Annotated in this window: 55 protein-coding genes and 2 pseudogenes; 28 read left to right on the plus strand and 29 right to left on the minus strand. The window is 73.0% G+C overall.

Annotated elements, in window-relative coordinates:
* Positions 1-396: 396 nt before the first annotated feature.
* Entirely contained in the window at positions 397-2,352 is a 1,956-nt protein-coding gene (locus tag DMB42_RS50880; protein WP_125648990.1) for an endo-1,3-alpha-glucanase family glycosylhydrolase, read from the minus strand.
* A gap of 324 nt (positions 2,353-2,676) precedes the next feature.
* Here DMB42_RS50880 and DMB42_RS50885 point away from each other — a divergent pair, with 324 nt between their 5' ends.
* Positions 2,677-3,111: an ATP-binding protein gene (locus tag DMB42_RS50885; RefSeq protein WP_125648993.1), complete on the plus strand. Its 435-nt coding sequence runs from the start codon at positions 2,677-2,679 to the stop codon at positions 3,109-3,111.
* On the opposite strand, the gene DMB42_RS50890 is transcribed toward DMB42_RS50885, so the two are convergent.
* Together DMB42_RS50890 and DMB42_RS50895 are read right to left on the minus strand one after the other, a co-directional pair.
* Positions 3,083-3,979 (minus strand): alpha/beta hydrolase, encoded by an 897-nt coding sequence (locus DMB42_RS50890; protein WP_125648996.1) that lies wholly within the window; start codon positions 3,977-3,979, stop codon positions 3,083-3,085. The genes DMB42_RS50885 and DMB42_RS50890 overlap by 29 nt on opposite strands.
* 185 nt (positions 3,980-4,164) lie before the next feature.
* Positions 4,165-4,686, minus strand: a complete 522-nt coding sequence (locus DMB42_RS50895; RefSeq protein WP_125648999.1) for a hypothetical protein — start codon at positions 4,684-4,686, stop codon at positions 4,165-4,167.
* A 73-nt stretch (positions 4,687-4,759) separates the two neighbouring features.
* On the opposite strand from DMB42_RS50895, the gene DMB42_RS50900 reads away from it, so the two are divergent.
* Positions 4,760-5,719 carry a DUF523 and DUF1722 domain-containing protein gene (locus DMB42_RS50900; RefSeq protein ID WP_125649114.1) on the plus strand — a complete coding sequence of 320 codons (960 nt, stop codon included), beginning with the start codon at positions 4,760-4,762 and terminating at the stop codon, positions 5,717-5,719.
* Between the two features lie 41 nt (positions 5,720-5,760).
* On the opposite strand, the gene DMB42_RS50905 is transcribed toward DMB42_RS50900, so the two are convergent.
* From DMB42_RS50905 to DMB42_RS50920, 4 genes are all read right to left on the minus strand, one after another.
* Positions 5,761-7,959 carry a SulP family inorganic anion transporter gene (locus DMB42_RS50905; protein WP_260478421.1) on the minus strand — a complete coding sequence of 733 codons (2,199 nt, stop codon included), beginning with the start codon at positions 7,957-7,959 and terminating at the stop codon, positions 5,761-5,763.
* 122 nt (positions 7,960-8,081) lie between these two features.
* Positions 8,082-8,390, minus strand: coding sequence for a hypothetical protein (locus tag DMB42_RS50910; RefSeq protein WP_125649004.1), 309 nt, complete (start codon positions 8,388-8,390; stop codon positions 8,082-8,084).
* Positions 8,391-8,465: 75 nt separating this feature from the next.
* Positions 8,466-8,825, minus strand: a complete 360-nt coding sequence (locus DMB42_RS50915; RefSeq protein ID WP_125649007.1) for a hemerythrin domain-containing protein — start codon at positions 8,823-8,825, stop codon at positions 8,466-8,468.
* Between the two features lie 122 nt (positions 8,826-8,947).
* On the minus strand, positions 8,948-9,595 hold the full coding sequence (locus DMB42_RS50920; protein WP_125649010.1) for a nitroreductase family protein: 648 nt from the start codon (positions 9,593-9,595) through the stop codon (positions 8,948-8,950).
* Positions 9,596-9,702: 107 nt separating this feature from the next.
* On the opposite strand from DMB42_RS50920, the gene DMB42_RS50925 reads away from it, so the two are divergent.
* The 5 genes and pseudogenes from DMB42_RS50925 (at position 9,703) to DMB42_RS50945 (ending at position 12,213) form a co-directional block, all read left to right on the plus strand.
* Complete coding sequence (locus DMB42_RS50925) at positions 9,703-10,176, plus strand: MarR family winged helix-turn-helix transcriptional regulator (protein ID WP_125649013.1); 474 nt, start codon at positions 9,703-9,705, stop codon at positions 10,174-10,176.
* A 381-nt stretch (positions 10,177-10,557) separates the two neighbouring features.
* Positions 10,558-11,109, plus strand: a complete 552-nt coding sequence (locus DMB42_RS50930) for a copper chaperone PCu(A)C (RefSeq protein WP_185845310.1) — start codon at positions 10,558-10,560, stop codon at positions 11,107-11,109.
* A gap of 26 nt (positions 11,110-11,135) precedes the next feature.
* A pseudogene (locus tag DMB42_RS54580) lies at positions 11,136-11,339 on the plus strand (helix-turn-helix domain-containing protein); the annotation flags it as partial.
* A gap of 161 nt (positions 11,340-11,500) precedes the next feature.
* A complete protein-coding gene (locus tag DMB42_RS54585; RefSeq protein ID WP_396986421.1) occupies positions 11,501-11,713 on the plus strand; it encodes a DUF664 domain-containing protein in 213 nt (70 codons plus the stop codon).
* An 86-nt stretch (positions 11,714-11,799) separates the two neighbouring features.
* The gene (locus DMB42_RS50945; protein ID WP_125649022.1) at positions 11,800-12,213 is read left to right on the plus strand and encodes a VOC family protein; all 414 of its coding nucleotides are present in this window, start codon (positions 11,800-11,802) and stop codon (positions 12,211-12,213) included.
* An 18-nt stretch (positions 12,214-12,231) separates the two neighbouring features.
* Here the strand turns inward: DMB42_RS50945 and DMB42_RS50950 are convergent, their stop codons facing one another.
* From DMB42_RS50950 to DMB42_RS50965, 4 genes are all read right to left on the minus strand, one after another.
* Positions 12,232-13,059 (minus strand): sugar nucleotide-binding protein, encoded by an 828-nt coding sequence (locus DMB42_RS50950; RefSeq protein WP_125649025.1) that lies wholly within the window; start codon positions 13,057-13,059, stop codon positions 12,232-12,234.
* Between the two features lie 7 nt (positions 13,060-13,066).
* Complete coding sequence (locus DMB42_RS50955) at positions 13,067-15,454, minus strand: excinuclease ABC subunit UvrA (protein WP_125649028.1); 2,388 nt, start codon at positions 15,452-15,454, stop codon at positions 13,067-13,069.
* A 126-nt stretch (positions 15,455-15,580) separates the two neighbouring features.
* Positions 15,581-16,408 (minus strand): alpha/beta fold hydrolase, encoded by an 828-nt coding sequence (locus DMB42_RS50960; protein WP_125649031.1) that lies wholly within the window; start codon positions 16,406-16,408, stop codon positions 15,581-15,583.
* An 89-nt stretch (positions 16,409-16,497) separates the two neighbouring features.
* On the minus strand, positions 16,498-17,115 hold the full coding sequence (locus tag DMB42_RS50965; RefSeq protein WP_221762735.1) for a TetR/AcrR family transcriptional regulator: 618 nt from the start codon (positions 17,113-17,115) through the stop codon (positions 16,498-16,500).
* A gap of 47 nt (positions 17,116-17,162) precedes the next feature.
* On the opposite strand from DMB42_RS50965, the gene DMB42_RS50970 reads away from it, so the two are divergent.
* Positions 17,163-18,653, plus strand: a complete 1,491-nt coding sequence (locus tag DMB42_RS50970) for an FAD-dependent monooxygenase (protein WP_125649034.1) — start codon at positions 17,163-17,165, stop codon at positions 18,651-18,653.
* 11 nt (positions 18,654-18,664) lie between these two features.
* Here DMB42_RS50970 and DMB42_RS50975 read toward each other — a convergent pair whose 3' ends face one another.
* Complete coding sequence (locus DMB42_RS50975; RefSeq protein WP_125649036.1) at positions 18,665-19,105, minus strand: cupin domain-containing protein; 441 nt, start codon at positions 19,103-19,105, stop codon at positions 18,665-18,667.
* 35 nt (positions 19,106-19,140) lie between these two features.
* Positions 19,141-19,881, minus strand: a complete 741-nt coding sequence (locus DMB42_RS50980; RefSeq protein WP_125649039.1) for an SDR family oxidoreductase — start codon at positions 19,879-19,881, stop codon at positions 19,141-19,143.
* Between the two features lie 157 nt (positions 19,882-20,038).
* Between DMB42_RS50980 and DMB42_RS50985 the strand changes: the two genes are divergently transcribed.
* Complete coding sequence (locus DMB42_RS50985) at positions 20,039-20,344, plus strand: antibiotic biosynthesis monooxygenase (protein ID WP_260478422.1); 306 nt, start codon at positions 20,039-20,041, stop codon at positions 20,342-20,344.
* A gap of 18 nt (positions 20,345-20,362) precedes the next feature.
* Here the strand turns inward: DMB42_RS50985 and DMB42_RS50990 are convergent, their stop codons facing one another.
* Genes DMB42_RS50990 through DMB42_RS51000 form a run of 3 tightly spaced genes read right to left on the minus strand, consistent with a single transcriptional unit; the run spans position 20,363 to position 23,300 of the window.
* Positions 20,363-21,034 carry a response regulator transcription factor gene (locus DMB42_RS50990; protein ID WP_125649042.1) on the minus strand — a complete coding sequence of 224 codons (672 nt, stop codon included), beginning with the start codon at positions 21,032-21,034 and terminating at the stop codon, positions 20,363-20,365.
* The gene (locus tag DMB42_RS50995; protein ID WP_125649045.1) at positions 21,031-22,341 is read right to left on the minus strand and encodes a sensor histidine kinase; all 1,311 of its coding nucleotides are present in this window, start codon (positions 22,339-22,341) and stop codon (positions 21,031-21,033) included. Before DMB42_RS50995 ends, DMB42_RS50990 begins: the two co-directional genes overlap by 4 nt.
* Positions 22,338-23,300 (minus strand): alpha/beta hydrolase, encoded by a 963-nt coding sequence (locus DMB42_RS51000; protein WP_125649047.1) that lies wholly within the window; start codon positions 23,298-23,300, stop codon positions 22,338-22,340. Before DMB42_RS51000 ends, DMB42_RS50995 begins: the two co-directional genes overlap by 4 nt.
* 353 nt (positions 23,301-23,653) lie before the next feature.
* Here DMB42_RS51000 and DMB42_RS51005 point away from each other — a divergent pair, with 353 nt between their 5' ends.
* Complete coding sequence (locus tag DMB42_RS51005) at positions 23,654-24,808, plus strand: SGNH/GDSL hydrolase family protein (RefSeq protein WP_125649050.1); 1,155 nt, start codon at positions 23,654-23,656, stop codon at positions 24,806-24,808.
* Between the two features lie 88 nt (positions 24,809-24,896).
* On the opposite strand, the gene DMB42_RS51010 is transcribed toward DMB42_RS51005, so the two are convergent.
* Positions 24,897-25,838 (minus strand): NADP-dependent oxidoreductase, encoded by a 942-nt coding sequence (locus tag DMB42_RS51010; protein ID WP_125649053.1) that lies wholly within the window; start codon positions 25,836-25,838, stop codon positions 24,897-24,899.
* 181 nt (positions 25,839-26,019) lie between these two features.
* Here DMB42_RS51010 and DMB42_RS51015 point away from each other — a divergent pair, with 181 nt between their 5' ends.
* Complete coding sequence (locus DMB42_RS51015) at positions 26,020-26,793, plus strand: methyltransferase domain-containing protein (protein WP_125649056.1); 774 nt, start codon at positions 26,020-26,022, stop codon at positions 26,791-26,793.
* A 15-nt stretch (positions 26,794-26,808) separates the two neighbouring features.
* Here DMB42_RS51015 and DMB42_RS51020 read toward each other — a convergent pair whose 3' ends face one another.
* A complete protein-coding gene (locus DMB42_RS51020) occupies positions 26,809-27,957 on the minus strand; it encodes an NAD(P)/FAD-dependent oxidoreductase (RefSeq protein ID WP_125649059.1) in 1,149 nt (382 codons plus the stop codon).
* A gap of 119 nt (positions 27,958-28,076) precedes the next feature.
* Between DMB42_RS51020 and DMB42_RS51025 the strand changes: the two genes are divergently transcribed.
* A complete protein-coding gene (locus tag DMB42_RS51025) occupies positions 28,077-28,658 on the plus strand; it encodes a TetR/AcrR family transcriptional regulator (RefSeq protein ID WP_125649062.1) in 582 nt (193 codons plus the stop codon).
* A 17-nt stretch (positions 28,659-28,675) separates the two neighbouring features.
* Here DMB42_RS51025 and DMB42_RS51030 read toward each other — a convergent pair whose 3' ends face one another.
* Positions 28,676-29,065, minus strand: a complete 390-nt coding sequence (locus tag DMB42_RS51030; RefSeq protein WP_185845311.1) for a PPOX class F420-dependent oxidoreductase — start codon at positions 29,063-29,065, stop codon at positions 28,676-28,678.
* A 135-nt stretch (positions 29,066-29,200) separates the two neighbouring features.
* Between DMB42_RS51030 and DMB42_RS51035 the strand changes: the two genes are divergently transcribed.
* Complete coding sequence (locus DMB42_RS51035) at positions 29,201-29,683, plus strand: carboxymuconolactone decarboxylase family protein (RefSeq protein ID WP_125649065.1); 483 nt, start codon at positions 29,201-29,203, stop codon at positions 29,681-29,683.
* A gap of 60 nt (positions 29,684-29,743) precedes the next feature.
* The gene (locus DMB42_RS51040) at positions 29,744-30,229 is read left to right on the plus strand and encodes a carboxymuconolactone decarboxylase family protein (protein ID WP_125649068.1); all 486 of its coding nucleotides are present in this window, start codon (positions 29,744-29,746) and stop codon (positions 30,227-30,229) included.
* A 181-nt stretch (positions 30,230-30,410) separates the two neighbouring features.
* On the opposite strand, the gene DMB42_RS51045 is transcribed toward DMB42_RS51040, so the two are convergent.
* Complete coding sequence (locus DMB42_RS51045) at positions 30,411-31,244, minus strand: CPBP family intramembrane glutamic endopeptidase (protein WP_125649071.1); 834 nt, start codon at positions 31,242-31,244, stop codon at positions 30,411-30,413.
* A gap of 123 nt (positions 31,245-31,367) precedes the next feature.
* On the opposite strand from DMB42_RS51045, the gene DMB42_RS51050 reads away from it, so the two are divergent.
* Positions 31,368-32,546, plus strand: a complete 1,179-nt coding sequence (locus tag DMB42_RS51050; RefSeq protein WP_125649074.1) for a sensor histidine kinase — start codon at positions 31,368-31,370, stop codon at positions 32,544-32,546.
* Positions 32,543-33,181 (plus strand): response regulator transcription factor, encoded by a 639-nt coding sequence (locus DMB42_RS51055; protein WP_125649077.1) that lies wholly within the window; start codon positions 32,543-32,545, stop codon positions 33,179-33,181. The genes DMB42_RS51050 and DMB42_RS51055 overlap by 4 nt, the downstream gene beginning before the upstream one ends.
* Positions 33,182-33,187: 6 nt before the next feature.
* On the opposite strand, the gene DMB42_RS51060 is transcribed toward DMB42_RS51055, so the two are convergent.
* Complete coding sequence (locus DMB42_RS51060; protein ID WP_125649080.1) at positions 33,188-34,999, minus strand: CocE/NonD family hydrolase; 1,812 nt, start codon at positions 34,997-34,999, stop codon at positions 33,188-33,190.
* 103 nt (positions 35,000-35,102) lie between these two features.
* The gene (locus tag DMB42_RS51065) at positions 35,103-36,383 is read right to left on the minus strand and encodes a cytochrome P450 (protein WP_221762737.1); all 1,281 of its coding nucleotides are present in this window, start codon (positions 36,381-36,383) and stop codon (positions 35,103-35,105) included.
* A 138-nt stretch (positions 36,384-36,521) separates the two neighbouring features.
* Here DMB42_RS51065 and DMB42_RS51070 point away from each other — a divergent pair, with 138 nt between their 5' ends.
* Together DMB42_RS51070 and DMB42_RS51075 are read left to right on the plus strand one after the other, a co-directional pair.
* Positions 36,522-37,703: a GDSL-type esterase/lipase family protein gene (locus DMB42_RS51070; protein ID WP_125649083.1), complete on the plus strand. Its 1,182-nt coding sequence runs from the start codon at positions 36,522-36,524 to the stop codon at positions 37,701-37,703.
* A 305-nt stretch (positions 37,704-38,008) separates the two neighbouring features.
* Positions 38,009-38,905 (plus strand): polysaccharide deacetylase family protein, encoded by an 897-nt coding sequence (locus DMB42_RS51075; RefSeq protein WP_125649086.1) that lies wholly within the window; start codon positions 38,009-38,011, stop codon positions 38,903-38,905.
* A gap of 48 nt (positions 38,906-38,953) precedes the next feature.
* On the opposite strand, the gene DMB42_RS51080 is transcribed toward DMB42_RS51075, so the two are convergent.
* Entirely contained in the window at positions 38,954-39,481 is a 528-nt protein-coding gene (locus tag DMB42_RS51080) for a YceI family protein (RefSeq protein WP_125649089.1), read from the minus strand.
* 152 nt (positions 39,482-39,633) lie between these two features.
* Here DMB42_RS51080 and sigJ point away from each other — a divergent pair, with 152 nt between their 5' ends.
* Entirely contained in the window at positions 39,634-40,527 is an 894-nt protein-coding gene (gene sigJ / locus DMB42_RS51085; RefSeq protein ID WP_125649092.1) for an RNA polymerase sigma factor SigJ, read from the plus strand.
* A gap of 32 nt (positions 40,528-40,559) precedes the next feature.
* On the opposite strand, the gene DMB42_RS51090 is transcribed toward sigJ, so the two are convergent.
* The 3 genes from DMB42_RS51090 to DMB42_RS51100 are packed head-to-tail and all read right to left on the minus strand — an operon-like array spanning position 40,560 to position 42,109.
* Positions 40,560-41,096 (minus strand): GNAT family N-acetyltransferase, encoded by a 537-nt coding sequence (locus DMB42_RS51090; protein WP_221762738.1) that lies wholly within the window; start codon positions 41,094-41,096, stop codon positions 40,560-40,562.
* A 25-nt stretch (positions 41,097-41,121) separates the two neighbouring features.
* The gene (locus tag DMB42_RS51095; RefSeq protein ID WP_125649095.1) at positions 41,122-41,718 is read right to left on the minus strand and encodes a TetR/AcrR family transcriptional regulator; all 597 of its coding nucleotides are present in this window, start codon (positions 41,716-41,718) and stop codon (positions 41,122-41,124) included.
* Position 41,719: 1 nt separating this feature from the next.
* The gene (locus tag DMB42_RS51100; protein WP_125649098.1) at positions 41,720-42,109 is read right to left on the minus strand and encodes a hypothetical protein; all 390 of its coding nucleotides are present in this window, start codon (positions 42,107-42,109) and stop codon (positions 41,720-41,722) included.
* A gap of 98 nt (positions 42,110-42,207) precedes the next feature.
* On the opposite strand from DMB42_RS51100, the gene DMB42_RS51105 reads away from it, so the two are divergent.
* The 4 genes and pseudogenes from DMB42_RS51105 (at position 42,208) to DMB42_RS51125 (ending at position 45,739) form a co-directional block, all read left to right on the plus strand.
* Positions 42,208-42,996: a bifunctional 2-polyprenyl-6-hydroxyphenol methylase/3-demethylubiquinol 3-O-methyltransferase UbiG gene (locus DMB42_RS51105; RefSeq protein WP_125649101.1), complete on the plus strand. Its 789-nt coding sequence runs from the start codon at positions 42,208-42,210 to the stop codon at positions 42,994-42,996.
* A 247-nt stretch (positions 42,997-43,243) separates the two neighbouring features.
* A pseudogene (locus DMB42_RS51115) lies at positions 43,244-43,657 on the plus strand (ATP-binding cassette domain-containing protein); the annotation flags it as partial.
* A 103-nt stretch (positions 43,658-43,760) separates the two neighbouring features.
* A complete protein-coding gene (locus DMB42_RS51120) occupies positions 43,761-44,564 on the plus strand; it encodes a S41 family peptidase (RefSeq protein WP_260478423.1) in 804 nt (267 codons plus the stop codon).
* 32 nt (positions 44,565-44,596) lie between these two features.
* Positions 44,597-45,739 (plus strand): alpha/beta hydrolase, encoded by a 1,143-nt coding sequence (locus tag DMB42_RS51125; protein WP_125649134.1) that lies wholly within the window; start codon positions 44,597-44,599, stop codon positions 45,737-45,739.
* Positions 45,740-45,792: 53 nt separating this feature from the next.
* Here the strand turns inward: DMB42_RS51125 and DMB42_RS51130 are convergent, their stop codons facing one another.
* Positions 45,793-46,557, minus strand: a complete 765-nt coding sequence (locus DMB42_RS51130; RefSeq protein ID WP_221762739.1) for an NAD(P)-binding domain-containing protein — start codon at positions 46,555-46,557, stop codon at positions 45,793-45,795.
* Positions 46,558-46,663: 106 nt separating this feature from the next.
* On the opposite strand from DMB42_RS51130, the gene DMB42_RS51135 reads away from it, so the two are divergent.
* From DMB42_RS51135 to DMB42_RS51155, 5 genes are read left to right on the plus strand one after another with little or no spacing between them, the layout of a single operon-like run.
* Positions 46,664-46,906, plus strand: a complete 243-nt coding sequence (locus DMB42_RS51135) for a hypothetical protein (RefSeq protein ID WP_125649104.1) — start codon at positions 46,664-46,666, stop codon at positions 46,904-46,906.
* The gene (locus DMB42_RS51140; RefSeq protein ID WP_396986444.1) at positions 46,903-47,691 is read left to right on the plus strand and encodes an ABC transporter ATP-binding protein; all 789 of its coding nucleotides are present in this window, start codon (positions 46,903-46,905) and stop codon (positions 47,689-47,691) included. The genes DMB42_RS51135 and DMB42_RS51140 overlap by 4 nt, the downstream gene beginning before the upstream one ends.
* Positions 47,688-50,117 carry an FtsX-like permease family protein gene (locus tag DMB42_RS51145; protein ID WP_125649107.1) on the plus strand — a complete coding sequence of 810 codons (2,430 nt, stop codon included), beginning with the start codon at positions 47,688-47,690 and terminating at the stop codon, positions 50,115-50,117. The genes DMB42_RS51140 and DMB42_RS51145 overlap by 4 nt, the downstream gene beginning before the upstream one ends.
* A 40-nt stretch (positions 50,118-50,157) precedes the next feature.
* Complete coding sequence (locus DMB42_RS51150; protein ID WP_260478424.1) at positions 50,158-51,348, plus strand: sensor domain-containing protein; 1,191 nt, start codon at positions 50,158-50,160, stop codon at positions 51,346-51,348.
* On the plus strand, positions 51,336-51,977 hold the full coding sequence (locus DMB42_RS51155) for a response regulator transcription factor (protein ID WP_125649110.1): 642 nt from the start codon (positions 51,336-51,338) through the stop codon (positions 51,975-51,977). The genes DMB42_RS51150 and DMB42_RS51155 overlap by 13 nt, the downstream gene beginning before the upstream one ends.
* Positions 51,978-52,172: 195 nt before the next feature.
* Here the strand turns inward: DMB42_RS51155 and DMB42_RS51160 are convergent, their stop codons facing one another.
* Both DMB42_RS51160 and DMB42_RS51165 read right to left on the minus strand, forming a co-directional pair.
* The gene (locus DMB42_RS51160; RefSeq protein WP_185845312.1) at positions 52,173-53,075 is read right to left on the minus strand and encodes an aldo/keto reductase; all 903 of its coding nucleotides are present in this window, start codon (positions 53,073-53,075) and stop codon (positions 52,173-52,175) included.
* Positions 53,076-53,220: 145 nt separating this feature from the next.
* Positions 53,221-53,666 (minus strand): TCP-1/cpn60 chaperonin family protein (locus DMB42_RS51165; RefSeq protein ID WP_312024810.1); only part of this gene is annotated, 446 nt, incomplete at its 5' end.

Consider the following 53,666-nt stretch of genomic DNA (forward strand, 5'->3'; position numbering starts at 1 on the left):
ACCAGTCGAACGACTCGGTCTGCAGAGCGAGAAGGTCAGGAACTTCGAGGGGCTCCTGGATACGCGCGAAAGAAACGCGACGGGGACCAGCGGGTACGGCGGAGGCGTTGCGCGAGGCTGCCAACAGTTGTCCTTCCGAGGGCGCGGATGGAATCGAACTGCGCGCACGCCAAACGCCCGGACGGAATCCGGGACGTTGCGGGCGGCGCGAGGCAGCAGCATAACGCAATTTACAAACGAATGTCCACACTTACTATAAGTGTCAACCTCGGTGCCGCCTTCAGCATTTCACAGCAGGGCGGCCTCGGTCAACTCCGAAACCCGAAAGCGCGTGTCCGGCCGTGGCCGCCCCCGGTCCGGGGCCGCGCCATGGTGACGCGGCCCCGGACGGTGCGGTCAGCGTTCGCTGGAGGCCGCGCGGTAGTGCAGGTCCTGCACGTTCGGCGTCGCCGTGACCGGGTACGGCGAGACCACCTTGGCCGCCGTCGCCGTCCCCCTGGTGACCGTCGCCGACGCGGTCCCCGTCCTCAGCGGGAACGTCCTGGCCGACACCCCGGCGGGCGCGTCGTAGCTCTGCGCCGTGCCGCCGATCGTCACCGACACCTTGGCCGCCGCCGTCAGCATGGTCAGCACCTCGACCGTGTCACGCGCCGCCGTGCTGCCGCCGCGCAGCTTCATGAGCTTGGTCTGCGCGAAGGTGGGCTGGGCCGCGACCGGCTGGACCCGGTGGGTGAGGTACGCCGCGTCGTTCGTGATCTTCGGGCAGCCGAGCTTGTGGCAGGTCAGGTAGTAGGCGTTGATGTCCAGGTACGTCCAACCGGCGTTCCTGGACGGCGCGAACTGCGTGTTCTCCGAGTAGTCGTTCCAGGTGGTGAGCTGGACCCAGTCGGCCTTGCCGTCGATCGCGCCCTTCCACGTCGCCCGCAGGTTCTCGGTGTTGCCCGCCTCGTCGAAGACGCCCTGGTTGGGGCGCTCGTCCTGGATCGACACCGGCTGCATCCAGATCTTGCCCATGTCGTGCGCGCGGTCGATGTTGCCGCCCAGGGCGGAGTTGGCCGCGGGGTTGCGGTTGCCCCAGTTCGAGAAGCCGTAGCTGATCGAGGCGAACGCGTCCCGGTACTTGTTGAAGTCGAGGAAGCACGGCACCAGGGCCACCTTGATCCCGTGCTGCGTCTCCATCGTCCTCATCCAGTCGGCCCACCAGGCGGCGCTGCGCCCCTCGGCCTTGAACGGCGCCACCACCAGGCGGTTGTCCGCCAGCCGGTAGACCGACTTCGAGGCGGCCAGCTTCGCCATCGCCGTGGCGAACGCGGCGCTGTCCACCGAGGCCAGGCCGTTCGTGTCCGGCATGAGAACGATCTTGAACCCGGGGTCCACGGCCTCGGCCGCCTTGATCAGGTTCTGCACCCGCGTCCAGTGCGCGCTGGTGATCGACAGGATGTCCACGGTGAACCCGTCCAGACCGGCCGCGACGGCCTGCCTGACCTCGGTCTTGAAGTCGGCCAGCGCGTAGTCGCCGGCGATCGGGTCGCGCCCGAGCGGCCGGTCGCGCAGCAGGCCGCCGTAGGCGGCGTGCTTGCCGCTCTCGCCGTCCGGCTTGAGGTAGTTCCTGGCGTAGTAGTCACTGGCCGGCGCCTGGTTGTCCAGCGAGACCGGATACGGGGTGAAGTAGTGCGCGAACACCTTCTTGGCCGACCCGCGCAGGGCCGCCGTCCCCGGCAGGACGAACGGCAGCGGCCCGTCGGTCTGCTTGCCGCCGCCCTCGGTGTAGGTGACCGTGAGCTTCGGTCCGCGGTTCCCGGTCTCGCGTGAGGACATCAGCACGGTCGCGGTGGCGTCCGCGCCGGTCAGCGCGAAGGCGTACGTGCCGTCGCCCGTCACGGCGTCGGACACGTCCAGCTTGGCCGTCGTACCGGCGGTGAAGCCGGTGTGCGAGGCCACGGCCGCCGCGGCGAACCCGGGCCGGGTGTTCCAGGTCGTGGCGGCCTCGGTCCACGAACCGGTCACGGGCCGGGCCGACACGGTGGTGTCCGTCGTCCTGGCGGAGACGACGTCCAGGGTGACCTTGACATCCTCGGCGTCCTCGGGGATGCCGGTGACCTTGAAGCGGGTCAGGCCGACCCGCTGACCCGCGGCGGCGCTGCCGCACTCGGTGCCGCAGACGCTCAGCCAGGTGGCGGTGGCGAAGCTCTTCGCCGGCTCGGCCTGGCTGACGAACACGTCCTCCGTGGCGGCGAACGTCACGGTGACCGGCGCGACGGCGGACGCCTGCGCGGGCACGGCGACGGCCGTGCCCGCCAGCGCGGCGAGCATCGCCGCCGCGGCCGGCAGGGCCCGATATCGGTTGAGCATGGAACTCCCTCGGCTCTCGGTACGCCTCCGCCGCAGCGGAGCCGCGTTGCATCGCCAACGATGGAGCAAGATCCAACAACCGACCCAGGTTTTCGGATAAATCCCCTCTTTTGGAACGATGCCAATTTTCGCGTCCCATATCCCGAGATATCGGACGCCCTCGGCCCGCTCCGATCCCCACCCCGAGGACGGCGGCGGACCCCCGCCGCCTGGGCAGGACGGACCGGCGCCTTCCGACACCTTCCAGCTCCGCCCGGCCTGCGCGCATGACCGGGCCGATGTCATCATGGGCACACGGTGTGTGATCTCGGGTAGGAGGGACCGATGTCCGAGCCTGCCTCCGGCGCCGCCGCGACCTGGCCGATCAGCCGGGACCTCGCGGGGCTGCGCCGACTCGTCCGCCGGCACGCGCTCGAGGCCGGGCTCGCTCCCGACCGGGGCGACGACCTCGCGCTGGCCGCCAACGAGGCGGTCACCAACGTGCTCGACCACGCCGGCGGGGCGGGCTGGGTGCGCATCTGGACCGACGACGACTTCCTCACCGTCGACGTCGGCGACCACACGGGCCGCCTGCGCCCGGACGCCTGCCCCGACGTCCGCCCCCTGCCCGGGCCGGGCGGATACGGCCTGTGGGTGATGCGCCACCTCTGCGATGAATTCGCCATCAGCCGCACCACCGGCTCCTCCCAGGTACGCCTCCGCGTGAAACGCCCCCGACCCGTCGGCGGGGTCAGGGGGCCAGGGCGCGGCGCAGAGTGACGCCGAGTTCGGTGATCTGCCGTTGCGAGACCTCGGCCGACAGGATCGCCTGCGACCCGTGGAACGTGCCCGCCCACTGGTGCAGCTCGACCGGCACACCGGACTGGAGGAGGCGCAGAGCGTAGAGGATGTCCTCGTCGCGGTTGGGGCACAGCTCGGCGGTGGCGACGTACGCCGGCGGCAGGCCCGACAGGTCGCCGGCCCGCGCCGGGGCCGCGTACGGGGTGGCGAGGGTGGCGCCCAGGTAGTGACGCCAGGAGGCGGCGACCTTGTCGCGGTTCATCCAGGGGGTGTCGGTGAAGTTCCGCTGCGACCAGGTCTCCTGCCGGTCGTCGAGTCCCGGCTGGTTGAGGAGCTGGAAGCGGATGGGCGGGCCCTGCTCGTCCCGCGCGCGCAGCGCCATCGCGGCCGCGAGCCCGCCGCCCGCGCTGTGGCCGCCGACGGCGATCCGTTCGGGGTCCACGCCCAGCTCGCGGGCGTGCTCGGCGGTCCAGGTCAGGACGGCGTAGGCGTCGTCCAGGGCGGCCGGGAACGGGTTCTCGGGGGCCAGCCGGTAGCCCACGGAGATCACCGTCGCGCCGGAGCCCTCGGCGAGCCGGGCGGCCCACGGGTGCTCGGTGTCCAGGTCGCCCATGACGAACCCGCCGCCGTGCAGCCAGATGACGGCCCCCTGCGCCCGCTCGGGACGGTAGATCCGGATCGGCACGCCGGGGTCGCCGGGCACCGTGATGTCCTCGATCTCCAGGTGGGCGACGTCCGGCCCCGGCACGGCGGCCGCCAGCGCGGCGAAGTTCCCGCGCTCGGCGACCGGGTCGGTCAGGTCGGCGCGGGGGAACAGCGGGATGAATGCTTCGAGTTCGGGATCCATGCCGTTCATCCTGTCGGTCGCCTCCACCGGGATCATCCGCCATCCGTCGGCCATCGCGCGCGTCCGCGCGCCGATCGTCGCATCCGCACCGCTTCTGTACGGCCGGTGACCGGTGCCGGATGGGACAGCGGCGCAAGCCGCCGAGAGCCTGCTGGTGCCAGCGCCGCGCCGACCGCGCTCGACGGTCAGGCGCTCTCCTCCATGCTGCGGCGGTGCCACTCCGCCAGTTCGACCAGCAGCCCGTCGGCCGCGCCGCCGAACATCGCCGCCAGTTCCTCGGCCCCGTCCACCACGACCACGTGGTCCAGCAGGTCAGCGCGGAGCCGGGCGGCTCTCGGATCCCCGGCGCCGTCGGGGTCGAAGGCGGTGGCCGCGAGGAACAGGCCGCCGACGCCGGCCAGGGCCGCGGTCTGCCGGGCCTGCGTGCCGAGCACCGTCGCGGCGTCGGCCGGTACGGCGGGCAACACGGGACGGCCGTCGCGCAGCAGCAGGGTCAGCGGCCGGGCGGGCACCTCCTCCCCCGCCTCGCCGTCCGGCACGTGGGGGCTCCCGTCGGCGCGGCGGGCGGCGTGCCTGGGCCGTCCCCATGGCAGGCCGCGGTCCTGGTCCTGCGCACTCGCGCGCGTGAACAGGCCGCCGTCGGCGTCGACGACGAGGTCTCCAGGCTGCCACTGCTCGCCATCAAGCGGAATGTGCGCATTCGTCATGGCTGAACGCTACGCCCTGGTTGCGACAAATCTCTGTGGCGTGCGGACGCGCGAGGTGGGCATCTGTCAGGACATGGTGGAGGAGCACGGTTGGGGCAGGCCACGGGTCGCGGTGTCGAGCTGTCTGCTCGGCGAGCCGGTACGGCACAACGGCGGGCACAGCCGCGCCCGGTTCCTCACCCAGGACCTGGCGCCGTTCGTGGACTGGCTGCCGATCTGCCCCGAGATGGAGATCGGCCTCGGCGCGCCCCGCGAGACGCTGCGCCTGGAACGTTCCCCGGCCGGTCCCCGCCTGATGACCCGCCAGAGCCGCCGCGACCTCACCGCCCTGATGGACGAGCTGGCCGCCGAACGTTCCCCGCGCCTCGCGGCCGACGGCTACGTGTTCAAGGCCAAGAGCCCGAGCTGCGGCATCCACGGCATCCCGCTCTACGCCGGGGACAACGCCGTGACCCGCAACAACCGGGGCCTGTTCGCCGACGCCGTGATCGAGGGCCACCCGCTGCTGCCCGTCGAGGACGAGGGGCGGCTCAACGACGCCGTGCTGCGGGAGGCGTTCGTCGAGCGCGTCTTCGCCCACGCGCGGCTGCGTGAGCTGCTGGAGGGCGACTGGCGTCCGCGCGACCTGGTCGCCTTCCAGGCCCGGCACAAGATGCAGTTGCTCGCCCACTCCCCCGACGGCTACCGGGAGACCGGCCGCCTGGTCGCCGCCGCGGGCATCCGGCCGCGCGAGGAGCTGGCGCAGGCGTACGGGACGGCGTTCCGGGCGGCGATGGCGGTCAAGGCGTCGATCGGCCGGCACGTCAACGTCCTGCAACACTGCCTGGGCATGATCGGCGACGAGCTCGACCCGGTGCGCCGGGCCGACCTCGTCGAGGTCATCGGCTCGTACGCGGCGCACCGGGTCGCGTTGTGCGTGCCGCTCACGCTGCTGCGCCACCACGCCCGGGGCGAGGCGGCCACGTACGTCGAGGATCAGACGTACTTCTCCCCCTATCCGGAGGAGCTGGGCCTGCGCAACCACGTCGTGTGAGACCGCCGCGCCGCAGGCGGCGGCGCGGCGGGAGGAAGCACTTAGAGCGGGGTGGGCTCGGTCGGCAGGGAACCGTCCGAGGCCGGGGAGTCGGCATCACGCGGTGGCACGTGGTGCACCCGCGCCGAGCCGATGTGGAAGTACAGCCCCACCAGCGTCAGCTGCCCGGCTCTGACCTGTTCGTCCACCTTGCGGTAGGTGCGCAGGTTCTCCAGTTGCTGCTGGATGTTGAGCCGGCACAGCGCGTCGAGGGCCGCGTCCTCGACGGTGGTGTCCTGGCCGCTCTCGCCGAGCCGGTCGAGGCTGGGGTGGCCGTGCCGGAGCCAGCGGGTGAGCTGCGGCAGGCCCTCGGTGGTGGCCGGGCCCTGGAGCAGCGCCGCCATCGCGCCGCAGCCGGAGTGTCCGCAGACGGTGATGGTGTGCACCTTCAGTACGCCGGTGGCGTACTCGATGGCGGCGGCCACCGAGTCGTCGCGCGGCTCGGCCCCTGAGCACGGCACCAGGTTGCCGATGTTACGGACGGTGAACAGGTCGCCGGGGCCGCTGGAGGTGATCAGGCTGGGCACGACGCGGGAGTCGGCGCAGGTGAGGAACAGATGGGAGGGCCGCTGCTGGGTGGCGAGCTGGGTGAAGACGGGCCGCAGCAGCGGGGCGGTGCGCTTGTGGAACTCGTCCGTGCCCTGGGCGAGCCGGCACTCGATCGCCGCCGCGGCCGTCAGGGGACGGCGGCGGTGGGTCCACGGGAGCCACCAGCGGCCGGGCGCCTTGGGCGGGCTCTTGGCCGGGAACATGCGGCCGCCGCTGGCCGCCATCGAGTACCACTCGTCGTGCAGTTCGTCGACGGTGACCGTGCCGCCCAGGCGTTCGTGGTCGAGCCGCCAGGAGTGGAGCGCGTCGAAGGCGGCGTTGTCCATGAAGTCGATGTTCAGGTCGAGGTCGACGGCGGTGCCGGGCGGGATGGCCCGCAGCTCCTGGGTCAGCCGGGGCACGCCCAGGAAGGTGAGCGAGCCGGAGACCGTCGTGTGCATGACCCCGCCGGGTTCCTCCTGGCGCTTGTCCACGGTCACCCGGGTGAGCCGCCGCAGCGCGAGCAGGGCGGCCAGCGCCAGCCCGGCCAGGACGCCCTCGGCCAGCCCGACCAGGATCACGCCGGACATGGTGATGACGTAGACGGGCACCTCGTTGTGGCCGTGGACCTTCCTGAGGTGGCCGAGGCTGATCGTCTTGATGCCGATGAAGACCAGCAGCGCGGCCAGCGCCTCCATCGGGATCAGCTTGATCGTCCAGCCCAGGCAGAGGGCGAACAGCAGGACCCAGACGCCGTGCAGGACCGCCGACCAGCGGGTACGGGCGCCGGCCTGGATGTTCGTGGTGCTGCGCACGATCACCCCGGCGACCGGGAGCCCGCCGAGCACGCCGCTCAGCATGTTGGCCACGCCCTGGCCGGTCAGCTCCCGGTCCAGGTCGGAACGGGCGCCGGTGTGCATGCCGTCGGTGGCCACGCAGCACAGCAGCGACTCCGCCCCGGCCACCAGGGCCACCAGCAGCACGCCCATGGCGATGTGCTGCCAGTCACCGCTGGGCAGCTCGGGCGGCGCCCACGCGGTGATCGCCCCGGACAGGTCGATGCGGGTGACGTTCCACTCGAACGCCGCCGCGGTGACGGCGGCGGTGAGCAGCGCGGCCAGCGCCGCGGGGATCGCCCGGACGTGTTTCGGCATCCGGCCCCAGACCAGCAGGACCGTGACGGTGAGGATGCCGACCATGACCTTGTGGCCGTGCATGTCGAGGATCTGGCTGGGGAGCTGGGCCAGGTTGGCCCAGGCCGACTGCTGCGGGCTGCCGCCGAGGACGACGTGGAGCTGAGCGAGGGCGATGATGATGCCGACGCCGGCCAGCATGCCGTGGACGACCGCGGGCGAGACCGCGAGGGCGGCCCGGGCCGCCTTGAACACGCCGAGCAGCAGCTGGAGGCCGCCGGCCATGATCGTGATCAGGCAGGTGGCACGCCAGCCGTAGGTCGTCACCAGACCGGCGATCACCACCGTGAGGCTCGCCGTCGGACCGCTGACCTGCACCACCGAACCGCCCAGGCGACCGGCGACGATGCCGCCCACGGCGGCGGCGACCAGACCGGCCGCCAGCGGCGCTCCCGCGGCGAGCGCGACACCCAGCGAGAGGGGCACCGCGACGAGGAACACCACCAGCGATGCCGGCACATCGTGTCTGAGAGTACGCATGATGTTACTCTCCGTAGTTATATTCATGCGGCACACCTTAGTGCCAGATCAGCCCTACGTCCGACGCCGGTTGAACCCGCCGGACATGTCCGGCTGCCCGGCGGGCCGGGCCGCACGACCCCTCAACTGGCCGCGTCCTCGCAACGGACCGTGACGAGGGCGAAGAACAGGTGGGTGCGCGCGTCCTGCGAGACCACCGACTCGAACACCGAGCAGTCGGTGAAGCCGTGGCTCAGGGCGTTCCGGCGGGCGGCGGTCTCGGCGCCGGCGAGGGCGACGTTCTCGACGAGGTTCCGGGCGGACCCGTCGAACAGGGTGGCCTGCTGGAGGGTGGCGGCCGACGCGGGCGCCGCGACGGATAGCGCAGCTCCGGAACCGGCCAGGGCCGCCGCGCTCAGCACCGCCAGCAGCCTTCTCCTCAGATGTGTCATGGTTTCCCCCCATGGTCGGGATGGTTGGGCCTTCACCTGTTGGGGCGTTCCAAGCCGTTCCATCCGCGCGGCGGGTCAGGAGGACGCGCTGGGGATGCCGAGGGGGTCGCGGGGGGCCTCACCCTTGGCCTCGGCCATCTCCTCGCCCAGCTCCTGGAGCCGGTTGCGGCCCATGGACCGGCGCACCTGCGGGAACCAGTCCTTCTCCTCCTCCTCGACGCTCTCCAGGATGTGGCCGGTGGTGTCGGGGGCGCCCGCGCGGGCGGCCGGGTAGAAGATCGTCTCCTCGATGTAGGTGTGGGCGGTCAGCTCCTCGACGACCTGCGCGACGATCTTCTGCTTGGTCCTGTGGGCGTCCGGGCCCGCCTGCTCGAACTGCTTGAACAGCTTCTCCACCGTCTTGTGGTCCTCCTTGAGCAGCACGATCGCGTCCATGAACGGCCTCCCTGGGGTCGGGACGCCCGGCGGGGACGGGGGTGCCGGGCGCCTGCGTCCGGCCCAGGTACCCGGAGGTCAGGCCCTCACACCCCGGCCTTCGACCTACCCGGGGTCCGCCGTCACCAGCGATCCCAGTGCAGGACCTCCTCGCGCGGGACGCGGGGCGCGGGCCTGAAGTCGGTGCCGAGGGTGAAGGCCAGCGGGACGAACGCGGCCAGCATGACCTTGTCGTGGGGCACGCCGAGCACCCGGGCCAGCTCGCGTTCGTACGGGCCCTGCGCGGTGGTCCAGACCGTGCCGAGGCCGCGCGCACGGGCGGCCAGCATGAAGCTCCACACCGCGGGCAGGATCGACCCCCACGTTCCGGCCTGCTCGGTCACCGTCGCCCGGTCGGTCCGCCCCTCGACGGCGGGGATGACGAACGCGGGCACCCGGTGGATGTTGGCGGCCAGGTGGCGCAGCCCGTCGAAGACGCGCTCGGTGGAGCCGGGATGGTGGTTCATGCGACGGATGTCGTGTTCGGTCAGCGGTTGCCCGCCCCCGGCGGCCAGGGAGCGCAGGAAGAGGTCGGCCACGGCCCGGCGCTGCGCGGCCTCGGTGACGACGAGGAAGTGCCAGCGCTGCCGGTTGCGCCCGGTCGGGGCCTGTACGGCCAGGTCGACGCACTGCTCGATCAGCTCGCGAGGCACCGGGCGGGTGAGGTCGAGGCGCTTGCGCACGGCGCGGGTGGTGCTCAGCAGCTCGTCGGGGGTCAGGTCAAGGGTCATGTGAGGTCTCCTTCCGACCGAAACCGTATGCCCACAAATCATCTGTCGTCAAACAATCTGCCTGAAGACGGATGCGCTATGCTGGGGGCCCACCGAGGAGGAGAGCGATGGCGACGACCACACCCGACCCGCGCGGGGCGTACTTCCCGCGGCTGGCCGCCGAGCGGCTGGACATCGCGTTGTGCCGCGCCTCGGCCACGGTGTCCCGCGCCGCCGAGGCGCACGCCGGCCGGGAAGGGCTCGGCGTCGGGCAGCAGCTCGTGCTCCAGATGCTCGACGACACCGGCCCCTGCTCCCAGCAGACGCTCAGCGAGGAGCTGCGCATCGACCGCAGCGTGATGGTGGGCGTCTGCGACGACCTGGAGCGGGCCGGCCACATCCGCAGGGAACGCAACCCGCGCGACCGCCGTTCCTACGCCGTCACCATCACCGCCTCGGGCCGCCGGCGGCTCGCCGCCGCCCGCGAGTCGATCCCCGCCTTCCTCGACGACACCTTCCACGCCCTCACCGCCGGCGAGCGCGCCCAGCTCGGCGCCCTGCTCGCCAAGATCCTGCACGACGGCGCACCCCGGCCCGCCTGACCCGTCAGGCGCGTGACCAGGCTCGCCGGAGCGTGCGGTAGTCGGTGAGGGTGACGCCCTCCCGGCCGAGGAGGTCACGGGCGGCGGGCACCGCCCATTCGCTGAGCCCGGGAGGCAGCTCGCGCGCGCATCCTCCGGCGTCCGGGGGGGAAGCCCAGGAGTGCGCCGGAGGTGGGCGGGGCGGCGTGTTCTCGCATGGGGGAAGGGGGGCCGTCCGGGGGCGGGCCCGCATCCGGATTTCCGCGCGGCGGGCCGCCCGGCGTGGCGTCCCGCGAGGTGGGTACGCCGTGCTTGCGGTCAACCCCCCGCAGGCGGCGCTCGTGGGAGCGGGCCCGCGCTGTGGCCCTCGTAACCGGCCTCACACCACACGAGGGAACGAAGATGAGGACATCACCCCGGAGCCCGCGGGCGCCGCTGCCCCTTCTGCTGGCCCTGTGCCTGCTGGCGCTGCTGCCGGCCTGCAACCCGGGGCAACGGGAGTCGCCCCTCCCCCAGGCCACCGGGGGCAACCGCGAAGGGCTGGTGGACGGTCAGGTGGGGGCGATGCGGCTGCTGCACGTCCACATCCTGGCCCCGCCCATGGACCAGCAGAAGTCCGGTGACGACCTGGGCCTCTACCTGACCCTGGTGAACGAGAGCGACCAGCCCCAGAAGCTGACCGGCGTCAGCACCGTGCACGCCAAGAAGGTCGTCTACCGCGCGGGCCCCGGCGCGCCGCAGCAGGAGGTCAGCGTGACGGTGCCGCCCCGCACGACCCTCTCCCTCCAGGAGGGGCAGAGCCGGCCACATCTGGAGATCCTCGACATCGACCAGCCGCTCGGAGCCACGCCGATCGACGTCACCTTCCGCCTGACGACCGGGACGACCACTCTGCGCATCCCCGTGCTGCCGCTGGAGCGGGGAGCCGGCTCGCCCGCCCCGGGCCACAGCTGACCCGAGCGCGAGCTTTCTGCCATTCTGTGGAGATATATCCGGGGTCTGCTCTTGGTGAGTTTCTGCGTTCCCGTCGTGCCCGGCTGCGGCCGGAGGAGCTGGGGCTGAGACCCGGCGTACGGCGCCGCCGGGTCGCGGGGCTGCGCCGGGAGGAGGTGGCCCCGCTGGCCGGGGTGAGCGTCGGCTACTACACCCGCCTGGAGCAGGGGCAGAGCCCGAACGTCTCCGACGACGTGCTCGACGCCGTCGCCCGGGTGTTGCGCCTGGACGAGGACGAGGTCCGGCACCTGCACCGGCTGGCCCGGGTCGCGCGGGCCAGGGAAAGCGTGCGGCCGGAGCGGTCACCGCCCCGGACGGCGACTTCGACGGCGCGACGGCCGACCCCGCGCTGGTGCCGGCCGCCTGGCGGGCCTGGCACGAGGAGGTCGCGTTCGCCGACGGATTCGTCGCCCGCGCGCCCGATCTCGACGTCGAGGGCCACGACGCCTGGCGCGGCACGGTCTCGCTGCGCTGGGTGCTCGTCCACCTGATCGAGGAGTACGCCCGGCACAACGGGCACGCCGACCTGCTCCGCGAGCGGATCGACGGCGCCGTCGGCCTCTGAGTGCCGGGGCCGCCTCCGGGACGTCCGGGCCGTAGCGGTCAGGATTCGAGAAGCGCCGCGGCCGGAGCGGAATTACCGTGACCGGCATGGACATCAGCATCCACTCCAGCTACCTCCCCCACGACGACCCGGACGCCTCCCTGGCCTTCTACCGCGACGCCCTCGGCTTCGAGGTACGCGGCGACGTCGGCTACGACGGCATGCGCTGGATCACCGTCGGCCCCGCCGGGCAGCCCGGCACGTCGATCGTGTTGCAACCGCCGGTCCCCGACGGGTGCGGCATCACCGACGACGAGCGCCGTACGATCGCCGAGATGATGGCCAAGGGCACCTACGCCGGCATCAACCTGGCCGGGGACGACCTCGACGCCGTCTTCGACCGGCTGGTGGACAAAGGGGCGGAGATCGTCCAGGAGCCGGCGGCGCAGCCGTACGGGGTGCGCGACTGCGCCGTACGGGACCCGGCGGGCAACCTGATCCGCATCAGCCAGGCCCCCTGAGCGCCGCGGGCGGCCTGGTCAGGGGTGGGGCTGGAGGAACCGGCGGGCGCCGCGCAGCGTGGTCCGCAGCAGCCGCCGGGTCGCGTCGCACTCCAGGCGCACGTCGAGCGGGCCGGGCACGCCGGACTCGGCCCGCCGGCCCGCCGGCAGCCGGTCGGGGTCGAGCCCGTCGCGGCGGGCGATGAGCAGGCCCAGCTCGTACCGGCTCAGCGCGTCGGCCCCGGCGACGTGGTGGACGCCGTGACGACCGGACGCGGCCAGTTCGAGCAGCGCCGCCGCGAGGTCGGCCACGTGCACCGGGCAGCGTACGTCGTCGGTGAACAACACGCCCTTCGCGCGGCCGGCGGCCAGGTCGTGCACCAGCCTCTCCTGCGCCGAACCGCCGTCGCCGACGATCAGGGACGTCCTGGCGATCACCGCGGACGGCGCGACCGCGGCCACGACCGTCTCGGCCGCCGCCTTGGCCGCGCCGTACGGGGTGATCGGGTCCGGGGCGCACGTCTCGTCGTAGCGGATCGCGGCCCCGGAGAAGACCGCGTCGCTGGAGACGTGGACCAGACGGCTGCCCGCCGCGGCGGCGGCCAGGGCCACGTTCGCGGCCCCGGTGGCCGTGGTCGCCCAGTCGTGCTGCCGGTAGGCGGCGTTGACCACCGCCTCCGGCCGGTACGCGGCGACCAGCGCCTCGACGTCCGGGCGGCGGCGTACGTCGAGCGGCGACCAGGCGACGCCCTCGTCCCGCCCCGGGCGGGTGTGGCAGGTCGCGGCCACCTCGTGACCGGCCGCCGCGGCCTGCCGGACGAGCTCGGCGCCGAGGAAACCGCTGCCGCCGACGACGAGCAGCCTCATGGGGCCGTCACCTCTGTCCGGCGCCGACGTAGGCGGCCAGGTGCTCGCCGGTCAGGGTGGAACGGTCGGCGACGAGGTCGGCGGGGGTGCCCTCGAAGACGACCAGGCCGCCGTCGTGGCCCGCGCCGGGTCCGAGGTCGATGATCCAGTCGGCGTGCGCCATGACCGCCTGGTGGTGCTCGATGACGATCACCGACTTGCCGCCGTCGACGAGCCGGTCGAGCAGGCCGAGGAGCTGCTCGACGTCGGCGAGGTGCAGGCCGGTGGTGGGCTCGTCGAGCACGTAGACGTTGCCGCTCTTCTCGGCCATCTGGGTGGCCAGCTTGAGCCGCTGGCGTTCGCCGCCGGACAGCGTGGTGAGCGGCTGGCCGAGGCTGAGGTAGCCGAGCCCGACGTCGGCGAGCCGGCCCAGGATGGCGTGAGCGGCCGGGGTGCGCGCCTCGCCCGTGCCGAAGAACTCCTCGGCCTCGTTCACCGACATCGCCAGCACCTCGCTGATGTCCCGTCCGCCGAGGTGGTACTCCAGCACCGAGGCCTGGAAACGCTTGCCCTCGCACTCCTCGCAGACGGTGGCGACGCCGGCCATCATGGCCAGGTCGGTGTAGATGACGCCGGCGCCGTTGCAGTTGGGGCAGGCGCCCTCGGAGTTGGCGCTGAACAGCGCCGGCTTGACGCCGTTGGCCTTGGCGAACGCCTTGCGGATCGGGTCGAGCAGGCCGGTGTAGGTCGCCGGGTTGCTGCGCCGCGAGCCGCGGATCGGGCTCTGGTCGATCGACACCACGCCCGCGCCCGCCGGGACGGACCCGTGCACGAGCGAGCTCTTGCCGGACCCGGCCACGCCGGTGACGACGACCAGCACCCCGAGCGGGATGTCGACGTCGACGTCGCGCAGGTTGTGCTTGTCCGCGCCGCGGATCTCCAGCGCGCCGGTGGGCTTGCGCACCTCGTCCTTCAGGGCGGCCCGGTCGTCGAGGTGGCGGCCCGTGACGGTGCCGCTGGCCCGCAGGCCCTCGACGGTGCCCTCGAAGCAGACGGTGCCGCCGTTCGTCCCGGCGCCGGGGCCGAGGTCGACGACGTGGTCGGCGATCGCGATGGCCTCCGGCTTGTGCTCGACGACGAGCACGGTGTTGCCCTTGTCGCGCAGCCGCGTCAGCAGGCCGTTCATGCGCTGGATGTCGTGGGGGTGCAGGCCGATGGTGGGCTCGTCGAAGACGTACGTGGTGTCGGTGAGGGAGGAGCCGAGATGGCGGATCATCTTGACGCGCTGCGCCTCACCGCCGGACAGCGTGCCGGCCGGGCGGTCGAGCGACAGGTAGCCGAGCCCGATCTCGACGAAGGAGTCGAGGGTGCGGCCCAGCGTGGTGAGCAGCGGCGCCACCGACGGCTCGTCGAGGCCGCGGACCCACGCGGCCAGGTCGCTGATCTGCATCCGGCAGGCGTCGGCGATGCTGATGCCGGCGATCTTGGAGGACCTGGCCGCCTCGGCGAGCCGGGTGCCGTCGCACTCCGGGCAGGTCGTGAACGTGACCGCCCGCTCGACGAACGCCCTGATGTGCGGCTGCATCCCCTCCTTGTCCTTCGACAGGAACGACTTCTGGATCTTCGGGATCAGGCCCTCGTAGGTGAGGTTGACGCCTTCGACCTTCACCTTGGTCGGCTCCCGGTACAGGAAGTCCTGCATCTCCTTCTTCGTGAAGTCGCGGATGGGCTTGTCCGGGTCGAGCAGCCCGGACTCGGCGTAGACGCGTACGGTCCAGAAGCTGTCGGACTTCCAGCCGGGGATGGTGAAGGCGCCCTCGGCCAGCGACTTGGAGTCGTCGTAGAGCTGGGTGAGGTCGATGTCGGAGACCGTGCCCCGGCCCTCGCAGCGGGGGCACATGCCGCCGAGGCGGGTGAAGTTCTGCCTGACGGTCTTGCTGGAGCCGCGTTCGACGGTGATCGCGCCGGTCGCCCGGACCGAGGGCACGTTGAAGGAGAAGGCGTTGGGCGAGCCGATGTGCGGCTGTCCGAGCCGGCTGAACAGGATGCGCAACATCGCGTTGGCGTCGGTGGCGGTGCCGACGGTGGAGCGGGGGTCGGCGCCCATCCGCTGCTGGTCGACGATGATCGCGGTGGTCAGGCCTTCGAGCACGTCGACCTCGGGCCGCGCCAGCGCCGGCATGAACCCCTGGACGAACGTGCTGTACGTCTCGTTGATCAGCCGCTGCGACTCGGCCGCGATCGTGGCGAACACCAGGGAGCTCTTGCCCGAGCCGGACACGCCGGTGAACACCGTCAGCCGGCGCTTGGGGAGCTCGACGCTGATGTCCTTGAGGTTGTTCTCGCGCGCGCCGTGGACCCGGATCAGATCGTGGCTGTCTGCGATCTGCCGCTCGGGCGGCGTGTGCGTGCTCATCGTCTCTCCGTCTCCCGCGTGGCCCCGCCGGTGTCGCCCGGCCGGGTCTGACCAGCTACGAGGGTACTGGGGCTCCGGGAGCACACGCTTCTCCATTCCTGACCGGTACGCCCGCCGGACGCCGGTTCAGGAGCGGGTCTCCTCGATGAAGTCGAGCAGGTCCTGGTTGAGCTGGTCGGCGTGGGTGACGAAGATGCCGTGCCCCGCGCCGGGGTACTCGTGGTACACGTTGCCCGGCACCAGCTTCGCCAGCCGCCGCCCGCACAGCGCGACGGGGGCCGAGGCGTCCGCGTCGCCGTGGATGATCAGGGTCGGCACCCGGATGGCGGCGCTCTCCTCGCGCAGGTCGGTGCAGACGCCCGTCATGACGACCTCGGCGGCGGCCTTGGCCGAGCAGTCGAGGCACTTCCGCACGGTCCACTCGATGAGCTCGGCCGAGACCTGGTTGCCCCGCTGCGTGGCGAAGAACGCCTGGGCGTTGTGGGCCAGCCAGCGGGGGCGGTCCTTGGCGCGGTCGGCCGCGACGGCGTCGAAGACGCCCCGCTCGACGCCGTCGGGGTTGTCGGGCGTACGGACGATCAGCGGCGCGGTGGGCGAGATCAGCACGATCCGGCTGACCCGGTCGTCGCCGTGGCGGGACAGGTAGCGGATCACCTCGCCGCTGCCCATCGAGTGCGCCACCAGCGTCACCCCGCGCAGGTCGAGGTGGTCGAGCAGGGCGGCGAGGTCGTCGGCGAGGCTGTCGTAGTCGTAGCCGTGGCCGACCCAGTCGGAACGGCCGTGGCCGCGCTTGTCGAAGGCGACGCAGCGCAGGCCGCGCTCCGACAGCGGCAACATCTGGAACTCCCAGGAGGTGCTGCTGAGCCAGGCCCCGGCCACGAACACCACCGGTTCGCCCTGGCCCCAGTCGGTGTAGAACAGGCTGGTCCCGTCGTGGCTGTCGATGTACGGCATGTGATCCTCCCGGATGTCCTCGCGCTTATGGGAGAACTCTCGCGCAGCGCGGGTCATGCCGTCGATTACGCGCGAGGTAATGCGCGCGCCTACCTGTCGGCCAGGCCGCGTTCCAGCACGCCGAAGGCCGTTCCGACGGCGGCGACGTGGTCGTCCAGCACGTCGGCGGCCAGCTCGCCGGCCAGCATCCGGGCCGCGGTCCCCAGGAAGGCCGAGCGGTACGCGCCGACGAGCATGGCCGCGGTCAGCCGGCCGGGCAGGCCCTCGCCGGACTCGTCGATCAGGGCCGCGAGCACGGTCTCCAGCTCGTCGGCGATCTCCCTGGCGCGGGCCCGCAGTGCCGCCGAGCCGGTCACGACCCGGAAGAAGTGCACGAACCGGTCGTCCACGCCGCCGAGCGGGTGACCTTCCCGCGCGTGCCTGATCAGCATGTCCCGCAGGGCGGACAACACCGGCTCGCCCGCCTTCCGGCCCCGGACGGTTGCCGTGACCAGCTCGACCAGCTCGGGGATGCGGTCGAAGAAGATGTCCTCCTTGCGGGGGAAGTAGTTGAAGACCGTCACCTTGGAGACGTCCGCCGCCTCGGCGATCTCGCCGATGGTCACCTCGTCGAACCCGCGCGCGTAGAACAACATCGAGCCGTGGTCGGAGATGCGTTTGCGGGTCTCGGCCTTCTTGCGCTCGCGGAGCGATCGGGTGTCTGTCACGAAAAAATTGTATCGCACTTAAAATTTAGTCGGGTATAGTTTTTGCCATGGACTACGACGTGATCATTTCCGGTGGCGGCCCCGTGGGCCTGATGCTCGCCTGTGAGCTGGGGTTGCACGGTGTGCGTGTGGGGGTGCTGGAGCGGCTGACCGAGATCGACCAGACCGTCAAGGCCGGCTCGGTCAACACGCCCACGGCGGAGGCGTTCTACCGGCGCGGGCTGCTCCCCGCGCTGGAGGAGGCGCAGGCCGAGACCATGAAGGCGTTCCAGGCGTTCATGGCGCAGCAGGGCGGCGCGGCGACGGCCGACCAGCCGAAGGTGTCCGCCTTCGCCGGGCACTTCGCCGCGCTGTGGCTGCTCGGCGACCTGGTGGACGAGAACGACCCCGACTTCGCCGACCGCGGCCCGGCGGCCCGCCTCACCGCCATCCGCCAGCAGGACGTCGAGCGCGTGCTCGGCGAACGGGCCGCCGAGCTCGGCGTGGACGTGCTGCGCGGCGTGGAGCTGACCGGCTTCGAGAGCTCCGCCGACGGGGTCGTCGTACGGGCGGGCGAGCGGGAGTTCCGCTGCGGGTGGCTGGTGGGCTGCGACGGTGGCCGCAGCACCGTACGCCGTCTCGCCGGGTTCGACTTCCCCGGCACGCCGCCGATGATCACCGGCCATCAGGCCATCGTGTCAATGGAGGGCGCCGAAGGGCTCGGCGTCGGCTGGACGCACACCGACACCGGCATCTACGCCAACGGCCCGGTCCCCGGCCGCATCCTCACCGTCGAGTTCGACGGGCCGCCCGAGGACCGCACCACGCCCGTCACCGCCGAGGAGCTGCAGGCCAGCCTGCGTGCCGTCTCCGGCGTGGACGTCACCGTCACCGGCGTGCGGTCGGCCACCCGTTTCACCGACAACGCCCGCCAGGCCACCACCTACCGGCTCGGCCGGGTCCTGCTGGCCGGCGACGCGGCGCACGTACACTCGCCGTTCGGCGGCCAGGGGCTCAACCTGGGCATCGGCGACGCGGTCAACCTCGGCTGGAAGCTCGCCGCGGTGATCGCGGGCCGCTCCCCCGAGGCGCTGCTCGACACCTACACCGCCGAACGCCATCCGATCGGCGCGTGGGTGCTCGACTGGACGCGCGCGCAGGTGCTGCTCATGCGTCCCGAGGCCCGCTCCCGCGCGCTGCGCGCCGTCGTGTCCGACCTGATCGGCACCACCGCCGGGACGACGTACTTCGTCAAGCGCATCTCCGGCGTCTGGCAGCGCTACGACCTGCCCGGCGGCCACCCGATGGTCGGCCGGAGCGTCCCGGACCTGGAGCTCGCCGACGGCACCCGGGTCGCCGACCACCTGCACCAGGGGCGCGGGCTGCTGCTGGACCTCGGGCTCGACCTGGCGGCCGACCCCCGCGTGCCGTCGCTGCCGGCCAAGCCGGTGGACGCCCGCGACTTCAGGGGCCTGCTGATCCGGCCCGACGGCGTCGTCGCCTGGGCCGGCGACACCCCGGACGCGGCGCTGGAGGAGGCCCTGGCCACCTGGTTCTGACCGGCGGGCGCCTACGCCGGTCCCGCGCCGTAGCGGCGGTCGCGGCGCAGGGCCAGTTCCTCGTCGTCGACCAGGGTGAGCATCGGCGTGCCCGGCTCGCACAACATGGTGACCGTGAAGCGGAGCGGGACGTCGTCGCGGTTGTTGCCGTCCTGGTAGTGGATGACGTCGCCGCCCGGCTCCCAGAACGCCTCACCGGCGCGTACGACCCGTTCCGGCTCGCCCTCCAGCTCCAGCAGCATCTCGCCCTCCAGCACGAGCCCGAACGCCGGCCCGGAGTGCCGGTGCGGCGGGGTGCCGGGATCGCCGGGCGGGAACTCGACGACCACCGTCATCGCGTGCGCCCCCTGCGGGACGAACGGCGGCTCGGCCTCCTGCAGCACGGTCAGCGCGGTCCGCCAGGCGGTCGAGCGCGGCTCGCGCCCGCCGGCCGCCGGTACGTCGTGGGACATGCCCGTCCTCCTTCACGAACCCTCGCGGACGGCGGTTACCGGGCGGCCCAGTCGCTGTAGCGGATCCGGCCCAGGGTGGCGCCGTCGGCGGGCACCAGCGAGCGCTCGGTCAGCTCGCTGCCGAAGTAGCGGGCGTGCTCGTCGGTGACCACCTCGCGCGGGTCGTCCAGGGCGGCCAGCGCCTCGCGGAAGAACTCGTCCATCCGGAACTGCTCGGGCCCGGCGAGCTCGGTCCGGCCGTTCAGCGGCGTCCCGACCGCGACCCGGCCGACCTCCGCCGCCACGTCGTCGCCCGCGACGGGCCGGAACAACACGGGCGCGATGTGCACCTCGCCGCCGGTGGTCGCCTCGTCGGCGATGCCGCGTACGAACTCGAAGAACTGCGTCGCGTGCACCAGCGAGTACGGGATCGGCGACTTCTCGATCAGCCGTTCCTGGGCGATCTTCGCGGCGAAGTAGCCGTTGTCGGGCATGCGTTCGGTGCCCACCACCGACAGCGCGACGTGATGGCCCACGCCCGCCGCCGCCTCGGCCGCCAGCAGGCTGCCGGTGGACGTCTCGAAGAACTCCAGTACGGCGGCCCGTTCGAACGACGGCGAGTTGGAGACGTCCACGACGACCTGCGCGCCCCGCAGAACCTCGGCCAGCCCCTCGCCGGTGAGGGTGTTGACGCCGGTCCTCGGGGACGCGGCCACGGCCTCGTGCCCCTGCTCGGCCAGCTTCTCCACGAGCTTCGACCCGATCAGGCCGGTACCGCCGATGACGACAACCTTCATGACGAACTCCCTCTCACCCTTGTGACAGCCGCCGGGGGATTTCCCTCCGACGGATGACATGTCCAGCCGGCGGGCGGTCGGCACCGGTCGTGACGGGTCCATTACCTCCCGATGTCGTGTTGTCACACCCCATCCCCTGTGCTAACAATTCGATTCTATGCTGACCAACACAGAGGAGAGCCCCGTGAACGTCGCGATGATCGCAACGCACTACCCGCAGCCCGCACACCGGGAGGAGTTCGTCGCACGGGTGCACAAGGTGGCCGAGGTGTTCCGGGGCATGCCCGGCTGCCTGTCGGCCGAGATCTGGCTGACGCAGGACGCGGTGGTCTCGTTCGTGCGCTGGGAGTCCGACGAGGCGTTCGCCGCGTCGCTGCCCGCGCTCGGCGACGCGGACGTCGACGTGGCCTTCGACGAGCGCGAGGCGCGTCCGCGCGAGATCGTCCGGCTCGTCGCCGCCTGACGTCCCGGCCGGGTACGGCTAGTACCCCGAAGGACGCACCAGCCCGGTCTCGTACGCGAAGACCGCCGCCTGGGTACGGTCACGCAACCCGAGCTTGACCAGGATCCTGCTCACGTGGGTCTTGACCGTCTGCTCGGCGACCACCAGGCGCTCGGCGATCTCCGCGTTCGACAGGCCCTGCGCGATCAGCGTCAGCACCTCGGTCTCGCGCTCGGTCAGGTCGCCCACGCGATCCTTCAGCGGCACTCGCGGGGAGGCGGTCACGCGGGAGAACTCGGCGATCAGCCGCTTGGTGACGTTCGGCGCCAGCAGCGCGTCACCGGCGGCCACCACCCGCACCGCGTGGGCCAGTTCGGCCGCCGAGGCGTCCTTGAGCAGGAAGCCGGACGCTCCGGCGCGCAGGGCCTCGTAGACGTAGTCGTCGAGGTCGAAGGTGGTCAGGACCAGGACCTTCACGGTCGTCTCCGGCCGCCTGGCGATCCTGCGGGTGGCCTCGATGCCGCCGAGTTCGGGCATGCGTACGTCCATGAGCACGACGTCGGGGTTCAGCTCGGCGACCTTGGCGACGGCGTCGAGGCCGTTGACGGCCTGGCCGACGACCTCGATGCCGGGCTCGGCGTCGAGCAGCACGGTGAAGCCCTGGCGGACCATGACCTGGTCGTCGGCGATGAGCACGCGGATGCTCGTCATGGGATGGTCTCGATGCCTTTCTGCGTGTCGGCGGGCAGGAGCACGCTGACCTCGTAGCCGCCGTCCGGGGTGGGCCCGGCGACGACGTCGCCGCCCAGCATGGCCGCGCGTTCGCGCATGCCGAGCAGCCCGTGCCCGGCGCCGGGCGTGGACGGCGCCCGCCCTCGCGGCGAGTCGTTGACGACGCGGATCGCGAGCGCGCCCGGCCGATGGGCCAGCCGGACCGCCACCGGCGCGCCGGGCGCGTGCCGCATGGCGTTGCTGAGCGCCTCCTGCACGATCCGGTACGCCGACAGCTCCACGCCGGGCGACAGCGGGCGCGGCTCGCCGTCGGTCTCGGCGGTGAGCGTGACGCCCGCGCCGCGCACGTTGTCGAACAGCTCGCCGAGCCGGTCGAGCGTGGGCTGCGGGGCGTCGCCCGGCTCGTCCTGCGCGCGCAGCACGCCGAGGACCCGGCGCAGCTCGGTCAGCGCCTCGACCGCGTTCTCGCGGATGCCCGCCAGGTTCTCCCGCAGCTCGGGCGACGGGTTGTCCACCAGGTGCGGCGCGACCTGGGCCTGGATGGAGATCACCGACATGTGGTGGGCGACCACGTCGTGCAGTTCGCGGGCGATCCTGCCGCGCTCCTCCAGCAGCGTGCGGCGGGCCCGTTCCTCGGCCGTCAGCTCCTCCTGGGCCTCCAGCCGGGTACGGGTCGTCCTGAGCAGGCGCACGCCCGCCCCGACCATGACCGCGACCGCGTCGGCCACCAGGGCCACCAGCACGGAACCGGGATCGTTGGCCTCTGGGAGCAGCACCACGAGCAGCACCGCCGTCAGCGTGGTGACGGTCAGCGCCTCGGCGGCGACGCGGGGGCGTACCCGCAGCGCCAGCAGGAACAGCACGCCGGCCTGGAGGGCGATGCCCGAGCCCGTCCACGGGAAGGCGAGCGGTTGGGCGTACGGCGGGAAGGGCAGCCGGTCGTACACCTCCAGATTCACCATCCAGGGGAAGCTGAGGCTCTGGGTCAGGTACGTCATCCCCGACCGCGCCCCCGCGACCATGAGGCCCAGCGTCGCCCACCAGGCGGGCAGCGGGCGCGACATCGCCAGCACCATGGCCGCCGCCTGGGCCGTGGCCAGCAGCGGGACCGTCGGATCGACGCCCTCGCCGCCGGGGAACATGCCCATGAGCAGCGCGTACAGGATGACGAGGACATGCGGCAGCCGGGAGAGCGCGCGCGGGCCGCCCATCCGGGGAAGCGGGTCGGGGGCCTTCGTCCACAGGTCCGCGCGCAGGGTGGCGAGGGCTTTCCGCAGCCTGCTCATCGCCCCTCGCCCACGATCCTTCTGTCCAGACTTGCCCCTTTGGTCCAGCTTAAGGGGAGGCCCGCCACAATCCGCGCGATGTTCGCCAGCGCCGTAGAACCGGACGCCAGGTAGTCGCTGTGGCCGCCGCCGCCCGCCGCGAAGACCCGGGCGCCGAACCCGGGCGCGACCGGGTCGGCCCCCAGCCCCACGGTGCCGGACGGCAGCTCGACGGACAGGTGCGGCACCCGCCCCACCCAGTCCCCCGCCGTGCGCCCGGCCCACACCACGGCCCGGGTACGCAGCTCGGCGAAGTCGGCCACGCCCGCCCCCGGGCTGCCGAACAGGACGACGGCGGCGACGTCGAGCCGCGGCGCGGCCCGGCCGCACACCACCGAGCCGTAGGAGTGGCACAGGAGCGAGATCCGGGCGCGCGGCCGGATCGTGCGCAGCTCGTCCAGGAAGGTCCGCAGGGCGGGGGCGGCCTCCTCGGCGCGTCCGGGGGTCAGCGCCTGGAGGCTCACGCTGCTCGGCGTGGCGTACCCGAGCCAGGCGATCACCGCCGAACGCTCGCCCAGCGCGTCCCGCAGTCTCATCGAGCCGCCGCGCAGCAGGCCGTACTTGTCCAGGGTGATGCCCGCGCCCGGGACCAGGACAGCGATCCGCTCGGCGGTGGACAATTCGCCGAAGACCTCGACGGCCCGGCCGCCGTCCCGGCCGTCGAACGACAGGAAACGGCGGGCGGGGACGGCCAGCTCGCGCAGCGCGGCGGCGCGCCGGTGGTGACCGTACCGGGTGGCGACGCGGCCGGCCGCCAGGATCTCCGCGCGGGCGGCCGCGTACCGACCGGCGAGCGCGGAGGGCGGCGGAAGGACGGCGGGAACGGGCGCCTGCACCGCTCCCGCCACGCACGCCATCGGTCCCGCCAGCGAGGCGGTGACCAGCGTGGCGAGCAGGAGGCGGCTGCCGCGAGTGCCCATGGGGGTGGCCCTTCCGTGCGGGGGACGATGCCCCCGACGCTACGGATCACCCCGCCCGCCGGCCTCCCGCCACGGAGCTCACTTCCCGCGTAGCTCTCACGTACTACGGGATGTACGCGAGATGGGATGCCGGCGGCTCGGACTCGACCCGGCAGCCGGAAAAGAGCACACAGAGGGCTCTCACCCTCCCGCTACATAACTTATCGTAATCAAATGATTACTGTCAGCATGCATTGCTCGGGCAGTCGAGAAGATCCGTCACAGGAAGGACAGTCGCCAAGGCGCGGCCCCGCACGCCGCCCCTCGCCGCCCCGAGCCAAGCGAAGACCACTTGTGAGCGACGAAGGAGCGGCATGCGTCCACCCTCCATAGCCCTGAGCGTCACCCTCATCGGCGGCCTCGCCGCGAACCTGCTGACCGGCCCCGCCCACGCCAACCCCACCGAAGCCCGACACACCATCCCGAACACGACGAGTCTGGCCGCAACCGCGCAGCAGCAGTCGCGCGCGCCACTGAAGTGGACCGCGCTCGGCGACTCCTACAGCGCCAATGCCCTCGTCCCCCGATGGGATCCCACCGACGGCTGCGCCCGGTCCAACCACAACTGGGAAAGCCAATTGGCGCAGCGGCTGAACGACGAGACCTCCAGCTCGGTCCGGCTCACCGACGTCACCTGTGGCGCGGCCGAGATAGACAAGGGCGTCCTGAGCCCGCAGACCTGCGACCTGCTCCTGGGGCCGCCATTCAACCACGGCACATGCGCGTGGCCGGCCAGGCCCGCGCAGATCGACGCGCTCAACGGCGACGAGGACATCGTCACTGTGGGGATCGGCGGCAACACCCTCGGGTTCGCCGCCATCCTGGCCAAATGCGTGGAGATGGGGGTGAAACTGGGAGACCCGCCGACCCTGGGCCCAGGATGCAGCGGCTACTACGAGAACGGGGAAGGCAGGCAATGGCTGGCGGACAAGTTCGCCACCCTGACCCGCGAGTACACCCTCGCGATGAGGCAGATCCGCGAGCGCGCCCCCCACGCGAAGGTCTTCCTGCTGGGTTACCCCACGGTCTTGTCCAAGCCGTTCAACCACACCACCTGCTACTGGGGGAACTTCAAGCGGCTGGGCACCATCCGCCTCGGCGTGGACGGCGACTTCCTCATCGGCGTGGAGCAGCGTCTCAACGACGTGATCCGGCAACAGGCGGCCGACAACTCGCAGTGGGCCACCTACGTCGACACCTATGAGTCCAGCCAGGGCAAGGGCGTGTGCGCCGCGGGCACCAGCCAGTGGATGTACGGGCTCTTCGACGACCTGGTGATCCCGCAGGGCGAAACCAAGCCGGCCGACCCGGCCGAATACCAGTGCGCCCTTCGGGATGAACTCCCGTCCGGCGTCCTCAAGGGCGAGGCCTGCACCCTCATCCACCCCAACGTCCGCGGCGCGGCCAACCAGGCCGCCCAGGTACATGCGGCGTTCCAGGACGCAGGTCTGACCTCAGGATCGAGGTAACCACCGGCCCCGGCCGGCAACGACTGCGGCCGGGGCAACATTCGCCGGCGATCCCGCCCGGCGTAGGGCTTGGGGGAACCACACTGATTCATTTGTGATCTTGCAGGACACGCACAGGCCGGAGCACGATCTTGCCGTGGGTGTGACGCCGTTCCAGCTCGCGGTACGCCTCCCGCACCCGCTCCAGCGGGTACGTACCGGCGATCGGCACCTCAAGCTCCCCCCGCGCGGCGAGCCGGGCCAGTTCCCCGAGGACGACCGCGCTCGCCGCTGCCCCCTCCCCGTACGTCAGCGCGCCGACCTCGGCCGCCGCGTCCCAGTCGCAGATCGTGTCGATCCGCTCGGGCCGTACGCCCTCCCGCACCGCCAGCCGCACGTAACCGTCCCCGTACGTGTCGATGAACGCGTCCACGCGCCCGCCGGCGGCCTGCCGGATCCGCTCGGCCACTCCCTCCCCGTACGCGACCGGGACGACGCCGTGCCCCTTCAGCCAGGCGTGGTTGCGCTCGCCCGCCAGTCCGATCACCGTGGCCCCGCGCCGCCGCGCGAGCTGCACGGCGAGAGATCCCACGCCGCCCGCCGCGCCGGACACCACGACCGTGTCGCCCGGTCCCGGATCGACCGCGAACACCGTGGCGTACGCGGTCGTGCCGGCCACGTACAGGGATCCGGCCACGTCCCAGGACAGCCCTTCGGGACGGTGGACCAGGTGCACGTCGTCGGCCACGACGTACTCGGCGTGGCTCGCTCTGCGGTGGGTGAAGCCGAGCACCCGCGCGCCGACCGCGAACCCGCGCACCTCCGGACCGGCCGCCACCACGACGCCGGCCAGGTCGCTGCCCTGCCCCGAGGGGAACGTCGCCGGCCAGCGCCCGTGCCGCGCGCCCCGCCGGATCATCACCTCGCCGGGCTGGATCCCGGCCGCTCGTACCTCGACCAGCACCTGCCCGGGCCCTGGCACCGGACGTTCGACCTCCTCCACGCGCAGGACGTCGATCCCGCCGTACTCGTGGAACCGCACCGCCTTCATCTCACGATCACCGCTCTTCCCCAAAAGGACAGGCACCGGACTGTCACACCGTGCCCGCACCCGCGCCGGCCCGGAAGCGGAGCGCTCTTCCCAGGATCGGCGGTCCGGGTCTGACAACCTCCCTCGCAAGCGCCCGGGACGGCTTGACTTCAAGTGGACTTGAAGCCGCAGGATCCCTGGCATGGACAGAAACCAGACGACAGGCCGTACCAGCGAGGAGACCGACGCGCTCATCGCGCTGCTCGACGTCGGGGACGGCATGCCCGGCGCGGCCGAGCTGCGTGCGCGCTCCTACGACCTGCTGGACCTCGCACCGGGCGCGGCGGTGGTGGACGTCGGATGCGGGTCCGGCCGGGCGGTCGCGGAGATGGCCGCGCGGGGCGCGCGGGCGGTCGGTGTCGACCCCGACGAACGCATGATCGCCGTGGCCGCCGGACGCCGGCCCGACGGCGAGTTCCGCGTGGCGGACGCCTACGCCCTGCCGTTCGCCGACGGCACGCTGCGCGGCTACCGGGCCGAGAAGGTGTTCCACATCCTGGACGACCCCGCCCGCGCGATCGGCGAGGCGCGGCGCGTGCTGGCCCCCGGCGGCCGCCTCGTGCTGGTCGGGCAGGACTGGGACGCCTTCGTCATCGACTCCGGCGACGCCGCGCTCACCCGCCGCATCGTGCACGCGCGCGCCGACCTGGTCACCGCTCCGCGCGTGGTCCGCCGCTCCCCCGGCCTGCTCCTCGACGCGGGCTTCACCGACGTCACCGCCGAGGCCCGCACCGTGGTCTTCACCGACGCGACGATGTTGCCGCTGCTGGCCGACCTCGCCGGGAAGGCGTGCGCGGCCGGGGCGATCAGCGACGCGCAGGCCGAGGGCTGGCTCGCCGAGCAGCGTGAGCGGGGCCGGCGCGGGCGGCTGTTCCTCGCCTTTCCCCTGTTCGTGACGGCGGCCACGCGCCCCTGAGTCCCGGCGGGCGGGTCAGCGCCGGGGCGGGGCGAAGGCCGCGAGCTCGCCGCGTTCGTGCCGTTCGAGCAGGGCCTCGGCGCCGTGCTCCAGCATCCGGGCCGCCTCCGCCGCGCGCGGGAGCATGGTCTTCTCGTACGCCTCCACGGCGTCGCCGACCGTGGCGGAGCCGGCCAGGGCGAGGGCGAGTTCACAGGCGTCCAGCATGGCCAGGTTGGCCCCGACGCCGAGCGGCGGCATGAGGTGGGCGGCGTCGCCGAGCAGCGTCACGGACGGCGACCGCTCCCAGACGTGCGGGACGGGCAGCGCGAACAGCGGACGGTCGACGTACGGGCCGTCGTTGCCGGTGATCATCCGCAGCAGGGCCGGTGACCAGCCGGAGAACGCGTCCAGCAACCACGCGCGCAGCCCGGCGGTGTCGGCGAGGCTCAGGCCGTTCGCGCTGATCCAGTCGGCGGGCAGGCGCTGGATGACGTAGACGCGGATGTGGTCGCCGCCGTTGCGCTGGGCGAACAGGGCGCGTTCGCCGTCGGCCGCGGTGGCGCCGCCCTGACCGACGAGCGCGGCGAGTTCGGGGTGGGCGTTGTCGACGTCCTGGAACCACGCCTCCAGGAAGCTGACCCCCGTGTACCCCGGCACGGCCGGCGACACCGCGGGGCGCACCCGCGAGAACGCGCCGTCGGCCCCGATGACCAGGTCCGTCTCGGCGGACCTGCCGTCGGCGAAGCGCAGCCGTCGCGGGCCTTCCGCCGGTCCGGCGACCTCCTCCACGGCGTGGCCCCACCGCACGGTCCCCGGCTCCAGCGAGCCGAGCAGCAGGTCGCGCAGCTGTCCCCGGTCGATCTCCGGTTTGAAGAGCTCGTCCGCGGCCGGGACGTGGTGGTCGAGGAGCCGTCCCGACGGGTCCAGGAGGCGCATCTCCTGACCTTCCGGGCGGGCCAGCTCGAAGAACCGCTCGATCAGGCCGGCCTCGCGCAGGGCGTGCTGCCCGTCGTCGGCGTGCAGGTCGAGGGTGCCGCCCTGGTCGCGGGCCCTCGGGTGGGGGTCGCGGTCGTAGACCGTCACGGCGATGCCGTGCCGTTGCAGGATGCGGGCGCAGGTGAGCCCTCCCGGGCCCGCGCCGACGATGCCGATCCGCGCATCGGTGGGTGCCGGTGAGCGCATGGTCGCTCCTCTCGTTCGTGGCGGCGCCGTACGCCGCCTTTTTCAGAGAAGCAGAACGAGTACAAAAGTGCAACAAGTCAACTAATTGTCTGATGCCACCTTTTGATAGGGTGGACCGCATGGACACGCCACCCGTCACCGGCCGCCGCGAACGCAAGAAGGCGGCCACCCGCCGCGCCATCGCCGACGCCGCCCTGCGGCTGTTCCTCGAACGGGGCTACGACCGGGTGAGCGTCAGGGACGTCGCCGAGGCGGCCGACGTGTCGACCACGACGCTGTTCAAGCACTTCCCGAGCAAGGAGGCGCTGGTCTTCGACGAGGAGGCGGACCGGGAGGCGGAGCTGGTCGCCGTGGTGCGCCGGCGTCCCGCCGGCCAGAGCGTCGTCGAGGCGCTGCGCGAGCACGTGCTGGCGTCGTGGTTGCCGCTGGCGGCCCATCCGCTGCGGGCCGAGTTCACCGAGCTCGTGGAGTCCACGCCGGCGCTTCAGGAGTACTACGGACGGATGTGGACCCGGCACACCGCCGCCCTCGGCGCGGCCATCGCCGACGACGCGGGCATGGAGCGCGACGACGTCGCCTGCCACGCGCTGGCCCGGTTCGTCCTGGAGACACCGGCGCTCACGCGGGGCCGGAAGGATCTTCGCGGGGCCGTGGAGGAGGTCTTCGGCCTCCTCGCGCACGGCTGGCGCCCGCCGCGCTAGCGACGGGCTCCGGGGCCTCACACCGTACGGGTAGACCGTCCTCCGTCGATCCCCCAGGAGACGATCTTGACAGGGGTGATCACGATGATCTCCCGCGAGAAGTACGGCACCGGAGGCTCGTGATCGCTCAGGGCCACCGCCGTGCCCCGGATCTCGATGCCGCGCGCCACCCACGGGTCGACCGAGGCCAGGTCGTCCACGACGAGGGCCACGGTGCTGCCCCGCTGGACGTTCCGGAACTTCTTGGAGACCCCCATCGCGTGCCCGCCGATGACGATCGTGCCCGCGGCGGCGTCCACGAAGAAGCCCACCGGGTTGTTCTGCACGTCACCGGCCGGGGAGACGGTGGCCAGGCGGCCGAGGTGTTGTCCGGCCAGGTAGTCGAGTTCTGTCTGCGTGAAAATCATGCGGCAAGTATGCGACCTTGACACCGGCGTGAGGCAAAACCGGACACGTCGCCCGCATGTGGCGTACGTCACTGTCACAGGAACCGGGTGACCGGCATCTCTTGTTCGACCGGCTACGACAGCAAGGAGCGAACAATGACCGCACGCTTGAACCTCTTCGGCACCCCGGCCGCGACCGCAGCCAAGGCCGCCGGGCACTTCGGAACGGCGAGCAGGACCCTGTTGGAGGAGACGACGCTGCCGCCCGCCGTCCTGAAGCTGGTGGTGCTGCGTACGAGCCAGATCAACGGCGACGCCTACGCCACCGACGTGTGGAGCAAGAACGCCGCCCACGCCGGGGAGAGCCCCGTCCGGATCGCCCTGGTCGCGGCCTGGCGGGAGGCCACGGTGTACAGCGACGCCGAACGGGCCGCCGTGGAGCTGGCCGAGCAGGGCGCCCGCATCGCCGACGCCTCCCCCGGCGTCACCGACGAGGCGTGGACGCGGGCCGCCGAGCACTACGACGAGGCCCAGCTCGCCGATCTGGTGCTGCTCGTCTCCCTGATGAACGCGACCAATCGCATGAGCGTCATCGTCCGGCAGCCCGGCGGCGCCTACGAGCCCGGCCGCATCGGCTGACCGCAGGCCCCCCGCAGCACCGATCCGCAACCCTGAACGTCCGACTTCGAGGAGTATCCGATGGAACCCCGCTTCGACCTGATGAGCAACGAGCTCGGCGCCAAGATCGCCAAGCGTGTCTACAACGTCGCCCTGGCGATCCAGCAGTCGCCGTTGCCGCAGTCCACCCAGGACCTGGTGATGTTGCGGGCCAGCCAGATCAACGGCTGCGGCTTCTGCGTCGACTACCACACCAAGGACGCGGCCGCCGCCGGGGAGAGCGCGGTACGCGTCAACCTGGTCGCCGCGTGGCGCGAGGCCACCGTGTTCACCGACGCCGAACGGGCCGCGCTGGCGCTCACCGAGGAGGGCACCCGGCTGGCCGACAGCCACCAGGGCGTGTCCGACGAGACCTGGGCCAGGGCCCGCGAGCACTACGACGACGACCAGATCGTCGCGCTGGTCGCCCTGATCGCGATGATCAACGCCAACAACCGGCTCAACGTGATCGTACGCAACCCGGGCGGCTCCTACGAGCCCGGCATGTTCGCCGGGATGGCGAACTGACGGCCGCTCCCCCGAGGGCCTCGCTCCCGGCGAGGCCCCCGGGAGGGCTTCAACCCGGTTCTCAGTGATCCACAAGGACGTCCTCCCACGCTGAGCGCCCTTTCTCTGGACGACCAAGACGATCTGACCGGTGACGACGTCCTCATGGACGAGACGTTCACCGTCAACCCCGTCAACCCGGTCAGCCCGTACGAGATCCGTACTGCTCCCCCTGCCCCGTCTGACCGTCCGCCGGGCGCCGGGGCGCGGCCGTCGTGCCGCCCTTCCGGCGCCCGGCCAGCAGGATCAGCCCGGTGAGGCCGAGCGTGCCGGTCAGAATGAGAAGCTGGACGCCGTAGGCGATGTCCTGGGTCGGCAGCAGCAGGTTGCCGGTGTGCAGGCCGGTGTGCACGCCGACCGCCATCCACACGGCCCCCGTACGGGCCCGCGCCGCGGCGCAGGCGAAGCCGAGCGCGACCGCCTGGAGCACGTAGAGCAGGCGCTCGGCGAGGGTGTCGGCGGCACTGTTGGAGATGATGTGCAGCGCGCCGAAGCCCGCCGAGACCACGATCAGCACCGTCCACGGCCTCAGCCGCGCCGAGAGTGTGTCGAACAGGTGCCCGCGCCACAGCAGCTCCTCCGGGAACGCCTGGCTGAACAGCGCGAACACGATCCCGGCGAGCAGGTACGGCAGCCCGCCCGCCCCCTCCGGCGCCCACGTCGCCACGCCCAGCGTCACCGACAGCGCGCTCGCGGCGCACACCGCGGCCGTGCCCGCCACCAGGCCCAGCAGCAGCTCGGGCGCGGCCCGCCAGGACATCGTCAGCCCCACCGCGCGCCACGGCCGGTGGCCGGGTAAGCGGCGGATGAGGAGGACCAGCCCCAGCGAGGCCAGCGTGATGCCGGCCATGCCGAGCGGCCGGTACAGGGCGTCGCCGGGATCGAGCAGCATCACGGGCGCGGTGCCGACGATCACCTGGGCGAACATGGCGGCGACGGTGATCAGCACCGCCGGGACAGGATGCGTGGCCTTCATGGAGCCCGATGCTAGGAAGCCCGCCGCGGCGGGCGCATCGGCGCCGGGGACGAACCGATCATGACCTTCGTCATGGGTCTTAGGGAGGATCTCCTGGGCCGCTCGGGAAACTAGGGTCGAGGTGTGCCGCGTCTCCCCGTCCCGGCCGCCCGGTTGCCGGACACTGGCCCGCCGCTGCTGCTGAGTGTCGTGTTCTGGGTGGTGCTCGCCGCCACCGCGCTCGTCTACACCGCCGCCCTCAGCGTGTCGCCGGCCCCCGTGGGGCAGGTGGTGGCGTTCGGCGTGAACCTGGCGGTGGTGACCGGGTTGTGGCCGGTGTTGCCGTGGCGGCGCACGCGCGGGTGGCGCGCGGCGGCGGCCGTGGTGTTCCTGGTGGCGACGTTCACGCTCGGGATCACCGGTTCGAACGAGATCCACCAGTTGCTCACGCTCATCGCCGTCGCCAACGTGGCGTTCGTGCACGGCATGCGGGCGGCCGGGGTGATCGTCGGCTGCCTGTGCTGCGTCGTGTTCACCTCGGTCATGGTCCTGTACGGGCACGACGTCCTCGACGCCGTCGGGCAGACGGTGCCCGTCGCGGTGTTCGCCGCGTTCGTCCTCGGCATGACGTCGGCGGTGCTGGAGGCGCGGCGCAGGCGGGAGGAGGCGCAGCGGCTGCTGGCCCGGATCAGGGAGCTGACGATCGCCCAGGAACGGGCGCGGATGGGCGCGGAGATGCACGACTCGCTCGGCCACCACCTGACCGTGATCAAACTGGCCCTGGAGAACGCCGAACGGTTCCGCACCCGGCGTCCCGAGTCGGCCTGGGACGAGGTGCGCCAGGCCAAGGACCTGACCCGCCAGGCGCTGCTCGACGCCCGCCGCTGGGTCCGGGCGCTGCGCCCGCTCGCGCTGGACGGGCACGTCGGCAGCGCGGCGCTCCAGCAGCTCGCGGCCTCCTTCGACGGCACCGGGCTCGGGGTGTCGTTCGAGGTCGTGGGCGGTGAGCTGCCGCTGGATCCCGACGTTGAACTCGTGCTGTACCGGGTGCTCCAGGAGGGGCTGGCCAACGCCGTACGGCACGCCGGGGCCCGGCACGTACGCGGCAGCCTGGCCTTCCACGGCGACCGGGTCGTGCTGACCGTGGCCGACGACGGCAGAGGTCGCGACGGCCGCGACGGGCGCGCGGGCGGCGGGTTCGGCCTGCGGTCGCTGGCCGAGCGCGCCGGGGCCGTGGGCGGCACCCTGACGGCGGGCGACCGGCCCGGCGGCGGGTTCGAGGTGCGGGCGGAGCTGCCCGCCTGGGCACGGGCGGGCTCGTGAACACGATCAGGGTGTTGCTGGCCGACGACCAGGCGCTCATCCGCCAGGCGCTGCGCAAGATGCTGGAGATCGAGGACGACATCGAGATCGTCGCCGAGGCCGCCGACGGCGAGCTTGCCCTGCTCGCGGCCGGGTCGTGCCGCCCTGACGTGGCGCTGGTGGACGCCAGGATGCCGGAGATGGACGGCGTCGAGCTGATCGCCCGCCTGTCGGCCGGTCATCCGTCGGTGGTCTCGATCGTGCTCAGCACGTTCGACGAGGACGACTACATCTTCGGCGCGCTGCGCGCCGGCGCGGCCGGCTACCTGCTCAAGGACTGCACGCCGGACGAGCTGACCGACGCCGTCCGGCGGGCCGGCCGGGGCGAGACCGTGCTCGCCTCCGCCGTGGCCGCGCGGCTGGTGGCCGAGATCCGGCGCGGGGTGCCGCCGGCGCCGCGCGGCGAGGCGGGACGGCTGTCGGCGCGGGAGGCCGAGGTGGCCCGGCTGATCGCCGCCGGGGCCACCAACAGGCAGATCGCCGGCCGGTTGCGCATCACCGAGGGCACGGTGAAGAACCACGTCACCAGCCTGCTGCGCAAGTACGGCCTGCGCGACCGCACCCGGCTCGCCCTGCGCCTGCGCGAGGGCTCGTGAGACCCGTCAGCGCCGCGACAGCCGCAGCGGGAAGGAGCCCGGCACGACGTCGCCGATCACCGTCGTGTACGCCGCGAGATACCGGTCGAGGTACGGCGACCGGTCGCCCTGGGTCGGCACGTCGGCCCCGGCGCCCAGCAGGTCGAGGCTCAGCCGGGCGCCGGAGACCCTGATCGTGTTGCCCGAGGGCACGTCCAGCCAGCCGCCGGACACGATGGTCCCGATCTGGACGCCCAGCCGGTGTCCCCGGTCGAAGGTCCAGTCGGCCGACTTCAGGTCGAACGCGATCGTCCCCGCGCGTTCCAGCAGGGCGACGTTCTCGTCGAACATCGTGGCGCGGCCGTCCGGGGCGAGGTCCCACAGGCGGACCAGCACGTTCCCGGCCGTGCTCGCGGTGAGCCTGATCGCCGGCGTGCCGGTGAGCCTGAGCTTCTCGGCGGCGGGTGTGGACCAGGTCCAGTAGCTGTTCGCGGCGCTCCCGCGCGCCCCTGCCACGCTCTGCCGGGCCGCGTTCCGCTCGGTGGCGGACAGCGGCTCGGGCGGCGGCGCGTGCTCCATGTCCCACCGGCCCGAGGGGGCCGACGTCGCCGCCGCGGGGCCGCCGCCGTCGTCCAGGTACGCCCCCGCGGCCAGCCGGACGTCGTACGACGTCGTGACCACCGGCCAGGACGGCTGCGCGCGCCACTGGCCGAGACTGTCCTCCACCGCGTACGCCGGGTCGGCCGTCGAGGGGCGCGTGCCGCGCAGGTACTGGTCGTAGAAGCGCATCACCTCGTCGAACCAGCCGGCGCGGCCCTGCAACAACCGGCCCTGGGCGTCGGTGTCGTTGCCGCGCACGTGCTCCCACTGGCCGAGCCAGCCGCGTTCGCGGCCCCGGTGGTGGTCCAGGTAGGACTCCATGTCCTCCGGCTTGGTGTTGGGCTCGATGAAGCCCTGGGTGACGAACAGCGGCGTGCCGGTCCCGGCGGCGCGGGCGGCCAGGTCGCGGGCCCTCCAGTACGCCGAGCGCAGGTCCGGATTGTTGTTGTTGGTGATGTTGTCGCTCAGGCAGGCCGGGTGGGCGGTCTCGTACTGGGCGTTCGCCTTGTAGCGGTCGCTGTCGCCGTCCATGGGCGGCATGGTGGCGATCGAGTTGTACGCCTGCGGCGTGCCCGTGACGTTGGGCCGCGGGACCTTGTTGCTGAACAGGTAGTTGTACATGTTCCAGACCGGTTCCTGGGCGACGACCGCCTTCAGGCTCGGCAGCCTGAGGTTGTTGCCGACCAGGCCGGTGACCGCGTCGTACGACTTGCCGTACATGCCGACCCTGCCGGTCGACCAGGGCTGGGCGGCCGACCACTCGACGGCGGCGCGGACGTCGGCCTGCTCCCCGGGGCCGACCCAGTCCAGGCAGCCGGTGCTGCCGCCGAAGCCGCGCAGGTCGACCATGACGAACGTGTAGCCGCGGGCCATCAGCCCGGCGCCGTCCACGAAGTCCTGGAAGCGCGCGGACGGGCCGACGCGGTCCCATCCCTCGGGGCCCGTCTGCCCGGCATGGGCGAAGTAGGGGCCGACCGAGACGATCACCGGCGTGCGCGCGTCGGCCGGCAGGTGCGCCGGGCGCAGCACGTCGGCGTGCAGTTCGACGCCGCTGCCGTCGGAGGAGGGGAAGTACGCCTCCGTCCAGGCGGCGCCCGCGGGAACCCGGGGGTTCTCCTCGTGCGTGACCCCCGGCGCCATGGTCCGGGCGGACGCGGGCGGCGCGCCCGCGGTGAGAGTGGTGATCGTGACCAGCACGCCGGCCGCCGCGGCGGCCGTCGCCTTCCCGCGAGTGTTCATCGACTCTCCCGTGCATGAGTGTGCCGGTGGGGTCCGAACGAGCGTGCATCACTCATATGACAGCGGGCACGCCGAGGCAAGCCCCGCCACACCCGTCCGGCCTCTACGGGCGGCGGGTCAGGCGCAGCCGGATGTCGTGCTCGGCCCACAGGACGAAACGTTCGACCGGCGTCACCGGGTGGTCCTCGACGGGCTCGAAGGCGAACCTCCTGAGCAGCACCGCCAGCACCAGCTGAGCCTCGACCATGGCCAGGCTCGCCCCCTCGCAGCCGCGCGGCCCGAGGCCGAACGGGAGGTAGGCGTAGCGGGGGCGGGCCGCCTGCTCCTCGGGGGTGAACCTGCCGGGCCTGAACGCGTGCGGGTCGGGCCAGTGGCGCGGGTCGAGGTGCACGGCCCAGAAGGGGTAGAAGATCGTGGTGCCCGCCGGGACGCGGTGGGGGCCGAGGAGGAGGTCCTCGGTGGTCTCGCGGGCGCCGTACGGGCCGGGCGGGTAGAGGCGCATCGACTCCTTGAGCGCCATCTCCAGGTACGTCAGGCGGCGCAGGTCGGCGTACTCGGGGGCGGGGCGCGCGCCGAGCACGTCGTCCACCTCGGCGGCCACCCGGGCGGCGGGGCCGGGGTTGCCGGCCAGCAGGTGGAGGGTCCAGGAGACGGCCACGCCGGTGGTGTGGTGGGCCGCGAGCATGATCATGAGCACGGTGTCCCTGATCCGCGCGGGCGACATGTCCGCCTCGGCCAGGGCGGTGACCAGTTCGCTGCCGCCGTGTGCCAGCACCCCGTCCACGACCTCGCGCAGGTACGCCAGCGCCCGCTCGCCCCGGGCCGCGTCGTCGCCGCGCTCGTACAGGCGGCCCAGGTACACGGTCAGCACGGTCTCGAACGCGCTCACCACCCGGGCGGGGTCGGCGAGACCGCCGCCCAGGGCGTACTGGGCGATCATGCGCAGGGACAGCTCGCTCAGGTCGTGCTGGAGGGCCACCGGGCCGTCGGCGGCGCGGCGTTCCCAGCGGTCGGCCAGCTCGGTGGCCAGGGTGACGAAGCCGGCGAAGTGCGCCTCGTGCGAGCGGCGTCCGGCCAGGACCGAGAGCAGGACACGACGGAAGGGGCCGTGCTCGGCGGCGGGGAGCGTCTGCAGGTTGCCGGCCTCGCAGAGGGGCTCCAGGAACTCGAAGAGCTTGTCCGGGCGCTTGTCGATCGCGGCCGTGGCCTCCAGCAGCACGGGATCGGCCACCGAGATCGCCGCCGGCGCGCCGGGGAGCTGGAAGCGGACCAGCGGGCCGTACCGTTCGTGCAGTTCGAGCTGGTAGGTGTGCAGGCCGCCCGCGGCCGAGATCGCGCTCAGCCCGCCGTCTGCCTGAGGGGGTGGACCGGGGATGTCACGCACCAGGCCACCGTCTCGCGTACCCGCCCCCGGGGCAAGGGCACCGGCCCGGCGAGCCGCGCGGGCCCACCCGGTACGGTGGCCGGGAAGGCTCCCGTGAGCCGCCCGGCCGGGACACGCCGTACGAACCGGAAGATCACCATGCCCGCCGACTGGATCACCACGCCCATCACCGCGAGCCTCCTGCGCGGCGCCCTCGACCTGGAACACACCGAGCACGGCCTGCTGCCGCACCGGCTGCCCGCCCGGGCCCGCGCCCAGTGCGCCGACCCGCGGCTGGCCATGGCGGAGTCGCAGCCCTCCGGGGTGCGGCTGGCCTTCCGCACCGCCGCCACCGCCGTCGAGCTGGACGCGCTGCGCACCCGGCGCGTCTACACCGGCGTCCCGCCGCGCCCGGACGGCGTGTACGACCTGCTCGTCGACGGCCGCCTCACCGCCCAGGCCGGCGTGAGCGGGGGCGACACCCTGACCATCGACCTGGCCACGGGCGCCGCCACGCACAGCGCGGGCCCGTCCGGCACCCTGCGTTTCACCGGCCTGCCGGGCCGTCCCAAGGACGTCGAGATCTGGCTCCCGCACAACGAGACCACCGAGCTCGTCGCCCTGCGCACCGACGCCGCCGTGGAGCCCGTGCCGGACCGGGGGCGGCGGGTGTGGCTGCACCACGGCAGCTCGATCAGCCAGGGTTCCGACGCCGCGAGCCCCACCGCCACCTGGCCCGCCCGCGCGGCCGGGCTCGGCGGGGTCGAGCTGGTCAACCTGGGGCTGGGCGGGAACGCGCTGCTCGACCCGTTCACCGCGCGGGCCGTCCGGGACACGCCCGCCGACCTGATCAGCCTCAAGATCGGCATCAACCTGGTCAACGCCGACCTGATGCGCCTGCGTGCCTTCACCCCGGCGGTGCACGGGTTCCTCGACACCGTCCGCGAGGGGCATCCCCGTACGCCGCTGCTGGTCGTCTCGCCCCTCCACTGTCCCGTCCACGAGGTCACCCCGGGGCCCAGCGCCTTCGACCCGGCCGCGCTGCGGAACGGGCGCGTACGGTTCCTGGCCACCGGCGATCCCGCCGAGCGCGCCGCCGGGAAGCTGACCCTCGGTGTGATCCGGGAGGAGCTGGCCGGCGTCGTACGCGTGCGGGCGGCCGAGGACCCGAACCTGCACCACCTCGACGGCCGCGCCCTCTACGGCGAGGCGGACTTCGACGAGCTGCCGCTCCCGGACGGCCTCCATCCGGACGCGGCCACCCACCTGCGCATCGGCGACCGCTTCGCCGAGCTGGCCTTCGGCTCCGGCGGGCCGTTCTCGGCGCCTTCGGGTCCTTGACGAGGGTTGTCGGTTACTGCACGATCTGGGGAGGAATCTTGCTGACCTGCCTACGGCCGTGAGGACTCGTGAGCCAGCGGTACCAGGCGGGCGCCCGGCGGGCGCTTCGGCGGGGGGCCGGGGTGGGTGACCGGGGTGAGCGCGTCCATGGTGCCGGGCGTCGGGCCCGAGCCTGCCGTGACCGGCGATCCGGCCCGCCCGCGAGGCCGCCACCGCAGTCGACACCGCAGTCGACACCGCAGTCGACACCGCGGTCGCCACCGCTCCCCGACCGTCCACCGGCCTCACCTACGAAGGGTCTCCTGATGACGCTCGCCTCCCGGCTCGGCCACGCCCCCGACGACCGGCTGCTCATCGTCAACGCCGACGACTACGGCATGAGCAGGTCGGCCAACCTCGGCATCACCTCGCTCCTGCGCGCCAGGGCGATCAGTTCGGCCACGCTGATGACGCCCTGCCCGTGGGCGCCGCAGGCCGCCGCCGAGGCCAAGGGCTTCGACGTCGGGGTGCACCTGACGCTGACCAGCGAGTGGGAGGGCTACCGCTGGGGCCCGGTCACCCGGGACCACCCCGTCACCACCCTGGTGGACGAGAACGGCTACTTCCCCCGCGACTGCGCCTCCTTCGAACGGGCCGCCGACCCGGACGAGGTCCGGATCGAGATCGTCAACCAGATCCGCAAGGCCGTCGCGCTCGGCCTGGACCCCTCCCACGCCGACAACCACATGGGCAGCCTGTACGGCCTGGCCACCGGACGCCACTTCCTGGACGTCGTCCTGCCGGTGTGCGCCGAGTACGGCCTGCCCTTCCGCCTGCCCCGCTCGCTGGCGGGCACCGGCGCGCCGGAGGAGCTGGAGCCGGTGGCGCGGGCCCTGGCCGCGGCCGCAGACGAGGCCGGGGTGATGATCCTCGACCACCTGTGGTCGCTGCCCTTCCACCAGTCCGACGGCGAGGACTACGACTCGCTCAAGAAGGACATGATCGAGCTGCTGCGCGCGCTGCGGCCGGGCGTCACGGAGATCTACATCCATCCCTTCGAGGACACCGACGAGCTGCGCGCGATCATGCCGGGCGCGGCCAAGCGCGGGTGGGAGCTGGGCCTGTTCACCGACCCTGACGTCCGCGAGGTCCTGGACGCCGAGGACGTCAAGATGATCGGCTGGCTGGACCTGCGGGCCGCGCAACGCGGGCAACGCCCCTGACCCCGGCGCCCTACCCGGGCCATCCTCCGGAACCCAGGGCTTCCGGGGTCAGGGGCGGCGGGTCGCGGTGACGTCGAGTTCCAGCACCACCTCGCGGGCGACCAGGAGCGCGGTCGCGGCGTTCCAGTTGACGCCCCAGTCCAGGCGGTCGATCGTGGCGCCGCCGCCGAAACGGACCCGGTCGCCGTCGCCGGTCAGCGTGAGGTCCAGGGCGACCGGCCGGTTCACGCCGCACATGGTCAGGTCGCCGGTGAGCCGGAACGCGGCCTCGCCGGTCCGCTCGGCGCCGGTCGAGGTGAAGGTGATGGACGGGTGGTCGCCGACGCGCAGGAACCTGCCGCGCAGGTGCCCGTCGCGCTGCTCGCTGCCGGTCCGGATGCTGTGCGACCGGATCGCGAGCCGGACGTCGGACCTCGACGGGTCGTCGCCGTCGAGCCGCAGAGCGCCTTCGAAGTCGTCGAACCGCCCGCGTACCCTGGAGGCCATCGTGTGCCGGGCGACGAAGCCGATCCGGGTGCCGGTGGGGTCGATCACGTAGTCGCCGGTGAGCGTGCTGAAGCTGGTCGTGCTGGTCATCGCTGTTCGCTCCTGGAGGGGAAGGGTGCCGTCTCGGTCGTACGACGACGCACCGCCGCCGAATGTCAGGCGGCGTACGGCCTGACGTTTCGCGGCGCCGTCTCGTCGTACCGGCGCAGGACGAACACGACACGAGGAAGGCCGGCGACACCATGACCACCCCACCCGACCCTGGCCTGGACGCGATCATGAGCGAGCGGCGGCAGCTCATCAACCTGGCCTACCGGCTGCTGGGCTCGCTGGCCGACGCCGAGGACGTCGTCCAGGAGACCTACACCCGCTGGTACGCCATGTCGCGGGAGCAGCAGGAGGCGATCGACGTCCCGGCCGCCTGGCTGACCAGGGTCGCCGGGCGTATCTGCCTGGACCAGCTCGGCTCGGCCCGCGCCCGCCGCGAGCGCTACGTCGGCGAATGGATCCCCGAACCGCTCCCCGACCGCGCGGAATGGCCCGGCGACGACCCGGCCGACCGGGTCACCCTGGACGAGTCGGTCAACATGGCCTTCCTCGTCGTCCTGGAGTCGATGACCCCGGCCGAGCGGGTCGCGTTCATCCTGCACGACGTCTTCCGTTACCCGTTCGCCGAGGTGGCCGAGGTCGTCGGCCGTACTCCGGCGGCCTGCCGCCAGCTGGCCTCCTCGGCCCGCGGCCGTATCCGGGCCGCGCGGGCCCCGGTGACCCCGGTGGCCCGGCAGGCGGGCATCGTCCGGGGGTTCAAGCAGGCGTGGGAGGCCAAGGACATCAAGGCCCTGGTCGCCCTGCTCGACCCCGACGCCACCGGCGTCGCCGACGGCGGCGGCCTGGTCAGCGCCCTGCTGGAGCCGGTCGAGGGCGGCGAGCGGATCGCGCGCTACCTGGTCGACCTCGCCGAGCTGGCGCCGGGCCTGACGATCCTGGAACGCACGGTCAACGGTCAGCCCGGCCTGGTGGCCCAGCAGGACGGCGTCACCGTGGTGGTGATGGCCTTCGAGGTGGTGAACGACCGGATCAGGCACTTCTGGGCCGTACGCAACCCCGACAAGCTCCGCCCGTGGACGGCGGGCTGACCGCCGTCGGGACCGGGAGCCTGGGGAGGCGGCTACGCGGGGTCCGTGGGCACCAGGTAGCGGCGTTTGCGGTCGGTGAGGTCGAGCAGCCGGCCGCCGTTGGCCTCGATGACGCGCCGGGAGACGGTGTTCGTCCGGTCGCACATGACCAGCGCGCTGGTGACGCCCAGCCGCCGCGCGATCGGCAGCGCCGCCGCGAGCATCGCCGTCGCGTGCCCCCGCCGCCGGGCGCCGGGCCGCACGTCGTAGCCGATGTGGCCGCCCAGCCGCTCCAGCGCCGGGGTGAGCCGGTGGCGGACGGCCAGCCTGCCCAGGAAACGTTCGCCGTCCGCCCACCACAGCGTCGTCATGGGCACGAACCCGTCGCGGACGCCCGCCTCGGTGCGCTCGCCGAGCAGCCGTGCCACGTACGCGGCGAAGCCCGCCCGGCCGGTCAGCGCCTCGGGATCGACGTCCTGGACGAACCACGGGACCGGGAAGTCCCGGTCGGCCCGGAACTCGGCCACCGCCGCCAGGAACGAGGGCCGCAACCGCTCGGAGGGATCGACGAGACCCGGCAGACCTGGCATGACGACCATGATGCCGGGCGGCCGGTCAGGACGGCGACGGGGTTTTCGCGGTGGCCCGGTCGAAGAGGTCGACGAGTTCGGTGGCGCAGCGGCCGGGGTCGAGGCCGCCGGCGACCCCGTCGGCCACCGCGTCGATGGCGGCGCGCAGGGCCATGGCCATCAGGACGCTGTCGAACGCCCGGAACGCCCCCGTACGCCGGCCGTCCTCGAACAGGGCGGCCAGCCGGCCGATCGCGGCGTCCCGCTCACCGCCCCCCACGGGCGTGCGGTTGAACGCGATCTGCTGGACCGCGCGTACGTGGGCGGGGTGGGCGGCGATGAAGGCGACGTTCGCCCTGATGAACGCCTCAAGCTGGGCGCGGGCCCCGGAGGCCGCCTCGATCGCCGGCCGCATGAAGGCGGCGGCGTCGGTGACGACCTGCCGGACGACGGCCTCGAAGAGCTGGTCCTTGGTGGAGAAGTGGTAGGAGATGAGCCTCTTGCTGCTGAGCCCGGCGCGCTCGCAGATGGAGTCGAAGGTGGTCTCCGCGTAACCCCGCTCGGCGAGCACGGCGATCGCCGCCGCGGCGATCTGGGCCTTCCGGGCCTCGGTGGCCGCCTGACGGGTTCCGGAGCTCTCCATGTCAGCCCAGCTTGCCACGCTTCGGGAACGCCTCGCGCACGGCACGTCGGTTGACGACGACCGCGACGGCGGCGACCAGGAGGCCGACCACGCCCTGCTCGGCCTTCATCCACAGCGGATAGCCGCTGTCCGGCGCAAGGAGGATGAGCACGATGCCGACGGGCGCGGCGAGGGAGACGAAGCGGATGCGCACGTAGGCGGACCGCCTGCCTCGCGCGGCCTGTCCGGCGAGGGCGACGAGCCAGGCGGAGGCCGCGGCGACGGCGGCGGCGCGTACCCACACCACCCAGTTGCCGCCGACGACGGCCAGGACGCCGAGCGTCGCGATCGAGACGACGAGGACGGCGACGAAGAGAGCGCGGACGAGCGGCCAGACCTTGTTGTTATCCATGTGGATAAATTTATACGCTCGGATAAGAAAACGCGCGCGGGATCCGGCACCCGGCTAATTCCTTTGCCCGCGGCGCGACGGGCCGGTCATGATCGATCATGACCGTGACACCCGAGGTGCTGACCTACTACGCACAGGACCTGGAGCACGACCGGCTGCGTGAGGGCCGCGGCCGCCTGGAGTTCTGGCGCACCCAGGACGTGCTCCGCCGCACACTGCCCCCGCCCCCGGCCCGGGTCCTCGACGTCGGCGGCGGCACCGGCGTGCACGCCGAATGGCTGCTGGCCGACGGCTACGAGGTGACCCTGCTCGACCCGGTCCCGTTACACGTGGAGCGGGCGGCCGGAGTACCGGGGCTGCGCGCCGCACTGGGGGACGCGCGCCGGCTGCCGGTGCCCGATCAGGGCGCGGACGCCGTTCTGCTGCTGGGCCCGCTCTACCATCTGGCCGAACGGGCCGACCGGATGCGGGCCCTGCGCGAGGCGCGGCGCGCCGTACGACCCGGCGGGCTCGTGGCGGCGGCCACCATCAACCGGCACGCGGCCGTGCTCGACACCGTCCACCTGGGAACGTACCTGGAGGAACCCCAGCGGGAGGCGGCTCAAGCCGCCGCGGCGCACGGCGTCATGCGCTCCCCCCGGCGCGGATTCACCGCCTACTTCCACCAACCGGACGAGGTGTGCGCCGAGTTCGCCGACGCCGGCCTCCCCGGCGCCGCGCAGTACGGCCTGGAAGGCGCCTTCTGGCTCTACGGCGACGTCGCCGACTGGCTCGACGACCCCGCCTGCCGGACCCTGCTCCTGGACGCCCAGCGCTCGATGGAGTCGGAGCCCTCGCTGCTGGGCGTCAGCGGCCACCTGCTGACCGTCGCCCGCCGGGAGTCCTGAGCCCTTTCCTTACACGCCCTTGATCTCCAGAGGTTCCTAGTACTAGGAGCCTAGTTAAATGGAGGAAGGGTGATCGAGTTCTATCTGGACGCCCGGTCCGGCGTCTCGCCGTACCTGCAGCGCACGGCCCGCTGCGCCAGGACCTGCGGCGCTGGCTGGCCAAGGCCCGCCTGGCCGGCCTCGACGACGAGAGCATCGAGGCGCTGTTCATGAGCACCTTCCGCGACGCCGCGCGGCAGGACATCGCATGAGCGGCGTCCTGACGGCCCAGGGGCTGGGCAAGCGGTACGGCCGGCGCTGGGCGCTGCGCGACTGCGCACTCGACGTCCCTGAGGGGCACGTCGTCGGGCTGGTGGGCCCCAACGGGGTCGGCAAGACCACGCTGCTGAAGCTGGCCGGCGGGCAGCTCACGCCGTCCGAGGGCCGGATCGGCGTGCTCGGCGGGAATCCGCCGGACTGTCCGGGGCAGCAGGCCAGGATCGGGTTCGTCGCCCAGGACGCCCCCGTCTACGCCGCGCTCAGCGTGGCCGAGCACCTGCGGCTGGGCGCCCGGCTCAACCCCGGCTGGGACGCCGCGCTCGCCCAGGACCGCGTCAGACGGCTCGGCCTGGACCCCGCGCACCGGGCGGGACGGCTGTCGGGCGGCCAGCGCGCCCAGCTCGCGCTCACCATGGGCCTGGCCAAGCGCCCCGAGCTGCTGCTCCTGGACGAGCCGGTCGCCGCGCTCGACCCGCTCGCCCGCCGCGAGTTCCTCCAGGGCCCTCGTGGCCGCCCTCGGCGACGACCACGCCCGCTGGGCGCACGGCATGCGCCGCCCGCCCGCCTACTACGACGGCGACCAGTACGGCCTCGGCCTCCAGGCCAGCACCGGCCCGTCCGGCGCCCCCGGGAACGCGCTGCCGCCGCTGTTCGTCACCGCCGTACAGGGGGGACCGGCGAGGGCCGCCGGGGTGCGGCCGGGCGACGTCATCGAGTCGATCGACGGCTCGGCGCCCTTCGTCGGCGCCGAGGTCACCCCGGCCGCCGTCGCCGCGCTCTACCCGCGTTACCCCCAGGCGGCCCCGGTCCGGCTGCGGCTGCTGCGGCAGGACACCGGCCGCCGCCGTACCGTGACGCTCAAGCCCCGCCTGTTCCAGCCCGACCCGGACACGCTGCCCGCCGTGACGGCCGAGGTGGTGGACGGCGACGTCGCCCGCGTGCGGATGCGCGGCTTCGCGCCCGACTCGGCGAACCGGGTGCTGCGGGCGATCGCCAGGCTGCGCACCGGCAGGACGCTCGCCGGGGTCGTGCTGGACCTGCGCGGCAACGGTGGCGGCAGCCCCGACGAGGCGAACCGGCTGCTGGGCGGGTTCGGGCACGGCAAGGTCACCGCCTACCAGTGCGCCGCGGACGGCTCGTGCGAGACCATGCGCACCGACGACAACGTGCCGCTGGTCGGGCTGCCGCTGGTGGTGCTGACCGACCGGGTCGGCGTGGCCCCCGACGAGCACGTGCCGCTGACCCCGCAGGACGCCGCCGTCGGGCGCGATCCCGCCCTGGCCAGGGCGCTGGCCCTGCTGCACGACTGACGATCCCGCCGCCGACGAGGACGGACCACCTCATGAGCCATGCCATCGCACCGAAGCCGATCCCGCGCGCCGCCCCGCCGAGGACCGCGGGCCCGTCGCCCACGCCCGCCGCTCCCCCGGCCCTGCCCGCCCCGACGGGGAGCGCGGTGGTCGGCACCACCGCCCTGTACCTCAAGGACGCCTCCCGCGCCGACCCGTGGGTGCCCGAGTCGAAGGCCAGGGAGCTGATGGTCACCCTGTGGTACCCGGCGAAGGCCCGTACGGGGACGCCCGCCGCGTACATGTCGGCCAAGGAGTCCGAGCTGACCCTGAGGGGCAAGAAGGTGACCGGCGCGCCGTACGACATGCTGAGCAGGACGCGCACCAACTCCTTCACCGGCGCGGAGCCGGCCGGGAAGACGGGCGGCCTGCCGCTGGTCGTGCTCTCCCCCGGGTTCACCCAGCCGCGCGGCACGCTGGTCGCCCTCGCCGAGGACCTGGCCGCGCACGGGTACGTCGTCGCCGGCGTCGGCCACGCCTACGAGACCTACGCGACGACGTTCCCCGGCGGCCGGATCGCGGAGTGCGTGGCCTGCGACAGCGACTCCGACCCCGGCTTCGGCCCGCGCGTGACGGCGGTGCGGGCGGCCGACGTCTCCTTCGTGCTGGACCGGCTGACCGGGCCGGACGCGGCCTGGAAGGGCTCCTCCCTGATCGACCGGTCCAGGATCGCGATGGCGGGCCAGTCGATCGGCGGGGCCGCGGCGGTGGAGTCGATGCTGAAGGACTCCCGGATCCGCGCCGGCCTCGACATGGACGGCACCACGTACGCCCGGATCCCGAAGGGCGGCCTGTCGCGGCCGTTCCTGTTCCTGGGGTCGGCGGGCCACCCGCCCGGCGGGCGCGACAACTCGTGGGACCGCGACTGGAGACTGCTGTCGGGCTGGAAGCGGTGGCTGCTGCTGCCCGGCGCGGACCACCAGACGTTCACCGACGTGCCGCTGCTGGCCGGGGCCCTCGGCATCCCCGTGCCGGGCTCACTCAGCGCGGCCCGGTCCACCGAGGTCGTCCGCGCGTACGTACGGGCCTTCCTCGACCTGCACCTGCGCGGCAGGCCGCAACCCCTGCTGGACGGGCCGTCGCCGCGCTACCCCGAGGTCCGGTTCTGCGCGCCCGAGCGGAAGGACTGCCGGTGAACGGCGGCCCGGTCCGGGGTGACGCGGTCGGTTGACGCGGTCGGTCGAGGCGGTCAGTCGAGGCGGTCGAGCAGGTCGTCGAGGGCCTGGGTGAGGGCCGCGGAGGTGGCCGGGGTGAACCAGGTGGTGCGGATGCGCTCGTTGCTGCCGTTCGGGGTCTCGTGGTCGGCCGCGAGCTGCCGCAGCGAACGGCTCTCGTCGCCCAGGGCGCGTCCGAGGTCCTGGAAGAGGCCACGGACGTAGCGTTCGGCGACCTCGGCGGGGAGGCCGTGGCCGGCGGCCCACGAGGTGAGCGTGGCGAGGTAGGACAGGTGGGTGGTCAGCGTCGCCGTCAGCGCGGAGAAGACGTTGAAGGCGGCCTCGTCCTCGACCGGCAGCACGCCGCCCAGGCGGTCGAAGAGGGCGTCCACCGCCGGGTGCGCCGGGCAGGTCACCGTGACCGATTCGCGGTCGCGGACGGCGGGCAGGGGGATGGCCCGTACCAGCGTGGCGCCGGTGGCGAGTTGCCCGCGCAGGTCGTCGTTCGCGACGCCGGCCATCACGTTGACCACGATCCGGTCGTCGTCCACGCGCAGGCCGGCCAGCGCCTCGTGCCGGTCCGGCGGGCGTACGGCGACGATGACCAGCTCCGAGCGGTCCACCACCTCCTGGTTTCCGGCGCAGACCCGGACGCGTTCGTACCGCTCCGACAGCTCCTTGGCGGCGCGCGCTCCGCGTGGGGAGAGGAACACCTCGGGACGCTCGCCGGGCGCCTCGCACAGGCCCGTCACGATGGCCCGGCCGATCTCGCCCACCCCGATGACGCCGATCCGCTGCACTGTGTGTTCCTCCCTTGTGTGGCCATAAGTACTACAGCAGTCTGTACCGTCCCTTCGGTTGCTGGCGGGATTCATCGTGGAGGCCGAGGTCCGTAGCGTCGTCCTCATGAGCGATCCGTACAGAATTGACACATATGACCAGCCGGCGCGGACCCCGCGGCCCCGGCCGCGGCGGTCCGGGCTGCGGGCCCTGCTGTGGGTCCTGACGGTGGCCGGAGCCTCGGTGAACCTGGTCGCCAACTTCGCCGCGCGGGGCGAGTTGACCCTGCCCGGGCTGGCGGGCGGCGTGGTGGGCGCGGCCGGCATCGCGGGGCTCATCGTCCTGTACGTGGCCGGACGCCGGTCGTGAGCAGCCCGGTCACCGGCGCTCTCTCCGGCGCTCTCTCCGGCGCTGTCTCCGGCGCTGTCTCCGGCGCGGTCGTCATGCTGGAACGGGTGAGCAAGACCTACGGTGACGTCGTCGCCCTCGACAACGTGTCGCTGGCCTTCCCGCGCGGCCGGTTCGTGGCCGTGATGGGACCGTCGGGCTCGGGGAAGAGCACTTTGTTGCAGGCCGCGGCCGCCCTGGAGCCGCCGACGTCGGGCGAGATCACCATCTGCGGCGCCGAGGTCACCCGCATGTCGGAGACCAGGCGCACGGAGTGGCGCAGGAAGCATCTCGGCTACGTCTTCCAGTCCTACAACCTGCTGCCCACCGTCACCGTCGAGGACAACATCACGCTGCCGCTGCGGATGGCCGGGGTGCGCCCGGACCGGGCCTGGCTCGGCGAGCTGATCGGCCGGATGGGCCTGCGCGACCGGCTGCGGCACCGGCCGACGGAACTGTCGGGCGGCCAGCAGCAGCGGGCCGCCATCATCCGGGCCCTGGCCGCCCGCCCGGACGTGGTGTTCGCCGACGAGCCCACCGGCGCGCTCGACCTGCGCAGCGCCGCCCACGTGCTGGACCTGCTGCGCGAGCTGGTCGACGACCTCGGCCAGACCGTCGTCATGGTCACCCACGACCCCGCCGCCGCGGCCCGCGCGCACGACACCGTGCTCATGGCCGACGGGCGGGTGCTCGACATCCTGCCCGCCCCGTCCGCCGAGGACCTGGCCGTACGGCTGGCGCGGCTGAGCGCGGAGCGGGTCGCGTGATCAGGCTCGCGCTGGCGCTCGCCAAGGCGGGCGGCCTCGTCGTGGTGTTCGCCGCGGTGCTGGGCGGGATGGCGCTGGTGACCGCGACCGGCGTGCTGGTGGACTCGGCCTTCCGCGCGCAGCCGCCCCTGCGGCTCTCGGGCGCGGACGTGGTGGTCGCGGCGCGGCAGTCGATCTCCCGCAAGGAGGACCTGCCCGTGGCGCTGCCCGAGCGCGCCAGGATCCCCTCCTCGCTGGTCGCCGCGGCGGCCGAGGTGCCCGGCGTGGCAGCCGCGACCGGCGACCTCAGCTTCCCCGCCGCCGTCGTATCCGGGGGTACCGCCGCCGCCACCGTTTCGTCCGGGGCTGTCGGGCGTACCGCCGATCCTGCCACCGCCGGCCACGGGTGGTCATCGCTCGCGCTGAGCGGGCGGATCACGGCGGGGCACGCGCCGCGCGCCCCCGGCGAGATCGCGGTGAGCGGCGGCCGGGTCGGGGACGAGCTGCGGGTGACGGCGGCCGGGACGCCCGCGACCTACCGGGTGAGCGCCGTAGTGGACACCCCGGGTGTGTACTTCCCCGACTCCGTCGCCACCACCCTGGCCGCCCGGACGGCGGGCAGACCGGCGACGGTGGACCTCGTCGCGGTCCGCGCGACGCCCGGCGTCTCCCCCGAGACGCTGGCCGCCCGGCTGAAGGCCCGCCTGGGCGCCGGCTACGAGTACGCGACCGGCCGCGACCGGGCCGACGCCGAGTCGCCGGGCGCGGCGGCGGGCCGCGGACTGCTGCTGGCCCTGCCCGCCTCGATCGGCGGCATCAGCCTGATGGTGGTCGGGTTCGTGGTGGGCGGTGGCCTGGCGCTGTCGGTCAACCGGCAGCGCCGCGACCTCGCCCTGCTGCGCGCGGCCGGCGCGACCCCGCGCCAGGTGCGCCGGGTGGTGGCCGTCCAGGCCATGGCGGCGGCGCTCCCGGCCGTGCCGCCCGGGGCCGCGCTCGGCTACTACCTGGCCGACCGGTTCGGCGGGCTGCTGACCGGGATCGGCATGCTGCGCGAGGACCAGCCGCTCGTGTACGGGGCGCTGCCGGCCGTGGCCGCGACGCTGCTGCTGCTCGGCGTCACGCGGGTGGCCGCGTGGGCGGGATCGTTGCGGGTCTCGCGCATGCCGGTCGTCTCCGGGCTCCCCGAGCCGCGTACGCCGTCGCGGGCGCGCACCAACGCGGGGCTGCTGCTCATGCTGGCCTCTCTGGTGCTGTCCACGATGCCGCTGTTCGTACGGACCGAGTTGGCCGCGGTCGGACCGGGCACCGCCGCGATCATGGCGGTGATCGGCCTGGCTCTCGCTGGTCCGCGGCTGGTGCAGGGGGTGGCGCGGGCGGTGGCCGGATCGCGGCTCATGGCCCGGCTGCCCGCCCCGCTCTGGCTGGCGGTGCACAACTGCCACGGGTACGCGCTGCGGACCGCCGCCGCGGTGGCCGCCCTCGGCATGGTGGTCACGCTCGGGCTCAGCGTGACGCTCACGCAGACCACGATGGCCAGGGCGCAGTCCGACCAGGCCGCCCTGGGCCTGCGCGGCCTGGTCACGATCACCGCTCCCGGCCTCGGCGGCATCCCGCGCGACCTGCTCGCCGACGTACGGTCGAGGACCGAGGCGACGGGCATGGCGATGACGACCGTGGTGACCGCGCCGCTCATGGCCGGCGACGACCCCGGTCTGATGGACCGCCCGGCCATGGCGCTCGGCCCTGCCGCCGACGGCCTGGTCGACCTCGACCTCGTGGCCGGCGGCCTGGACGGGCTCAAGGGCGCGACCGTGGCGGTCGACGAGCGTGTGGGCCGGATCGGCACGACCATGGACGTGACCATGGGCGACGGCGCCCGGGTACGGGCCCGGGTGGTGGCCACGTACCGGCGCGGCCTCGGGTTCGGCCCGATCGTGCTCTCCCGCGACCTGGCCGCGGCGCACACGACGACCGGGCTGGACAGCGCGGTGCTCGCCCGTCCCGGCGACTTCGGCGACCTCGCGCGACGTCCTGAGCTGCGTTTCGACGGCCGCCCCGCGGGACCGCAGGCCGCCACGGCCTCGGCCCAGACGCTGGTGAACGTCGCCGTGCTGGCCGTACTGCTGGGTTACGTGCTGGTGGCGGTCGCCAACCGGCTGGTGGCGACGACGACGGCGCGGCGGGAGGAGTTCGCCGGTCTGCGCGCGCTCGGCCTGACCCGGCGTCAGCTCAGGCGGGTGGTGCGCTGGGAGGCGATGCTCGTGGGCGCGGGGGCGTCGGTGTCGGGGCTGGTGCTCTCCGCGGTGCCGCTGGTGCTCCTCAGCTTGGGTTTCCTGGCCCGCCCGCTGCCCGCGGGGCCGTTGTGGCTGGTGCCGGCGTCTATTGTGGGGGTGATGTCGATTGTGTCCCTCGCCATGGAGCTACCTGCCCGGAAGATCATGAATTAGCGTGAAAGATCTTTGGCGGTTTGTCCGATATCACCTGATCGTGTTCGGGTCCTCCATGGCGGCGATGGTCGCGCTGGCCTTCCTCGCCGTGGGCGTGCTGCTCGTGCCCGTGGGCGGAGCGGGACTCGTCCTCGTGCCGCGCATGATGGCGGTGCTCCACCGGTGGGCCGAGTGGCAGCGTGTCCAGGCGGGCCGGGTGCTGGGGGTCGACGTACCGGCGCGGCCGGCGCCGCCCGCCGACGCCGGCGTGCGCGACCAGTGGCGCCACCTCCTCATGGGTACGCGGCCCAGGCGCGACCTGCGCTGGACCGCTCTGCACGTCGTCGTGGGCCTGCCCGTCACGCTGGCCGCCCTCGGGGTGATCGGACTGGTGGTGAACCCCGTCCTGGAGTCCCCGCTGTGGTGGCTGTTCCCGGCCGACGACCCGCTGCGGCTGCTGTTGTTCATCCCGGTGACCGAGTGGTCGCAGGCGATCGGCCTGGGCGTCGCGCAGGTTGTGCTGGCCACGCCGCTGGCCTGGTGGGGGGTGCCCAGGCTGGCCCGCCTGCACGCGCGCGCCTGCCTGGCCGCGCTCGCGCCGTCGGCGGCCGACCTGCTGGCCGAACGCGTCGGCGAGCTGACCGAGAGCAGGTCGGGCGTGCTGGACGCGCACGCCGCCGAGCTGCGCCGCATCGAGCGCGACCTGCACGACGGCACCCAGGCGCGGCTGGTCGCCATCGCGATGCGGCTGGCCATGGCCCGGGAGGCGCTCGACGACGACGCCGGGCCCGTCGGCCGGCTGCTGAAGGACGCCCACGAGGGAACCGAGGAGGCGATGACCGAGTTGCGGCAGGTGATCCGCACGATGTACCCGCCCGTCCTGGCCGACCGGGGTCTGGCCGGGGCCGTGGCCGCCGTGACGGCGAAGGCCGGGGTGCCCGTCGAGACGGACGTGAGCGGCCTCGGTTCCGTGCCCGCCGCGGTCGAGACGGCGGCCTACTTCATCGTGGCCGAGGCCGTCACGAACGCCGCCAAGCACAGCGGCGCCGGCCGCGTCACCGTACGGCTGACGTCGGGGCGTACACTGCGCATCGAGATCTGCGACGACGGCAAGGGCGGCGTGGACGAGAGCCGCGGCACCGGCGTCACCGGAATCCGCAGCAGGGCCGCCGCGCTCGACGGCGCACTCACCATCGACAGCCCTCTCGGAGGGCCCACCCGTCTCGTCGTGGAGCTGCCATGCGCGTCGTGATCGCCGAGGACAACGTTCTGCTCTCGACCGGGCTGGAGCTGCTGCTGACCAGCAAGGACATCGAGGTGGCCGCGGTCGTGCCGGACGCCGACGGCCTCATGGACGCCGTCGCCGCGCACCGGCCCGACCTGGTCATCGCCGACGTGCGGCTGCCGCCGTCCTTCCGCGACGAGGGCATCAAGGCCGCCGTCGCCCTCCGGAACGCCGACCCCACCCTGCCCATCCTGGTCCTGTCCCAGTACGTCGAGCGCATCTACGCCCGCGAGCTGCTCGCCCACGGCTCCGGCGGCGTCGGCTACCTGCTCAAGGACCGGGTCAGCCGGGTGAGCCAGTTCGTCGAGGACGTCCGCCGGGTCGCCGCGGGCGGCACGGTCATGGACCCCGAGGTCATCGCCCAGCTCATGACGGGCCGGGGCGACGGCCTGGACAGCCTCACGGCGCGGGAACGCGAAGTGCTGTCCTGGATGGCCCAGGGACTGAGCAACAACGAGATCGGGCAGCGGTTGACCGTCACCGACAATGCGGTGCACAAGCACATCGGCAGCATCTTCGCCAAGCTCGGACTGGCGGTCTCGGACGGCGGCCACCGCCGAGTACTCGCTGTCCTGACCTTCCTCGACGGCCAATAGCCCCGCCCCCAACGCAAACCCCCTCCAGCACGGCCTCTCCCCCGCCACGCCCCTTCGCCCCTTCGGCCCTTCGCCCCTTCGGCCCATCACACCCCTCCCCGATCACCCCCTCCCCCAGCGCCTTCCCCCGTCCCGGGACGACCCCTTTCCCGGAACGCCCCTCCCCCCTGGCATGAGAGGGCTGGGCACCTCGGCTCACTCCGGGTGCAGGCGGTCGTGTACGGCGTTGTGGACGTCGGGCGGGAGTGGGCCCTTGGTTGCGGCGGTGATGTTGGCTCGCAGGTGCGCGGCCTGGGCCGAGCCGACGATCAGGGAGTGCAGCTCCGGGCGGCCGAGGATGTACCGCAGCAGGAGTTCCGTCACCGGGGCGCCGTCCGCCAGCTCGTCCAGCCGGGCGGCGGCCAGTCGGGCGTGACGGTCGGCCAGCGGGCGGCGGATCGGCTCCGGTACGGCCTCGGGCGGCGGCACCAGCGAGCGGGCGACCGAGCCGCGAGCGATCGTCCCCGCGCCGGCCACCGCCGCGGCCCCGGCGAACTCCTCGTGGGAACGGTCGAGCGCCGAGTACGGCAGCAGGAACACGTCGAACACCCCCATCGCGAGATGGTCGGGCAGGTGGGGCAGCTCCCCCGACATGCCGGTGAAGCGGATCGCGCCCTCGTCCTGGAGCGCCCGCATCTCGGCCACGGTGTCCTCGGCCTCCATCACGGCGACGCTCGGGCTCAGATGGACCATCAGGACGTCGAGGTGGTCGGTACGCATCCGGCGCAGGCTGCGCTCGACGCACGCGCGGACGTTCGCCCTCGTGTAGACGTGCGCCGGGTCGCCGCCCGTGACCGGGCAGCCGCACTTACCCACCAGGACGAACTCGTCGCGGCGGTGGGAGATCCAGCGGCCGATGTGCTCCTCGGCCACGCCATAGTCGGGTGAGGTGTCGATGAGGTTGATGCCCGCGTCGAGGGCCTCGTTCAGGACGGTGCGGGCTTCGTCGTCGTTCACCGGCGGGCCCCACGCCTCCGGCCCGCGCAGCTCCATGGCCCCGTAGCCGAGACGGCTCACCCGCAGGCCGGTACGGCCGAGTGTCGCGGTCGGCAGCGTCACGTCGCCGTCCTCCTGGCCGAAGGGGTGGTGGGGGGACGGTCCGGCGGGTGGCCGGGGCCGCAGATGTGCATGTCGCGCCTTCCGGTGTGGTGGTGGGTGGGGCTAGGTGTGGTGATTGGGGGGCTAGGTGTGGTGGTTGGAGGGGCTAGAAGTCCATGTCGCCCCCGCCGGGCATGCCGGCCGGAGCAGCAGGGGTCTTCTCGGGCTTCTCGGCGATGACGGCCTCGGTGGTCAGGAAGAGCGCCGCGATGGAAGCGGCGTTCTGCAGCGCGGAGCGCGTCACCTTGGCCGGGTCGATGATCCCGGAGTCGAACATGTTGACGTACTCGCCGGAAGCGGCGTTGAGGCCCTCGCCGGGGGTCAGGTTACGCACCTTCTCCACCACGACGCCGCCCTCAAGACCGGCGTTGACCGCGATCTGCTTGAGCGGCTCCTCCAGAGCCTTCTTCACGATCGCCGCACCCGTGGCCTCGTCGCCCGCCAGCTCCAGCTTGTCGAACGCCTTCGCGCCGGCCTGCAGCAGCGCCACGCCACCACCGGGGACGATGCCCTCCTCGACGGCCGCCTTGGCGTTGCGCACGGCGTCCTCGA

This window comes from Nonomuraea sp. WAC 01424 (assembly GCF_003947315.1).
GTDB lineage: Bacteria > Actinomycetota > Actinomycetes > Streptosporangiales > Streptosporangiaceae > Nonomuraea > Nonomuraea spiralis.

What these genes read in the sequence shown, in the direction of transcription:
- DMB42_RS50880 (WP_125648990.1), bottom strand. Translation starts at nt 2,352, where the DNA reads ATGCTCAACCGATATCGGGCCCTGCCGGCCGCGGCGGCGATGCTCGCC.
- DMB42_RS50885 (WP_125648993.1), top strand. Translation starts at nt 2,677, where the DNA reads ATGTCCGAGCCTGCCTCCGGCGCCGCCGCGACCTGGCCGATCAGCCGG.
- DMB42_RS50890 (WP_125648996.1), bottom strand. Translation starts at nt 3,979, where the DNA reads ATGGATCCCGAACTCGAAGCATTCATCCCGCTGTTCCCCCGCGCCGAC.
- DMB42_RS50895 (WP_125648999.1), bottom strand. Translation starts at nt 4,686, where the DNA reads ATGACGAATGCGCACATTCCGCTTGATGGCGAGCAGTGGCAGCCTGGA.
- DMB42_RS50900 (WP_125649114.1), top strand. Translation starts at nt 4,760, where the DNA reads ATGGTGGAGGAGCACGGTTGGGGCAGGCCACGGGTCGCGGTGTCGAGC.
- DMB42_RS50905 (WP_260478421.1), bottom strand. Translation starts at nt 7,959, where the DNA reads ATGCGTACTCTCAGACACGATGTGCCGGCATCGCTGGTGGTGTTCCTC.
- DMB42_RS50910 (WP_125649004.1), bottom strand. Translation starts at nt 8,390, where the DNA reads ATGACACATCTGAGGAGAAGGCTGCTGGCGGTGCTGAGCGCGGCGGCC.
- DMB42_RS50915 (WP_125649007.1), bottom strand. Translation starts at nt 8,825, where the DNA reads ATGGACGCGATCGTGCTGCTCAAGGAGGACCACAAGACGGTGGAGAAG.
- DMB42_RS50920 (WP_125649010.1), bottom strand. Translation starts at nt 9,595, where the DNA reads ATGACCCTTGACCTGACCCCCGACGAGCTGCTGAGCACCACCCGCGCC.
- DMB42_RS50925 (WP_125649013.1), top strand. Translation starts at nt 9,703, where the DNA reads ATGGCGACGACCACACCCGACCCGCGCGGGGCGTACTTCCCGCGGCTG.
- DMB42_RS50930 (WP_185845310.1), top strand. Translation starts at nt 10,558, where the DNA reads ATGAGGACATCACCCCGGAGCCCGCGGGCGCCGCTGCCCCTTCTGCTG.
- DMB42_RS50945 (WP_125649022.1), top strand. Translation starts at nt 11,800, where the DNA reads ATGGACATCAGCATCCACTCCAGCTACCTCCCCCACGACGACCCGGAC.
- DMB42_RS50950 (WP_125649025.1), bottom strand. Translation starts at nt 13,059, where the DNA reads ATGAGGCTGCTCGTCGTCGGCGGCAGCGGTTTCCTCGGCGCCGAGCTC.
- DMB42_RS50955 (WP_125649028.1), bottom strand. Translation starts at nt 15,454, where the DNA reads ATGAGCACGCACACGCCGCCCGAGCGGCAGATCGCAGACAGCCACGAT.
- DMB42_RS50960 (WP_125649031.1), bottom strand. Translation starts at nt 16,408, where the DNA reads ATGCCGTACATCGACAGCCACGACGGGACCAGCCTGTTCTACACCGAC.
- DMB42_RS50970 (WP_125649034.1), top strand. Translation starts at nt 17,163, where the DNA reads ATGGACTACGACGTGATCATTTCCGGTGGCGGCCCCGTGGGCCTGATG.
- DMB42_RS50975 (WP_125649036.1), bottom strand. Translation starts at nt 19,105, where the DNA reads ATGTCCCACGACGTACCGGCGGCCGGCGGGCGCGAGCCGCGCTCGACC.
- DMB42_RS50980 (WP_125649039.1), bottom strand. Translation starts at nt 19,881, where the DNA reads ATGAAGGTTGTCGTCATCGGCGGTACCGGCCTGATCGGGTCGAAGCTC.
- DMB42_RS50985 (WP_260478422.1), top strand. Translation starts at nt 20,039, where the DNA reads ATGCTGACCAACACAGAGGAGAGCCCCGTGAACGTCGCGATGATCGCA.
- DMB42_RS50990 (WP_125649042.1), bottom strand. Translation starts at nt 21,034, where the DNA reads ATGACGAGCATCCGCGTGCTCATCGCCGACGACCAGGTCATGGTCCGC.
- DMB42_RS50995 (WP_125649045.1), bottom strand. Translation starts at nt 22,341, where the DNA reads ATGAGCAGGCTGCGGAAAGCCCTCGCCACCCTGCGCGCGGACCTGTGG.
- DMB42_RS51000 (WP_125649047.1), bottom strand. Translation starts at nt 23,300, where the DNA reads ATGGGCACTCGCGGCAGCCGCCTCCTGCTCGCCACGCTGGTCACCGCC.
- DMB42_RS51005 (WP_125649050.1), top strand. Translation starts at nt 23,654, where the DNA reads ATGCGTCCACCCTCCATAGCCCTGAGCGTCACCCTCATCGGCGGCCTC.
- DMB42_RS51010 (WP_125649053.1), bottom strand. Translation starts at nt 25,838, where the DNA reads ATGAAGGCGGTGCGGTTCCACGAGTACGGCGGGATCGACGTCCTGCGC.
- DMB42_RS51015 (WP_125649056.1), top strand. Translation starts at nt 26,020, where the DNA reads ATGGACAGAAACCAGACGACAGGCCGTACCAGCGAGGAGACCGACGCG.
- DMB42_RS51020 (WP_125649059.1), bottom strand. Translation starts at nt 27,957, where the DNA reads ATGCGCTCACCGGCACCCACCGATGCGCGGATCGGCATCGTCGGCGCG.
- DMB42_RS51025 (WP_125649062.1), top strand. Translation starts at nt 28,077, where the DNA reads ATGGACACGCCACCCGTCACCGGCCGCCGCGAACGCAAGAAGGCGGCC.
- DMB42_RS51030 (WP_185845311.1), bottom strand. Translation starts at nt 29,065, where the DNA reads ATGATTTTCACGCAGACAGAACTCGACTACCTGGCCGGACAACACCTC.
- DMB42_RS51035 (WP_125649065.1), top strand. Translation starts at nt 29,201, where the DNA reads ATGACCGCACGCTTGAACCTCTTCGGCACCCCGGCCGCGACCGCAGCC.
- DMB42_RS51040 (WP_125649068.1), top strand. Translation starts at nt 29,744, where the DNA reads ATGGAACCCCGCTTCGACCTGATGAGCAACGAGCTCGGCGCCAAGATC.
- DMB42_RS51045 (WP_125649071.1), bottom strand. Translation starts at nt 31,244, where the DNA reads ATGAAGGCCACGCATCCTGTCCCGGCGGTGCTGATCACCGTCGCCGCC.
- DMB42_RS51060 (WP_125649080.1), bottom strand. Translation starts at nt 34,999, where the DNA reads ATGAACACTCGCGGGAAGGCGACGGCCGCCGCGGCGGCCGGCGTGCTG.
- DMB42_RS51070 (WP_125649083.1), top strand. Translation starts at nt 36,522, where the DNA reads ATGCCCGCCGACTGGATCACCACGCCCATCACCGCGAGCCTCCTGCGC.
- DMB42_RS51075 (WP_125649086.1), top strand. Translation starts at nt 38,009, where the DNA reads ATGACGCTCGCCTCCCGGCTCGGCCACGCCCCCGACGACCGGCTGCTC.
- DMB42_RS51080 (WP_125649089.1), bottom strand. Translation starts at nt 39,481, where the DNA reads ATGACCAGCACGACCAGCTTCAGCACGCTCACCGGCGACTACGTGATC.
- sigJ (WP_125649092.1), top strand. Translation starts at nt 39,634, where the DNA reads ATGACCACCCCACCCGACCCTGGCCTGGACGCGATCATGAGCGAGCGG.
- DMB42_RS51090 (WP_221762738.1), bottom strand. Translation starts at nt 41,096, where the DNA reads ATGCCAGGTCTGCCGGGTCTCGTCGATCCCTCCGAGCGGTTGCGGCCC.
- DMB42_RS51095 (WP_125649095.1), bottom strand. Translation starts at nt 41,718, where the DNA reads ATGGAGAGCTCCGGAACCCGTCAGGCGGCCACCGAGGCCCGGAAGGCC.
- DMB42_RS51100 (WP_125649098.1), bottom strand. Translation starts at nt 42,109, where the DNA reads ATGGATAACAACAAGGTCTGGCCGCTCGTCCGCGCTCTCTTCGTCGCC.
- DMB42_RS51105 (WP_125649101.1), top strand. Translation starts at nt 42,208, where the DNA reads ATGACCGTGACACCCGAGGTGCTGACCTACTACGCACAGGACCTGGAG.
- DMB42_RS51125 (WP_125649134.1), top strand. Translation starts at nt 44,597, where the DNA reads ATGAGCCATGCCATCGCACCGAAGCCGATCCCGCGCGCCGCCCCGCCG.
- DMB42_RS51135 (WP_125649104.1), top strand. Translation starts at nt 46,664, where the DNA reads ATGAGCGATCCGTACAGAATTGACACATATGACCAGCCGGCGCGGACC.
- DMB42_RS51155 (WP_125649110.1), top strand. Translation starts at nt 51,336, where the DNA reads ATGCGCGTCGTGATCGCCGAGGACAACGTTCTGCTCTCGACCGGGCTG.